This window comes from Nonomuraea sp. NPDC003709 (assembly GCF_040610775.1).
GTDB classification, from domain to species: Bacteria; Actinomycetota; Actinomycetes; order Streptosporangiales; family Streptosporangiaceae; genus Nonomuraea; species Nonomuraea angiospora_A.
In genome coordinates, this window is record NZ_JBEXMW010000033.1 from 57,672 (window position 1) to 114,458 (window position 56,787).

The 56,787-nt window shown below is 70.2% G+C and carries 53 protein-coding genes and 1 pseudogene (2 of these 54 running past the window's edge); 14 read left to right on the top strand and 40 right to left on the bottom strand.

Annotated features, from left to right (window positions below):
* From ABZX61_RS56980 to ABZX61_RS57020, 9 genes are all read right to left on the bottom strand, one after another.
* Nucleotides 1-1,536: the 5' portion of a beta-L-arabinofuranosidase domain-containing protein gene (locus ABZX61_RS56980; RefSeq protein ID WP_355209360.1), read on the bottom strand. It extends 378 nt beyond the left edge of the window; only the first 1,536 of its 1,914 coding nucleotides appear in the window; the start codon lies at nt 1,534-1,536; its stop codon lies beyond the left edge, outside the window.
* The gene (locus ABZX61_RS56985; RefSeq protein WP_355209363.1) at nt 1,533-2,168 is read right to left on the bottom strand and encodes a DUF624 domain-containing protein; all 636 of its coding nucleotides are present in this window, start codon (nt 2,166-2,168) and stop codon (nt 1,533-1,535) included. The genes ABZX61_RS56980 and ABZX61_RS56985 overlap by 4 nt, the downstream gene beginning before the upstream one ends.
* Nucleotides 2,168-3,067, bottom strand: coding sequence for a carbohydrate ABC transporter permease (locus ABZX61_RS56990; RefSeq protein WP_350734098.1), 900 nt, complete (start codon nt 3,065-3,067; stop codon nt 2,168-2,170). Before ABZX61_RS56990 ends, ABZX61_RS56985 begins: the two co-directional genes overlap by 1 nt.
* The gene (locus tag ABZX61_RS56995; RefSeq protein ID WP_355209366.1) at nt 3,064-4,014 is read right to left on the bottom strand and encodes an ABC transporter permease subunit; all 951 of its coding nucleotides are present in this window, start codon (nt 4,012-4,014) and stop codon (nt 3,064-3,066) included. The genes ABZX61_RS56990 and ABZX61_RS56995 overlap by 4 nt, the downstream gene beginning before the upstream one ends.
* The gene (locus ABZX61_RS57000) at nt 4,014-5,609 is read right to left on the bottom strand and encodes a hypothetical protein (RefSeq protein ID WP_355209369.1); all 1,596 of its coding nucleotides are present in this window, start codon (nt 5,607-5,609) and stop codon (nt 4,014-4,016) included. The genes ABZX61_RS56995 and ABZX61_RS57000 overlap by 1 nt, the downstream gene beginning before the upstream one ends.
* A gap of 140 nt (nt 5,610-5,749) precedes the next feature.
* A complete protein-coding gene (locus ABZX61_RS57005; protein ID WP_355209371.1) occupies nt 5,750-6,769 on the bottom strand; it encodes a LacI family DNA-binding transcriptional regulator in 1,020 nt (339 codons plus the stop codon).
* Nucleotides 6,766-7,746, bottom strand: coding sequence for a LacI family DNA-binding transcriptional regulator (locus tag ABZX61_RS57010; RefSeq protein WP_355209374.1), 981 nt, complete (start codon nt 7,744-7,746; stop codon nt 6,766-6,768). Before ABZX61_RS57010 ends, ABZX61_RS57005 begins: the two co-directional genes overlap by 4 nt.
* 47 nt (nt 7,747-7,793) lie before the next feature.
* Complete coding sequence (locus ABZX61_RS57015; RefSeq protein WP_355209377.1) at nt 7,794-8,963, bottom strand: cellulose-binding domain-containing protein; 1,170 nt, start codon at nt 8,961-8,963, stop codon at nt 7,794-7,796.
* A 159-nt stretch (nt 8,964-9,122) separates the two neighbouring features.
* Nucleotides 9,123-9,938 carry an SGNH/GDSL hydrolase family protein gene (locus tag ABZX61_RS57020; RefSeq protein ID WP_355209380.1) on the bottom strand — a complete coding sequence of 272 codons (816 nt, stop codon included), beginning with the start codon at nt 9,936-9,938 and terminating at the stop codon, nt 9,123-9,125.
* 666 nt (nt 9,939-10,604) lie between these two features.
* On the opposite strand from ABZX61_RS57020, the gene ABZX61_RS57025 reads away from it, so the two are divergent.
* The 3 genes from ABZX61_RS57025 (at nt 10,605) to ABZX61_RS57035 (ending at nt 15,196) form a co-directional block, all read left to right on the top strand.
* Complete coding sequence (locus ABZX61_RS57025; RefSeq protein WP_350734089.1) at nt 10,605-10,853, top strand: helix-turn-helix transcriptional regulator; 249 nt, start codon at nt 10,605-10,607, stop codon at nt 10,851-10,853.
* A gap of 264 nt (nt 10,854-11,117) precedes the next feature.
* Nucleotides 11,118-13,835 (top strand): AAA family ATPase, encoded by a 2,718-nt coding sequence (locus tag ABZX61_RS57030; RefSeq protein WP_355209383.1) that lies wholly within the window; start codon nt 11,118-11,120, stop codon nt 13,833-13,835.
* Between the two features lie 392 nt (nt 13,836-14,227).
* Nucleotides 14,228-15,196, top strand: coding sequence for a sigma-70 family RNA polymerase sigma factor (locus tag ABZX61_RS57035; RefSeq protein WP_355209385.1), 969 nt, complete (start codon nt 14,228-14,230; stop codon nt 15,194-15,196).
* Between the two features lie 2,540 nt (nt 15,197-17,736).
* Here ABZX61_RS57035 and ABZX61_RS57040 read toward each other — a convergent pair.
* Complete coding sequence (locus ABZX61_RS57040) at nt 17,737-18,270, bottom strand: DUF1772 domain-containing protein (protein WP_355209388.1); 534 nt, start codon at nt 18,268-18,270, stop codon at nt 17,737-17,739.
* 92 nt (nt 18,271-18,362) lie between these two features.
* Between ABZX61_RS57040 and ABZX61_RS57045 the strand changes: the two genes are divergently transcribed.
* Nucleotides 18,363-19,031: a helix-turn-helix domain-containing protein gene (locus tag ABZX61_RS57045; protein ID WP_355209391.1), complete on the top strand. Its 669-nt coding sequence runs from the start codon at nt 18,363-18,365 to the stop codon at nt 19,029-19,031.
* Nucleotides 19,032-19,197: 166 nt separating this feature from the next.
* Nucleotides 19,198-19,875 (top strand): hypothetical protein, encoded by a 678-nt coding sequence (locus ABZX61_RS57050; protein WP_355209394.1) that lies wholly within the window; start codon nt 19,198-19,200, stop codon nt 19,873-19,875.
* Here ABZX61_RS57050 and ABZX61_RS57055 read toward each other — a convergent pair.
* From ABZX61_RS57055 to ABZX61_RS57130, 16 genes are all read right to left on the bottom strand, one after another.
* Nucleotides 19,849-20,361: a carboxymuconolactone decarboxylase family protein gene (locus tag ABZX61_RS57055; protein WP_355209396.1), complete on the bottom strand. Its 513-nt coding sequence runs from the start codon at nt 20,359-20,361 to the stop codon at nt 19,849-19,851. The two genes, ABZX61_RS57050 and ABZX61_RS57055, sit on opposite strands and share 27 nt — an antisense overlap.
* A 308-nt stretch (nt 20,362-20,669) precedes the next feature.
* Nucleotides 20,670-21,122 (bottom strand): hypothetical protein, encoded by a 453-nt coding sequence (locus tag ABZX61_RS57060; protein ID WP_355209399.1) that lies wholly within the window; start codon nt 21,120-21,122, stop codon nt 20,670-20,672.
* Between the two features lie 88 nt (nt 21,123-21,210).
* Complete coding sequence (locus ABZX61_RS57065) at nt 21,211-22,437, bottom strand: MFS transporter (protein WP_355209402.1); 1,227 nt, start codon at nt 22,435-22,437, stop codon at nt 21,211-21,213.
* Entirely contained in the window at nt 22,434-23,657 is a 1,224-nt protein-coding gene (locus tag ABZX61_RS57070; RefSeq protein WP_350734077.1) for an ATP-grasp domain-containing protein, read from the bottom strand. Before ABZX61_RS57070 ends, ABZX61_RS57065 begins: the two co-directional genes overlap by 4 nt.
* Nucleotides 23,654-24,214, bottom strand: a complete 561-nt coding sequence (locus ABZX61_RS57075; RefSeq protein ID WP_350734075.1) for a cupin domain-containing protein — start codon at nt 24,212-24,214, stop codon at nt 23,654-23,656. The genes ABZX61_RS57070 and ABZX61_RS57075 overlap by 4 nt, the downstream gene beginning before the upstream one ends.
* On the bottom strand, nt 24,214-25,152 hold the full coding sequence (locus ABZX61_RS57080) for a hypothetical protein (RefSeq protein ID WP_355209404.1): 939 nt from the start codon (nt 25,150-25,152) through the stop codon (nt 24,214-24,216). Before ABZX61_RS57080 ends, ABZX61_RS57075 begins: the two co-directional genes overlap by 1 nt.
* Before the next feature lie 4 nt (nt 25,153-25,156).
* Complete coding sequence (locus ABZX61_RS57085) at nt 25,157-25,612, bottom strand: GNAT family N-acetyltransferase (protein WP_355209406.1); 456 nt, start codon at nt 25,610-25,612, stop codon at nt 25,157-25,159.
* A complete protein-coding gene (locus tag ABZX61_RS57090; protein ID WP_355209408.1) occupies nt 25,613-26,515 on the bottom strand; it encodes a hypothetical protein in 903 nt (300 codons plus the stop codon).
* Nucleotides 26,516-26,794, bottom strand: a complete 279-nt coding sequence (locus ABZX61_RS57095; RefSeq protein WP_350734068.1) for a hypothetical protein — start codon at nt 26,792-26,794, stop codon at nt 26,516-26,518.
* Entirely contained in the window at nt 26,787-27,698 is a 912-nt protein-coding gene (locus tag ABZX61_RS57100; RefSeq protein ID WP_355209410.1) for a chlorinating enzyme, read from the bottom strand. The genes ABZX61_RS57095 and ABZX61_RS57100 overlap by 8 nt, the downstream gene beginning before the upstream one ends.
* The gene (locus ABZX61_RS57105; protein WP_350734065.1) at nt 27,695-28,618 is read right to left on the bottom strand and encodes an amidohydrolase family protein; all 924 of its coding nucleotides are present in this window, start codon (nt 28,616-28,618) and stop codon (nt 27,695-27,697) included. The genes ABZX61_RS57100 and ABZX61_RS57105 overlap by 4 nt, the downstream gene beginning before the upstream one ends.
* Complete coding sequence (locus tag ABZX61_RS57110) at nt 28,615-28,845, bottom strand: acyl carrier protein (protein ID WP_350734063.1); 231 nt, start codon at nt 28,843-28,845, stop codon at nt 28,615-28,617. The genes ABZX61_RS57105 and ABZX61_RS57110 overlap by 4 nt, the downstream gene beginning before the upstream one ends.
* On the bottom strand, nt 28,842-30,344 hold the full coding sequence (locus ABZX61_RS57115; protein WP_355209412.1) for an AMP-binding protein: 1,503 nt from the start codon (nt 30,342-30,344) through the stop codon (nt 28,842-28,844). The genes ABZX61_RS57110 and ABZX61_RS57115 overlap by 4 nt, the downstream gene beginning before the upstream one ends.
* Nucleotides 30,334-31,686, bottom strand: a complete 1,353-nt coding sequence (locus ABZX61_RS57120; RefSeq protein ID WP_355209415.1) for a hypothetical protein — start codon at nt 31,684-31,686, stop codon at nt 30,334-30,336. Before ABZX61_RS57120 ends, ABZX61_RS57115 begins: the two co-directional genes overlap by 11 nt.
* The gene (locus ABZX61_RS57125) at nt 31,683-33,281 is read right to left on the bottom strand and encodes a GMC family oxidoreductase N-terminal domain-containing protein (RefSeq protein ID WP_355209417.1); all 1,599 of its coding nucleotides are present in this window, start codon (nt 33,279-33,281) and stop codon (nt 31,683-31,685) included. Before ABZX61_RS57125 ends, ABZX61_RS57120 begins: the two co-directional genes overlap by 4 nt.
* Nucleotides 33,282-34,118 (bottom strand): TauD/TfdA family dioxygenase, encoded by an 837-nt coding sequence (locus ABZX61_RS57130; protein ID WP_355209419.1) that lies wholly within the window; start codon nt 34,116-34,118, stop codon nt 33,282-33,284.
* A 325-nt stretch (nt 34,119-34,443) separates the two neighbouring features.
* On the opposite strand from ABZX61_RS57130, the gene ABZX61_RS57135 reads away from it, so the two are divergent.
* The 5 genes and pseudogenes from ABZX61_RS57135 to asnB all read left to right on the top strand — a co-directional run.
* Nucleotides 34,444-35,139 (top strand): hypothetical protein, encoded by a 696-nt coding sequence (locus ABZX61_RS57135; RefSeq protein ID WP_355209422.1) that lies wholly within the window; start codon nt 34,444-34,446, stop codon nt 35,137-35,139.
* Between the two features lie 21 nt (nt 35,140-35,160).
* Nucleotides 35,161-36,384, top strand: coding sequence for a diaminopimelate decarboxylase (locus ABZX61_RS57140; RefSeq protein WP_355209425.1), 1,224 nt, complete (start codon nt 35,161-35,163; stop codon nt 36,382-36,384).
* Nucleotides 36,381-37,205: a 2,3,4,5-tetrahydropyridine-2,6-dicarboxylate N-succinyltransferase gene (locus tag ABZX61_RS57145; protein ID WP_355209428.1), complete on the top strand. Its 825-nt coding sequence runs from the start codon at nt 36,381-36,383 to the stop codon at nt 37,203-37,205. The genes ABZX61_RS57140 and ABZX61_RS57145 overlap by 4 nt, the downstream gene beginning before the upstream one ends.
* 12 nt (nt 37,206-37,217) lie before the next feature.
* Nucleotides 37,218-38,417: an aminotransferase class I/II-fold pyridoxal phosphate-dependent enzyme gene (locus tag ABZX61_RS57150; RefSeq protein WP_355209431.1), complete on the top strand. Its 1,200-nt coding sequence runs from the start codon at nt 37,218-37,220 to the stop codon at nt 38,415-38,417.
* A pseudogene (gene asnB, locus ABZX61_RS57155) lies at nt 38,414-40,156 on the top strand (asparagine synthase (glutamine-hydrolyzing)); the annotation flags it as partial. The gene ABZX61_RS57150 and the pseudogene asnB, both read left to right, overlap by 4 nt.
* Here asnB and ABZX61_RS57160 read toward each other — a convergent pair.
* The 6 genes from ABZX61_RS57160 to ABZX61_RS57185 all read right to left on the bottom strand — a co-directional run bounded on the left by ABZX61_RS57160 (nt 40,104) and on the right by ABZX61_RS57185 (nt 45,901).
* Nucleotides 40,104-40,931: a polyprenol monophosphomannose synthase gene (locus ABZX61_RS57160; RefSeq protein WP_355209434.1), complete on the bottom strand. Its 828-nt coding sequence runs from the start codon at nt 40,929-40,931 to the stop codon at nt 40,104-40,106. The pseudogene asnB and the gene ABZX61_RS57160 overlap by 53 nt on opposite strands.
* Nucleotides 40,932-40,940: 9 nt before the next feature.
* Nucleotides 40,941-42,419, bottom strand: coding sequence for a glycosyltransferase family 39 protein (locus ABZX61_RS57165; protein WP_355209437.1), 1,479 nt, complete (start codon nt 42,417-42,419; stop codon nt 40,941-40,943).
* 58 nt (nt 42,420-42,477) lie between these two features.
* Nucleotides 42,478-43,155, bottom strand: coding sequence for a response regulator transcription factor (locus ABZX61_RS57170; RefSeq protein ID WP_350734042.1), 678 nt, complete (start codon nt 43,153-43,155; stop codon nt 42,478-42,480).
* Nucleotides 43,152-44,252 carry a histidine kinase gene (locus ABZX61_RS57175; RefSeq protein ID WP_355209440.1) on the bottom strand — a complete coding sequence of 367 codons (1,101 nt, stop codon included), beginning with the start codon at nt 44,250-44,252 and terminating at the stop codon, nt 43,152-43,154. Before ABZX61_RS57175 ends, ABZX61_RS57170 begins: the two co-directional genes overlap by 4 nt.
* 136 nt (nt 44,253-44,388) lie before the next feature.
* Complete coding sequence (locus ABZX61_RS57180) at nt 44,389-45,054, bottom strand: DUF4240 domain-containing protein (protein ID WP_355209443.1); 666 nt, start codon at nt 45,052-45,054, stop codon at nt 44,389-44,391.
* Nucleotides 45,055-45,298: 244 nt separating this feature from the next.
* The gene (locus ABZX61_RS57185; RefSeq protein ID WP_355209446.1) at nt 45,299-45,901 is read right to left on the bottom strand and encodes a hypothetical protein; all 603 of its coding nucleotides are present in this window, start codon (nt 45,899-45,901) and stop codon (nt 45,299-45,301) included.
* A 191-nt stretch (nt 45,902-46,092) separates the two neighbouring features.
* On the opposite strand from ABZX61_RS57185, the gene ABZX61_RS57190 reads away from it, so the two are divergent.
* A complete protein-coding gene (locus tag ABZX61_RS57190) occupies nt 46,093-46,263 on the top strand; it encodes a hypothetical protein (protein WP_355209449.1) in 171 nt (56 codons plus the stop codon).
* On the opposite strand, the gene ABZX61_RS57195 is transcribed toward ABZX61_RS57190, so the two are convergent.
* A complete protein-coding gene (locus ABZX61_RS57195) occupies nt 46,260-46,793 on the bottom strand; it encodes an OsmC family protein (RefSeq protein WP_355209452.1) in 534 nt (177 codons plus the stop codon). The genes ABZX61_RS57190 and ABZX61_RS57195 overlap by 4 nt on opposite strands.
* A gap of 180 nt (nt 46,794-46,973) precedes the next feature.
* Nucleotides 46,974-47,882 carry a glutathione S-transferase C-terminal domain-containing protein gene (locus ABZX61_RS57200; RefSeq protein ID WP_355209454.1) on the bottom strand — a complete coding sequence of 303 codons (909 nt, stop codon included), beginning with the start codon at nt 47,880-47,882 and terminating at the stop codon, nt 46,974-46,976.
* 110 nt (nt 47,883-47,992) lie between these two features.
* Here ABZX61_RS57200 and ABZX61_RS57205 point away from each other — a divergent pair, with 110 nt between their 5' ends.
* Nucleotides 47,993-48,943, top strand: coding sequence for a sulfotransferase (locus ABZX61_RS57205; RefSeq protein ID WP_355209456.1), 951 nt, complete (start codon nt 47,993-47,995; stop codon nt 48,941-48,943).
* On the opposite strand, the gene ABZX61_RS57210 is transcribed toward ABZX61_RS57205, so the two are convergent.
* The 6 genes from ABZX61_RS57210 to ABZX61_RS57235 all read right to left on the bottom strand — a co-directional run bounded on the left by ABZX61_RS57210 (nt 48,944) and on the right by ABZX61_RS57235 (nt 53,231).
* Nucleotides 48,944-49,843, bottom strand: a complete 900-nt coding sequence (locus tag ABZX61_RS57210) for a hypothetical protein (protein WP_355209458.1) — start codon at nt 49,841-49,843, stop codon at nt 48,944-48,946.
* A gap of 77 nt (nt 49,844-49,920) precedes the next feature.
* Nucleotides 49,921-50,085, bottom strand: coding sequence for a hypothetical protein (locus ABZX61_RS57215; protein WP_355209460.1), 165 nt, complete (start codon nt 50,083-50,085; stop codon nt 49,921-49,923).
* Between the two features lie 51 nt (nt 50,086-50,136).
* The gene (locus tag ABZX61_RS57220; protein WP_355209462.1) at nt 50,137-50,613 is read right to left on the bottom strand and encodes a GNAT family N-acetyltransferase; all 477 of its coding nucleotides are present in this window, start codon (nt 50,611-50,613) and stop codon (nt 50,137-50,139) included.
* Entirely contained in the window at nt 50,610-51,587 is a 978-nt protein-coding gene (locus ABZX61_RS57225) for an ABC transporter substrate-binding protein (RefSeq protein WP_355209464.1), read from the bottom strand. The genes ABZX61_RS57220 and ABZX61_RS57225 overlap by 4 nt, the downstream gene beginning before the upstream one ends.
* Nucleotides 51,588-51,606: 19 nt before the next feature.
* Nucleotides 51,607-52,368 (bottom strand): amino acid ABC transporter ATP-binding protein, encoded by a 762-nt coding sequence (locus ABZX61_RS57230; RefSeq protein WP_350734023.1) that lies wholly within the window; start codon nt 52,366-52,368, stop codon nt 51,607-51,609.
* Nucleotides 52,365-53,231: an amino acid ABC transporter permease gene (locus tag ABZX61_RS57235; protein ID WP_355209466.1), complete on the bottom strand. Its 867-nt coding sequence runs from the start codon at nt 53,229-53,231 to the stop codon at nt 52,365-52,367. Before ABZX61_RS57235 ends, ABZX61_RS57230 begins: the two co-directional genes overlap by 4 nt.
* A gap of 480 nt (nt 53,232-53,711) precedes the next feature.
* On the opposite strand from ABZX61_RS57235, the gene ABZX61_RS57240 reads away from it, so the two are divergent.
* Both ABZX61_RS57240 and ABZX61_RS57245 read left to right on the top strand, forming a co-directional pair.
* Entirely contained in the window at nt 53,712-54,113 is a 402-nt protein-coding gene (locus tag ABZX61_RS57240) for a hypothetical protein (protein ID WP_350734019.1), read from the top strand.
* A protein-coding gene (locus ABZX61_RS57245; protein WP_355209469.1) for a hypothetical protein crosses the window boundary here: on the top strand, nt 54,106-56,787 show its 5' portion. It continues 1,812 nt past the right edge of the window; 2,682 of the gene's 4,494 nt are visible here — the first part of the coding sequence; the start codon lies at nt 54,106-54,108; its stop codon lies beyond the right edge, outside the window. Before ABZX61_RS57240 ends, ABZX61_RS57245 begins: the two co-directional genes overlap by 8 nt.

Consider the following 56,787-nt stretch of genomic DNA (forward strand, 5'->3'; position numbering starts at 1 on the left):
GCGGGACAGGGTGCAGTAGCCGTCGCGGAGGACAGGCCGGTGAACGGGCTCGCCGTTGACGGTGACGGCCGGCTGCCGGCTCCAGCCGGGGATGCGGACGGCCAGCGTGAACTCCGCCCCGTCGTCGGCGTGGGTGACGGTGACGGCCAGGCGGCCTTCCCGGGGGTAGGCGGTGTCCTGGCGGAGGGTGACCTCGCCGCCGGCGAAGGTGAAGCGGGCGGTGCCGGCCACGTACAGGTTGACGACGGCCTCGCCGGGTCCCTGGGCGTAGACGTAGCGGCCGAGCTCGCTGAGCAGCCGGGCGAGGTTGGGCGGGCAGCAGGCGCAGTCGAACCATTCCTGCCGGGTGACGGTGCCGTGGCTGGCGAGGGGGTTGCCGTAGAAGTAGCGGGTGCCGTCGGCGGAGGCGCCGCTGAGGACGCCGTTGTACAGGGCGCGTTCGAGAGCGTCGACGTAGTGGCCGTGGCCCGTGAGGTTGCTCATGCGCCGGGCCCACTGGACGAGGCCGATCGCGGCGCAGGTCTCGGCGTAGCCGTGGGCGTCGGGCAGGTCGTACGCGGGCCCGAAGCCTTCGATACTCGGGTCGGAGCCGAGCCCGCCGGTGACGTACAGCTTCTTGTCCGTGACGTTGGCCCACAGCCGGCGCACGGCCTGGAGCAGCCGGTCGTCGCCGTACTCGCCGGCCAGGTCGGTCATCGCGCTGTACATGTACATCGCGCGGACCGAGTGACCGACGGCCTCGGCCTGGTCGGCCGCGGGCAGGTGGCTCTGGTTGTACTCGCGGAAGCGCCGCAGGTCCCTGGGCTTCCGGGGGAGCCTGGTGCCGAAGTAGCCGGGGGTGCCGCGCCGCCGCAGCTCGGCCTCGAAATAGTAGGGCTGCTCCCCGCGCCAGTCGATGAATCGCCGGCCGAGGTCGAGGTAGCGGCGCTCGCCGGTCGCGCGGTAGAGCTTGACCAGCGCGAGCTCGATCTCCTGGTGCCCGCAGTAGCCGCCGGCGCGGGGGCCGTCGGGGCTGAAGACGGTGTCGATCAGGTCGGCGTAGCGGCGCACGATGTCGAGCAGCCGGGTCTTGCCGGTCGCCTCGAAGTGGGCGACCCCGGCTTCGATGAGGTGACCGGCGCAGTACAGCTCGTGGGCGTCGCGAAGGTCGGTGAACCGCTCCCCCGGCTTGACGACGGTGAAGTACACGTTGAGGTAGCCGTCGTCCTGCTGCGCGCCGGCCAGCAGCTCGATCGCCTCGTCGACGGCCCGGTCGAGCTCGGGGTCGTCGGTGGTGGCCAGGCAGTAGCTGGCGGCCTCGATCCACTTGGCGACGTCGCTCTCCCAGAAGATGTGCGGCTCGTCCGGGTCCCCCGGCCGCCAGGACAGGCTCAGGGCGTCGAACTGCTGTCCGGGCCGGCGCAGCTGGCCCTCCTGGTGCCGCAGCGTACGGGTCCGGATCAGCTCGCGGCGCGGCGCCCAGAACTCGTCGTCGATGGTGACCGCGGTCAGCGGCAGCGGCTCGCGACGCAAGGCGGCGGCAGAGGTCATGGTCATGGTGTTCCCAACGGGGTGTCGTGAAATGAGCCCGGGGCCCTGGGAAGGACCGCGGTGCCCCAGACGTAGGCGAAGGAGGCGAAGGCCGGTACGGCGACGCCGAAGACCGGGACCAGCCCCGGGACGACGTAGTACGCGCAGAGGATCACGCCGACGACGAGCAGCGTGACGAGCGCCTGGACCGGGCGGGCGAGGACGAGGATCGCGCTCCGGCGGACGAGCGCGCCCGGCCCCTCGTCGAAGTGGGCGGCGAGGATCCAGATGTTCGCGGTCATGCACGACACGAACAGCGTGACCAGCCAGAGCAGCGCGCCGAGCAGCGGCTCGACGACGCCGAGATCGGCGCTCTCCAGCAGCCGCCGGTCCAGCAGGAGCACCACCCAGGCCGCCGCGAAGACGTAGCCCACCACGTTGGCGGTGCGGAACTCCTGCCGCCAGAGCCGGCGGAACTCGCGAGGGGCCGCTGAATGGAGGAGCTCGCCGCGGATGACGCCGTACACCGCGGCGGTCGCGGGGAAGACGCCGAGCACGACGCCGCCGGCCAGGGTCCACACGATCCACAGCAGGTGCAGCTTGAGCAGCAGCAGGCCCACCTCGCCCGCCCTGGTGTGCCAGGTGAGGACGCGTCTCATCAGCCTTTCACCGACCCGATGAGCACGCCCTTCTCGAAGTAGCGCTGCAGGAACGGGTAGAGCACCAGGACCGGGAGGCTGGAGACGACGATCACGCCGTACTTGATCTGGTCGGCGTACTGCTGGTCGTAGGAGGTGCCGCTGCCGCCGGAGGCCCCGACGCCACCGGCGAACGCCTGGTTGGACAGGAGGATGTCACGCAGCACGATCTGCAGCGGTTGCAGCGCGTTGTCCCGGACGAACACCATGCCGGTGAAGAAGTCGTTCCAGTGCTGGACCAGGTAGTACAGGCCGATGACCGAGACGATCGCCTTGGACAGCGGCAGCGCGACCCTGGCGAAATACTGCAGGTAGGACACGCCGTCGATCATCGCCGCCTCGAACAGCTCCTTCGGCAGCGAGTGCTCGAAGAACGCGCGGGCGATGATGAGGTTGTAGACGTTCACCGCCGACGGCAGGACGAACACGAGCCAGTTGTCCAGCAGGCCGAGATCGCGATAGAGCAGGTACGTCGGGATCAGCCCGCCGTTGAAGAACATCGTGAACACGAAGAACAGCATGAGGATCCGCCGGGGGCGGAACTCCGGCCGCGACAGCGCGTACGCCGCGGGGATGGTCACGACGAGGTTCAGCGCGGTCCCGACGACGCTGTAGAGCAGCGTGTTGCGGTAGCCCGTCCAGATCCGCTCGTCGTTGAAGATCTCCCGGTACCCGAAGAGGTTGACGCCCTTCGGCCACAGCCACACCTCTCCGGTGGAGATCAGCGACGGGTTGCTCACGGACGCGATCACCACGAAGTAGACCGGGTAGACCACCGCGAACAGGACCGCCACGCAGATCGCGCCGAGCGCCAGCGTGAAGACGACGTCGCCCGGTGTCTTCTTGCGGAAGAATGTCACCACAGGCTCCAGTTCGACACGCGGCGGGCGATCGCGTTGGCGGCGATCAGGAACGCGAAGTTGATGACCGTGTTGAACAGGCCGATCGCGGTGGCGTAGCTGAACTGCGTGCTGAAGATGCCGATCTTGTAGACATACGTCGCGATGACCTCGGACACGGGGAGGTTCAGGTTGTTCTGCATCAACCAGACCTTCTCGAAGCCGGTGTTCAGCACGCCGCCCATGGTGAGGATGAGCAGGATCACCATGGTCGGCACGATGCTCGGGACGTCGACGTGCCGGATGAGCTGCAGCCGGTTCGCGCCGTCCACCTTGGCCGCCTCGTACAGCTGCGGGTCGACCCGCGAGAGCGCGGCGAGGTAGATGATGCTGTTCCACCCGCAGTGCTGCCACACGTCGGAGATCACGTACACCGGCACGAAGGCCGCCGTGTCGCCGAGGAGGTTCACCCCGTCGAGGCCGAACAGGGCGGAGACCCGGGTGAGCAGCCCGGTGGACGGGTTGAGGAACGCCTGCAGCATGCCGACGATGACCACGATCGAGATGAAGTGCGGCAGGTATGTCGCCGTCTGCATGACCCTTTTGCGCCGGCCGCCAGCGATCTGGTTGATCATCAGGGCCAGCAGGATCGGCGCGACGAACCCCACCACGAGCGTGGTGAAGGCGATGACGAACGTGTTCTTCAGCAGCGGCCAGAACAGCGGGCTGTCGAAGAACTGCCGGAAGTACTTCAGGCCGACCCAGTCCCCGCCGGTGAGCCCGGCGGTGAAGTCGAACTCCCGGAAGGCCAGCTGGATCCCGTACATCGGGACGTACATGAACACGGCGACGAACCCGACGGCCGGCAGGACCATGAGCCACAGTTGCCAGTACCGCCTGACGTGCCGGCCGGCGCCCATCCTTCGGGCACCGGCCGGCTTGCGAGCCGCGACGAGAGACTCCGCCATCAGCGCGTCTTCACGTACTCGTCGTAGTAGCGCTGGTAGATGTCGATGTTCTTCTGCAGGCCGGCGTTCTGGATCTGCTGGACGTACTGTCCCCACTGATCCTCGACGCCGCCCTTGGTGATCCACTCGGCGAACTTCGTCATCGCGGTGTTGAGCATCGTGGTGTTGTTCAGCCCGAGCTGGTTGGTGTCGTCGGGCTTCATCTGGATGAACTGGAACGGGTAGACGTCCTTGTCCACGTCCATGTTCGCCAGCGCCTTCTGCAGCGGCTCGGTCTGCTCGACGGCCTCGTCGAGGTCGGCCGGCAGCTTCACCTCGATGTCGTCCCGGATCCAGACCGGGCCGGCGTCGGCGATGGTGACCGTCCACTTCCAGGTCGACGGGTCGACCTTGGGGTCGGCCGGCGGGAGCACCTCGTACTCCTTGTCGCTGATCTTCTTGACGTACTTGCCGAGGTCGCCCCACAGCACCTGCAGCGACATCTCCTTGTCGTAGAGGGCGTTGACGACCTTGAGTGCCGCCTGCTTGTTGCTCGTCTTGGCGGACATGAGGATCTGGTTCGACGGGAAGTTCTCGCCGTTGGAGTCGTACGTCCAGGTCACCGGGGTGGTCTGGCCGGCTTTGGCCAGCAGCGGCGCCATCGCGACGTACTGATCGGCCAGCTCGGCGCCGAACCGGTCGCTGGCCGTCCAGCCCCAGCTGAAGCCGACCTTGGCCACCTTGCCGGAACCGCGGCCGACCGCCTGGTAGGCCGAGTAGTCCTGCGTCATGACGTTCTTGCTGACCAGGCCGGCGGCGTAGCAGCGATGGAGGAACTCGATCACCTGCTTGTAGCGCTCGTCGACGAGGAAGTTGCCGACCTTGCCGTCCTCCAGGAAGTAGCCCTGGCCGCCGCCGCCCGCGATCGGCAGGCCGACGCTGCCGAGCAGCACGCTGGGCTGGAAGTAGCCGAAGCCGCCCGTGCCGACCGGTGACCAGTCCATCGGGATCTCGTCGTTCTTGTCACCGTTGCCGTTGGCGTCCTCCTCCTTGAACGCGACGAGCACGGTGTAGAGCTCGTCCCAGGTGGTGGGGACCTTCAGGCCGAGCCGGTCGAGCCACTGCTTGTTGATGTACTGGTGGGTCACGGTCGTCGGCCAGAACCGCTTGTAGCCCGGGACCGCGTAGACCTCGCCGCCGGTCAGCGTGGCCATCGACTTCAGCTGCGGCTTCGCCGCGAACAACGCCTTGACGTTCGGGAGCGCGTCCAGGTCGTCGGCCAGGTTCTCGAAGAGCGTCCGGTACGTGCCCAGGTCGGCGTTCGTGATCGCGTTCGTGCCGATGATCAGGTCCGGCACGTCGCCGGCCGCCAGCATGGTGGACTTCTTCTGGTCCCAGTCGGCGGAGATCTCCTGCCACTGGATCTTCACGCCCGCGATCTTCTCCAGCTGTTTGGGCCACTCCATCGTGCTCATCGGCTTGGTCAGCGGATGCTTGTTGACCAAGATCCGCAACGTGTTCGGATCGCCGGAGTTCTTGCCGGAGCAACCCGCGAGTGCGGTGAGGCCGGCCGCGACGACGAAGGCCCGGCGGGACAGAGCCGGTGAGGTGGCCATGCGGTCCTCCTGAGGGGGGGTGGAGGGGTGTGACCGAGATCTCGGTGAATGTTTCAGCGATGTTAGGGGCCGTCATTCAGCGTTGTCAATGACAAGACAATGAGGGGAAGAAGTGACCGCGTCGAGGGGTGCGGAGTGGGTCAGGCCTGCCCGGACGAGTCGCGAATCAGCAGGTGCACACCGGTGTGCACCTGCCGGGCCGCGCCGTCGTACCCGTCGAGGCGCTCGATGAGCAGGTGGACGGCGGCGGCCACCATCTCGCCCTGGTCGGGGCTCACCGACGACAACGACGGGATGGTGAACTCCCCCTCGTCCGTGTCGTCGAAGCCGGTGACCGCGACGTCCTCGGGGATGCGGATGGCGTGCGCGCGCAGGGCTTTCAGCACGCCCACGGCGATCGTGTCGTTGACGCAGACCGCGGCGTCGAACCTGGGGCCGGAGCGCCGCAGCAGCCCCACCATCGCCTCGTAGCCCGAGGCCCTGCGGTCCCAGTCGGAGCTGTAGGCTACGAGCGAAGGATCATGCTCGATGCCATGCTCCTCCAGAGCGGCCACGAACCCGGAGTAGCGGTCCCCGGTCGGGACTGCGCCCGCCGGACCGTTCCACACGAACGCGAGCCGCCGCCGGCCGGTGGCCAGCAAGTGCCGGGTGATCGCCAGGAAGCCCGCGTGCTCCCCCATCAGCACGCCGTCGAGCGTCTTGATCGGCGCGCCGCCGAGGGCCACCGCCGGGCGCCGCGGCGCCGCGCCGGCGAGCAGTTCGTCCGACAGGTGGTGCGGGCAGATGATGACGCCGTCGACGTCGGTGGTCGTCACGCCGAGCACCGCGTCGCGCTCGCGCTCCCCGCCGTTGGCGATCCGCAGCGTGCTGGTGAACCCGCACTCGGCCAGGGCGAGGATGAGCCGCTCGGCGTTCTCCGCGAAGTACGGCTGGTAGAGGTTCGGCACGACGACGGCGATCCGGCCGGTCCGGCCGGAGGCGAGCCCGCGCCCGGCCTGGCTCGTGGCGTGTCCCGCCTCGTAGCCGACCTCCTCGACCGCGGCCTGGACCTTGGCCCGGGTGGCGGCCGAGACATGCGGGCGGCCGAGCAGGACGTTGGACACGGTCTTCGCCGAGACCCCGGCCCGCACGGCGACATCCGCCAGCGTCGGGCGCTTCACCGCGGGTCCCGGCCGAGCGTGGACTCACGCCGGATCAGCTCGACCGGGGAGACCACCGCGCGCGGCCGTCGCGGCGCCGTGCCGGCGAGGCGATCGGCGAGCAGCTCCAGCGCGCTGCGCGCCAGCCGGGCCGGTCCCGGGTCGATCGTGGTGAGCGACGGCGTCGAGAACCGCCCGTCCTCCAGGTTGCCGTAGCCGGCGACCGCCACCCGTCCAGGGACGTCCACCCCGTGCTTGACGAGCGCCGCGAGAGCCCCGAGCGCCACCTCGTCGTTGACGCACAGCAGCACGTCGACGTCCGGGTGCCGCTCCAGCACCTGTACGGCGGCCCGCGCGCCTGCGCGCCGGTCGGCCACCTCGCCGAGATCCGCGCACGGCACGGGCACCGGACCGGATCGGTCGAGACAGGCGCGCAGCTCATCCTGATGCGCGCCGAGCAGCGCCGGGCGGGACCGGCCCATGACGGCGAGGTGGCGGGCCATCAGGGCCGCCGCCTCCGCGACGTCCTCCTGAACGCGATCCACCTCAACCCGGCCCACCTCGGCCGCGCCGCCCTGCACGACGACCACCGGGCGGTCGTCCAGCCCGTCGCCGACCGGCCCGACCGGCCCGATCAGCACCACGCCGTCGAACGTCTTCCCCCGGGCGGCGAGCACCGCCGCCACCCGGGCCGGATCGCCGTGCGTCGGCTCGACCGCGGCGAGCATCCCCCAGCGATCGGCCTCGGTGACCAGGGCTTCGACGAGTCCCGCGAGATACGGGCGGCGCAGCTCGGTGACGGCGATGCCGACCACCCCGACCTGCCCGGTCCTGAGCGTCCTGGCGGCCCGGTTGGGGACCCAGCCGAGCTCGTCGATCGCCGCATGCACCCGGCTCACCTTCTCCGGACGGATGTGCGGCTCGCCGTTCACCACACGTGACACGGTCTTGATCGAGACGCCCGCCCGATCGGCCACCTCCCGCATCGTCACGCGCATGCGAACAGCGTAGGTCACGGTAGGACTTCTCAGCATTCGGTTTGTGATCAGCAGGCCAGGGGTGCCGAGCCGAGCGCCACGTCGTCGTACCAGAGGGTGTCCTGGTCGCTGCCGTAGCTCTCCCAGCCCAGCCGCAGCGTGGCCGGGCGCGGCGCGGTGGCGCGGCGCAGCCACTGGGAGTCGATGTCCTGCGTCGGGGTGCCGTCCACGCGCAGGCCGGCGACCTCCTGGTTGTCCAGGTACGTACGCATCGACTGCTTGGTGGTGTCGATCTCGTAGCGCAGGCAGACCCAGCGGTTGACGGGAAGCGCGGTGCTGAGCGCGACGCCCGCCGGGCTCTGCTCGGGCAGGGTGGCGTCGTCGGACTCGCGGTTCCACTGCAGGGCGCCGTTCTGGCCGCCGACGCGCAGGTCGCGGTTGCCGTCATTGGCGTCGGCCATGGTGATCATGCTGACGTGCGTCGCGGGCAGGGCGGTCGTGTGCCGGACCCACATCCTGGCGTAGACCACCGGGCCGACGCGGGAGACGTCGCGGGTGGTGCCGACGAAAAGGTGGTTGCAGTAGCCGCCGCCCCCGTTGACCCGCAGGGACTTGCCGCCGCTGTGCGTGATCGCGGTGTCGATCACGGCCGTGCCGGTGCCGGCGCAGTTGGGGGTGACGACCTGCCAGTCGCCGGACGGGCTGCCCGCCTGGTCCTCGAACCCGGAGCAGACCGTCGCCCCCGAGCAGCCGGGCGGCACCGTGGGGGTGACCGTCGGGGTGACCGTGGGCGTGACGGTGGGGGTCTGGCTCGGAGTGGTGGTGCCGTTGCAGGCCACGTCGTTGAGCGTGAAGTCGGTGGGCGTGGGGTTGGCCGCCGTCCAGGTGGCCTGCAGGCCGAACTCGGCGCTGCCGCCCGTGGCCAGCGCGCCGTTCCACGCGACGTTGGCCGCCGTCACGACCCGGCCGTTCTGCTCCACCTGCGCGTTCCACGCGCTCGTCACCCGCTGGTCCCCGGTGTACGTCCACCGCAGCCGCCACCCGCTGAGCGCCGTCCCCAGGTTCGTCACCTTCACCTGCGCGGTGAAGCCGCCCTGCCAGGAGTTCACGGTGTAGTCCACTTTGCACCCGGTGTCCGCGGAAGCGGGGGCGGTCACGGCGGCGATGCCGCCGATCGCCACGGCGACGCAGGCGACGACTGCCCAGAGCCGGGCAGACAGCGTGTGGGGACCGGACATGACATCGCTCGCCTTCGGGGTCCGTATGGGAGCGCTCCCAAACCGTCTCTTGAAGACGATGGTTCGCGGGATCACGCCGAAGTGTCAACCCCGCACCTGCTCCCTACGCACCTGACCAGGGAGCTCACCACTGAACCTTTCATCCCGGGCCGCACGGGATCAGCCCGCGGCGAGAGCGGACAGGATGGAGTCGGCGATGACCCGATGTCCGGCGGCGTTGGGGTGGTCGCCGTCGGCGGCCAGCAGCGGGGTGTCGTCCCGGGAGCCGTCCCCCTTGAACGGGCCGTAGACGTCGACGTAACGCGCGCCGTTCGCCGCGGCCGCACCGGCGAGGGTCCGGTTCACGACGCGCGTGAGGGCGTCGCTGTTCGACACGTACGCCGTCCCCTTGGCCCGGGCGCTGTCGCCGTCCAGGAACACGTTCCAGTAGCCGGTCACGACGATCCGGCTGCGCGGGCGGGTCTGCAGCGCGCGAACCTTGCCGAGGATGCCTTCCACGTTGGCGCGCAGCCGCGCGAGATCGTTCTTGTAGCAGGCCAGCCCCGCGCGGGGACCGCAGTCGTCGTCCTCGAGCGCGTCGCTGTCGAAATCGTTGGCGCCGATGGTGATGATCACCAGGTCGGCTTTCACGATGGCGTCCGTCGCCGACCCGCCGTCCATCTGTTCGAGCAGCCCCTGCGAGGTGAGCCCTCCAGTGGCCAGGTTGTCGACGGCGACGCCGGTGCCTTGCCTGGTCGCCAGGGTCTTCCTGATCAGCGAGACGAAGGTGTCGCAGTCACACGCGGAGCCCGCGGGCACCGAATCGCCCAGCCCCACGATGGAGGTCACCGCCGCCGGTCCGGGGGGCGGGATGGCGACCGTCTCACCGGCTCGCGCGTCCCTCGCCACTCTCGCGACCGGGACGGTCTCAAGCGCGACGCTCCAGGCCACGGCGAGGACCGCGACCACCGCGACCCCTCTGAACCGCCGGGTCATGCCGGCATCGCGGCGGCCTGCTCCGTGACGCCCGCGCATGATGCCTACCCACCGCACGCGATCGCCCCCTGCCTTACCGTCTCAGCCCCGCGTCACCGTACCGGCCGCCTGCGGCAGCGTGAGCGAGATGCATCAGCTTACGCTGGACACTCCACGCAAAACCCCCTAACCACGGCAGAACCCACGGCCCGCGAGGACCCTTCAACGGCGGTGACGGCAGGCGAGTCCCGTGCCGGATGGGTCTCATCGGCGCGGCTGCCGGCCCCGGTGCCGCCGGATCAGGCGGCTCGGTGGCGCTGCCGATCGGACGGCCGATCCCGTTGATCACGTCACGCACGTACGCGGCGTCGCCCTCCACGCTGCACAGCGGGTTCGCCGCGGCGACGGCGGTCAACCCGCGATCGTACCGGCGCCGGATGACCAGCCGGCCGATTCGGCGAAGGCGCCGTGGACCAGGACGATGACGGGCTGCTCGCTCATGAGTGGACCTTTCCGGTGTTCGGCACGTCGCGGCTGGTGACAGCCCCCGAGAAGTTCCTGGTCGATGTCCGGATTTTGGTGGGCCTACCAGTCATCGACGACGGTCACGCTAGGGACGTCACGGATGCGAAGGCGGCGCGGACAGGTGGACCCTGTCCCGGCAGAAGAGAAGGGGGCTGACGGGCGATGGCCGATCTGGACTATGGCTGGCGTCTTCGCGAGGTCATGGCGGAGCGCGGCATGTCCTCCACCGTGGAGCTGCGCCCCCTGCTGGCCGCTCGCGGTGTCGATCTGTCGCCGAGCCAGGTGTACCGGCTCGTGGTCGGCAAGCCGGAACGGCTCAGCCTCCGCACGCTGATGGCGCTGCTGGACATCCTCGGCTGCACGATGGACGACCTGATCCGGCCGCTGCCCGCCCGCCGTACCGGGAAGTGACCGCTCCTCCCCGCGATAACGCCTGACGAAGTCCGCACCCTCACCGCCGAACACGCCGTTCGCCGCATCCATGCTCGCCGCCGCGCGGCGCCATCCAGCCGGTTCGTTGATCAGGCCGTCTGGATGAGATATTGCATTAGATGAACGTCGGTCCCGGTATCGCCGGTGATGCGTGGTGCGGAAGATATGGCGGGGATGTCGGATAAGGCTGATCTTGGGGGTGGGTGGTCCGCGACAGGCGGAACCCCGCGGCCGGGGTGGCTGGTGGGCCGAGAGGCGGAGTGCGCGACGCTGGACCGGCTGCTCGCGGACGTCCGCGGCGGCGAGAGCCGGGTGCTGGTGCTGCGCGGCGAGGCCGGAGTCGGCAAGTCGGCGCTGCTGGACCACCTGATCGCGAAGTCCGCCGGGTGCCGAGTGGTGGCCGCGACAGGGGTCCAGTCGGAGATGGAGCTGCCCTTCGCGGCCGTCCACCAGCTGTGCGTGCCGATGCTGGACCTCCTCGACACCCTGCCCGAACCCCAGCGTGACGCGCTCGGGACCGCCTTCGGGATGCGCGCCGGGCCCGCTCCCGACCAGTTCCTCATCAGCCTCGCCGTACTCAACCTCCTGGCCCAGGCCGCCGACGAGCGTCCGCTCGTGTGCGTGATCGACGACGCCCAGTGGCTCGACCGCGCTTCGGCGCAGGTCCTCACCTTCGTGGCCCGCCGCCTCATGGCCGAGAGCGTGGCCTGCGTCTTCGCCGTCCGTGACGCCGGCGAGACCGGCGTGCTGCCGGGCCTGCCCGTGATGGAAGTGGGCGGACTGCGGGACTCCGAGGCACGGACCCTCATCAGCCGGGTGGTCCCAGGGCCGCTGGACGAGGAGGTGCGCGACCGGATCCTGTTCGAGTCGCGGGGGAACCCGCTGGCCCTGCTCGAACTGCCCCGCGCCGCGTCCGCGGGCGGATTCGTGGCGGCGGCGAGCGGGCAGTCGCTGGCGGGCCGCCTCGAGGACGGCTTCCAGCGCCGGCTGAACGGCCTGCCGGCCGCCAGCCGGATGATGCTGCTGCTGGCCGCCGCCGAACCCCTCGGCGATCCGGCCCTGCTGTGGCGCGCCGCCGACGTGCTCGGCGTCGACACCACCGCGGTCGACGAGGCCGACGAACTGATCGACTTCAGCGACCGGGTACGTTTCCGGCATCCGCTCGTCCGTTCCGCGGTCTACAACGCGGCCGTCCCGAGGGAGCGCCGGCAGGCCCACCGAGCGCTGGCGGAGGCGACCGACGCCGCCACCGACCCGGACCGGAGGGCCTGGCACCGCGCGCAGAGCGCCGCCCACCCCGACGAGAGCATCGCCGCCGAGCTCGAACGCTCGGCCGGGCGCGCCCAGGCCCGCGGCGGTCTGGCCGCCGCCGCGGCCTTCCTGGAACGGGCCGTCGGGCTCACCCCCGACGCCCGGCGCCGGGCCGAACGCGCGCTCGACGCCGCCCGGGCCAAGCACCTGGCCGGCGCGCTCGAGTCCGCGCTGGCGCTGCTGGCGGCGGCCGAGGCCGGGCCGCCGGACGAGCTGCGCCGCGCCAAGGCCGAATCCCTGCGCGCCGAGATCGCCCTGACCTCGAACCGCGGCACCTCCGCCCCGGCGATCCTGCTCAAGGCCGCCAAACAGCTCGAACCACTCGACATCGGCCTGTCCCGCGACACCTATCTGCAGGCGCTGCTCGTGGCGATCGGCGTCCTGCCCGGATGGGACGGCATCATCGAGGTGGCGGCGGCCACCCGCGAGGCGCCACCCGCGCCCGGCGCGCCCCGCGCCGCCGATCTCGTCCTCGAAGCCCTCTCCCTGTCCTACACGCAGGACACCCTGACGGCCGAACCGGCCCTGCGGCGTGCCGTGGACGCCATCATGAGCGAGGAGACCCCGCCCGCCGAACAGCTCCGGTGGGTCTGGTTCGTCAACTTCTCCGTCATGAGCCTGTGGGACGACGAGGCCGGTCGCGACCTGACCCGGCACTATCTCCGCCTGATCCGCGGCTCCGGCGCGCTCGCGCTGCTGCCCCTGGCGCTCAGCCTGTCCACGATGCTGTTCCTGTTCGAGGGCGACCTGGCGGAGGCCGAGACCCAGAACGAGGAGGCGAAGGCGAACGCGGTCGCCGCCGACGTCTGGACCACCTCGGGAGCGATGGTGCAGACGGGCGGCGACCTCGGCCTCGCGGCGTGGCGGGGAGACGAGGAGGAGACCGAGCAGCTCGCGGAGATCATCGCGAAGGAAGGAGCGGTCCGCGGGGAGGGGAGGACGCTGGAGATCAGCCATTGGGTCCGGTCCGTCCTCTACAACGGGCTCGGCCAGTACGAGAAGGCTCTGGAAGCCGCTCTGCAGGCCGGCGTGGACCACCGGGCGCCGGGCGGCTGCGGGGTCCAATGGGCACCCCTCGAACTCGTCGAGGCCGCCGCGCGTACCGGCCGGCACGACCTGGCCGCCCGTACGCTGGAGCGGCTCTCCCGCTCCACCCGGGCGGGCGGCACGGACTGGGGCCTCGGCCTCGAGGCCCGCTGCCGGGCGCTGCTCTGCGAAGGAGAGCAGGCCGACCTCCTCTACCGCGAGGCCATCGACCGGCTCGGCCGCACCCGCATGCGCGTCGACCTCGCCCGCGCCCACCTGCTCTACGGCGAATGGCTCCGCCGCGAACGCCGCCGCGTCGAGGCCCGCGAGAACCTCCGCACCGCCTTCGACCTGTTCACCGGGATCGGCATGAAGGCCTTCGCCGACCGGGCCGCACGCGAGCTCCAGGCCACCGGGGAGACCGCCAGGAAGCGGAACGTCGAGACCACGGAGCAGCTCACCCCGCAGGAGGCGCAGATCGCCAGGCTGGCCCGGGCCGGCCTGACCAACAAGGAGATCGCGGAGCGCCTGTACGTCAGCCCGCGCACCGTCGAATACCACCTGCGCAAGGTCTTCGCGAAACTCGGCGTCACCTCCCGCCACCAGCTCGACGACATCCTCTGAGTTCGCCCCTCCCCAACGGAGGCACGTCGCAGGCGGGCTCGTACGGCCCGGCCGCCCGGTGACTCCCGGGGCGGACCGGCTCCTCACCGGTGACCCTGGCCAGGCATCTCCCTGATGCGACCGGGGCACCCACCCGGCCACAGTGTGTGGTGTCGGCGACAGGCGCCCGCCGGCAGGCCGAACCGACAGCCCCCGCCTGACCGCCCGTTTCCGGGACACCCGCACCACCCACGCCTGCTCAAGCGCGCCGAGATCACCGCCGCCTCGCCGAGGCGTGCCTCCCCATCACCAGCGTCCGCCGCGACTTCATGCTGCTCAACCCCGCCATCGGCACCCGTGCCGCGCGGGCCGCCGTCGCCCAGGCGATCGCGGTTCTTCGGAAAGGACAACTCATGAGCACCACCACGGCGGCTGACGGACCAGACCACGCGAGCTCCCTCGACCAGGCCGCCGCCACCTTCGTCGAGGTGCGTCCGCGCCTGTTCGGCATCGCCTACCGGATGCTCGCCGGCTCGGCGGAGGCCGAGGACATCGTCCAGGAGACCTGGCTGCGCTGGCAGAACACCGAACGCTCGGCCATCGCCAACCCGGCGGCGTTCCTGACCCTGATCACGACGCGGCTGTCCATCAACGCCGTGCAGTCCGCACGGGCCCGCCGCGAGACCTACGTCGGCCCCTGGCTGCCCGAGCCCATCGACACCGGCGCCGACCCCGCCGCCGGAGCCGAGCGAGGTGAGGCGCTCGAACTCGCCCTGCTGTTACTGCTGGAGAAGCTCACCTCGGCCCAGCGGGCCGCGTACATCCTCCGTGAGGCCTTCGTCTATCCCTACGAGCAGATCGCCGAGATCATCCAGCTCAGCCCGGCCAACGTCCGCCAGCTGGTGAGCCGCGCCCGCAAGCACCTGAGCACCACCCGGCGCGGGTCGATCGGCGCCGACGAACACCACCGCCTCCTGTCGGCCTTCCTCGACGCCTCCCAGGAGGGGAACCTGACGGCCCTGGAGAACCTCTTCGCCGCGGACGTCGTCAGCTCCCCCGACGTCAGAGGCGCGGCGGCGGAGTTCGCCAGTCACCCCATCGCCCGCAGGACGTCACGCACCCGGCGCAGGTCCCGCATGCGAGCCTCGTACGTCGCCCCGACGACCACGAGCAGCACCCCGCCGACGGCGATCGGCACCCAGCGCGGCACCGCGAGGAACATCTCCGACACGTACGGGGCCAGTTCCCGCACCACGACCCCGGCGAGCACGACGCCCCCGATCATCGTGGGCGCCTGCAGCCGGGACCGGGCTCCGGCGAACAGCACCACCAGCGCCAGCACGCCGAGCGCCAGCGACCGCCGCCATTCCGTGTCCGAGTAGACGACCACCAGGCTGGGGAGCATCGTGAAGGAGAGGCCCGTGCCGTAGGCCGCCCACGACGAGACCGGCGTGCCGCGCCGCCGCAACCAGCCGAATCCCAGCAGCACCAGCGAGCACGGCACCGTGTACGCCTCGACGACGGTGACCTCGTCCGCTCCCAGCCGCAGCCACGAGGCCAGCAGGAGCAGGGTGGTGCCTGCGTACCTGAGGCCGTTCGCACCGCCTGCCCACAGCGACCTGAGCAGCACCAGCACTCCGGCCACGGCGAATCCCACGCTCGCCGCGACCAGGACGCGCAGGCCCAGCGAGAACCCCACCGCCACCGCCTCCAGCCCGAGGAACAGCGCGGCGAAACCCAGCCCCCAGACCCGCAGCCCCTTCAGCCTGGCCACCAGGGCCATCGCGGCGGCCGCCAGCGCCAGGATCGGCAGCACGATCAGCGTCGCCGGCTGGCTGCCGAACGCGTACGCCGCCGCCCGTACCGCGGCCGGACCGGCGACGAGCGCGCAGGCCACCGCCCACCAGGGCGCCCTGCCGAGTGTGGCGGCCACCGCCGGCGCGACGGCCAGCACCGCCAGCACCGCCACCGCGGCCGGGTAGGGCATCGCGAAGGCTTGGGGTGCGACCGCGACCATGAGCATTCCGGCCACCAGCGCCCCGACCGCCAGCACCCGGAACACCAGCCCCCCGGACACCAGCGCGCGGGACACCGGCGCGCGGGACCCCGCTGCCTCGGACACCGCTGCCTCGGACGCCGCCTCCTTCATCGGCATCGGCCCCCCGTCGATGCCGCGCACGGCCACCGCCAGGAGGCCGGCCGCCAACGTGCCCAGCACCGCCACGTCCGCCGGAGTCGCCATCTCGAACGGCGGCCACTGCCGCGCGTTCCACGTGCCCGTCCAGAGCACGTCCAGCCAGGCCAGCGGCGCCACCAGCGTGGCCACGAGCCGAGGCAGCACCACCAGCGTGGTCAGCAGCGCCACCAGCCCACCGGTGGCCATGCCCGCCAGCCGTACCCGCCGCCAGGGCAGCCAGGCGGCGGCGAGCACCACCACGAGTGCGGGAACGAGGTACGCCAGAGGACGCCAGTTCGTCCCCGGCCCGACCAGCACCGGCTGCGCCAGCGCCGCCGGGACGGCGATCAGCGTGAGCGCGGTCCCGACGGTGACCACGGCCGCCCAGGTCTCCCCCAGAGCCTTGCCCGGCCTGGCCAGCAGCCACGTCACGAACCCGCCGAGCAGAGCCAGCGCGACCAGCGGCACCGACCTGACCAGGGCCTGACCGACGGAAGGGGACCCCAGCGCGTCCGCCGCACCCGCCAGCAAGGCGAGGGTCGCGACCCCGCTGCCTGCCACGGCGGCCGTCACCCGCACCGCTCCCCGGCCATAACGGACCAGAGGGACGTCCAAGGCCGCCGTGGCCACCAACATGGCCACCAGCCAGGTCTCCGGCAGGTCGCCGGTCAGCAGCGGCAGAACCGGCTGCGCCAGCACCACGGCGACCGGAGCGGGCCCGCGCAGCCGGGTGACCCGGGCATAGGCCACCAGAATGAGCGCGCTAAGCCCGAACACCCCCGCCGTGTAGTGCAGCGCGTCGAGCGAGTCGACCCCGAGGAAGCCCACCCGCCTGGCCGCGTACCCGTCGAGCAGCAGCAACACGACCGCGAGCCCGGCCACGGTCTCAGCCGTCGCGGTGAGCCTGCGCCGGATCAGCACGACTGGCGCCAGCATGACCAGCGCGGTGAACGCGGCCAGCACGGCCGCCCGCCCGACCATGCTCATCTGCCCCCAGCTCACCACGGTGAACACCACCGCCGCCACCGTCAGCAGCAGCCCACCGAGGATGAGCAGGACATTCTTCGCCGTACCCGGAGAGACCTCCCGCCCCGGAACACCGGCCCCCGTCCCAACACCGGCCCCCGCCCCTCCAGGCCCGGCCGCCACCCCCGGATACGGCGGCAACACACCCGCATAGGAAGGCGCCACCCCCGCAACCCCCTGACCCGCCACACCCGCGCCTGCCGCCCCTTGACCCGCCGCACCCGTCCCTGCCGTCCCTGCCGTCCCCTGACCCGCGCCGCCGGCGCGCAGGATGCCGAGCAGTTCCGTACGCCGGCCCTGCAGCCTGGCCTGCTGATCCCTCAGCCCGGCGAGAGCCTGATCCACCTGCCAGAGCTCGTACGCGGCGGGCCCCTCCAGAGGCAGCGCACACCCCGGACACCTGGACACCGGCCCTTGGGACCCGGTCCCGGACAACACCGCACCGCAGTCCGGACATTTCATACTTCCACGCACCGATACTCCGTTTGAGCCTGTCGAGATGACCCATACTTCACCCCGACGCCCTTGCGAACCACTGTCGCCGGCAACCACGACCGACGACCGGCCGACGCATGGGAGCAACCTCCGGAACCAAGGGCGCGTTCCGGGACGCTCAGCAGGCGGTCAGACCGGCCCCGGTCCCTGGCCACCTTGGTCTGCAAGAACGCAGCCGACGCGGACCGCGGCGGCCGGACGTGACGTCCTGGGCGTGGGAGCGGATCACGATCCCGCCGCGGGCGACACCGCTTGATCAACGCGAGCCGGTCCTGCCTCGGGCAGGGGATTCGGCCCCCGGTCGAGGGCCTGGGCGGTGATCAGGCATGCGAACGCCGCGAGGGCGAGCGCCGTACGGATGAGGTGCAGGTGCAACCACCGCCGACGACTCTCCTGCCAGTCGGCGGGCAGCTGATCGGGATCCCAGGCGTCCGCGATCCGGTTGAGAGGTTCCAGACCTGTCAGGGTGAGGACGACGGTGAGGATCACCAGGATCAGCGCGGCCGAACTGACGCCGAAGACGAGCCATCCGCGGCGCCACGACAGGACCGAAACAACGATCATCGCCACGATCCCGGCCAGGAGGAGCGGCGGCATGGCGCGGCCGTAGTCGACGTTGAGGGCCTGCCAGTACCTGACGTACGCGGGCCCCGGCAGGCGAGCCACGGACGGCGCGATCACCACGAAGAGGACGCCGCCCGCGTACAGGCCAACCAGCAGTAACGCGACCGTCCTGGACGCGACGAGAACCAGGGACACCGCACGCCCCTCCACGACGAAGATTTAACTGTATTGCTACTCTTTCATTAGAAGTACATCCAGTCAATATACGTCTGAAATCATGGCTTGCGATGACCGAGCAGAAGAAGCGACGCCCTTACTCCAGTGCGCTGCGCCAGGAGCAGGCCCAGGCCACGCGGCAGAAGATCGCGACGGCGGCGCGGGAGTTGATGATCAGGAACGGCTACGCCGACACCACCATGGCCGAAGTGGCGCGCGAGGCGGGCGTGGCCGTCCAGACGCTGTACACGTCCTCCCCCGGCGGCAAACCCGCGCTGGCCAAGCTCGTCTACGACGTCACGCTGGCCGGAGACGCCCAGCCCCTGCCGCAGAGCGACCGCCCCGAGGTCCAGGCGATCATCGACGAACCGGACCCCGCACGCAAGCTGGCCCTGTACGCCGCCATGGCCACCGCTATCCTTCGGCGCATCAAGCCCGTGCACCGCGTCCTGCGCGCGGCGGCCGCCGCGTCCCCGGCCGACGCGGGGCTCCAGGACCTCCTGGCCGACATCGAACGCGAAAGGCTGACGGGAAGCCGCGGACCGGCCGAACATCTGCACGCTCTCGGAGCCCTGCGCCCGGACCTCCCTCCGGCCAGGGCCGCCGAGCAGATCTATGTCCTCACCTCGACGGAGAACTTCGAGAAGCTGACCGAGGTGTGCGGGTGGAGTGAGGCCGAGTACGAGGAGTGGCTCGCCTCCATACTCGCGGCTGCCCTCCTCGGACCCCCTCGCAAGTGAGATCCCCGGCGCCGTTCGTCCCCGGAGTGCTGAGGCGCCACAGAGCATCTGCGCCTGCCGCCACGACAGACCGTCACGCACGCCACCGGACTACGCGCACCCGGATTTGTATGATCAACTCGGCGCCTGATCCTTACCTGATCGCCTGGATGATCCGGAGGATGTCATGACCGATGGCACGTCGGCGAGGCTGGGATCTGTCCGGACACTGCGCCCCGAGCTGGTCGGGCGGACCGGCGAACTGGCCAGGATCCAGGAGGCCGTCGTCGATGGATACGGGCTGGTCCTCATCGACGGCGAGCCGGGGGTGGGCAAGACGAGCGACACCGCACGGGGCAGGCTGGATCGCTTCCATGCGTATCGAGGCATTCGTGCGCTCCTGAGCCGCGGCGCCGTGCCGGCACTCGACGACCTGCACTGGGCGGACGCCCCGTCGCTCGAACTGACCGAGTTCCTGCTTCGCCACCCACCCGCCGCCGGATTCCTGCCGGCCATCGCCTGCCGCTCCACGATGATCCCGCCGCCGGTGGCCGACGGCGGCCCGGGTGCGGCGCTCGCCTTAGAGGAGACGATGCTGCGTACGGAGCTCGACCGGCTCACCCCGGCGGGGCGGCCGGCGGCGTACGCGGTTCGCCTTCCGCCAAGGCGACACCCCCTGAGAACCGGCGGCTCGGCGTCGGCACCGGGTGGCTCACCACCGAGGAGCGCGCCTTGCCGGCCGGCCCATGGAGAGCCGACCGCCCCGAGAAGCGCGCCTTTCTGGTCGGCGCGCCGAGACCGGGGATCGGGATCGCGCTCTCCACCGTCCGGGAGATCCTCAGGCGGGATTCGCCGCCCGGGCTGACGTCCACCACATGCTCCGGCTTCCCATGGACGCCGCTCCCCGGGCGTCCGCGTCGGGCGGCGCGCCGCTGCCCTCCAGGCGGGTGGTGATCGCGATCCGGTTGTGCGCGTTGATCACTGTCGCGGCCCAGATCAGCGCCGCGAGCTGGGTCTCCTCGAACTGCCTCGCCGCCTCGGCGTACACCTCGTTCGGGACCTGCCCCGCGAAGACGAGGGTGATCGCCTCGGTCAGCGACAGCGCGGCGCGCTCCCTGCCGTTGAAGAGCTTGCTGTTCCGCCAGGCCCGCAACTCGCGGATGCGCTGCTCCCCTTCCCCCATGGCCCGCGCGTCCTGGGTGTGCCGGTCGAGCGAGAGGGAACAGCCGTTGATCTGGGACGCGCGAATCTTGATCAGCTGGAGCAGTCCCGGCGCGATGTCCGCCGCCTGCGCCGCGGCCAGAGCGGCCTCGTGCAGGGCGCTCATCGCGCTGGAGACTTCGGGGGTCACGTTCTTGATCGCAATCCGCGGGGCAATCGTGGCTACAGACATGTCGTGACTCTCATCTCGCTCGTTGAAGCTCTTTCAAGCAAGGACGGGCGCAGCGACGATGTGGCGATATGTCCCCCTCTCCGTCCCGCTCGAGAGCGCGCCCCCGGCACCAGGCCCTGCGCGCGCCCTCCGTACTGCATGGGATACGCGACATCGGCCGCCCCGGTTCGCACCACGGATCTCACCGAGGACGCGCTCGATCGGGAGCACAGGTCAGAGGCCGGGCCCGGTCGGCCGGGACCGTAAACGATTCCCCGGAGTGCCGCTCAGCCGCACGCCTTCGCGGTGCCGCCGGAGCCGGTCTGGACGCTGCGGCGGCCGGCGTTCCACTCCACCTCGACCCTGCCCCAGGCGCAGGTTCTGGGGGCTCGGAGCATGTTGCCCCAGTGACGGCCGTTGTTGCCTGGCTTGAAGTCGTACGCGTCCCTCCTGTTGTCCACCGTGTACACGTAGATGGTGCCGCTCGCCTTGGAGTCGGTCCTGATCTCGACCCAGTTGGTCTTGCACCGGGGGGACCACCAGAGGTGGATCCGTCCGGCGGCCCCGCGGGGCTGATGTCTGGCGAGCGTGCCGGTCCGCACCACCTGGGCGGAGTTCCAGCAGCCCGTATCGGCCGGGTCTTGGTGGTCGTACGCAGTGGCCTGCGCGTATGCGGGAGCCTGTGCCGGCAGGACCGCCGTCATGGCGGCCACGGCGAGGGCCGCAAGTTGAAGCTGCACGAGGAGTCGACTCCTTACCTCGAACGACAGATGAAGAACGCCGAGGTTCAGAATAACAGAGCGCGTGCTCCAAAATTGCGGGCCGTGACTACCGCGGGACGAGGTCGCGGACGCCCGCGCGCATGCCGAGATAGGCGAGGACGCCGAGACCCGCGCACATCACCCAGACCGCGCCACCGACGTACTCGAACAACGCCGTGCCGACGCTGGGGCCGATGGCCCAGCCCGCCGTCTGGCAGGTGGACAGCGCGCCGATGTAGCGGCTCCGCAAGGCGGGCGTCGGGGCGGCGAGGGCCGGATACGCGCCGATGGACGGGGCGCTGATGATCTCTCCCAGCGTCCAGACGACGGCTCCGAGGATGAAGACCCACGGGCCGAAGGGCAGGCCGAACAGACCCAGGCCGATGCCGAGGAGGAGGCAGCCGGCGGCGACGGTGGCCCGCATGGAGAAGCGCTGGATGAGGGTGGTCAGCGGCAGTTCGACGAGAATCACGAGCGCGCCGTTGAGCGCGACGACCGCGCCGTAGAGCGCGGTCGGGTAGCCGCGTTGCTGCACCTCGAGCGGCAGCGTCGACTGGTACTGGACCTCGGCGACCGCCGTGATGAACATCCCGGCGAGGAACAGCAGGAACCGCCGGTCCCGCAGCAGGTCACGGTACCGAGCGGTCTCCTCCGGCGCGGCGGTGTCCTCGCGCAAGCGGTGCCCGGCCCCGGCCGGCATGACGAGCAGGACGACGACGGCGAAGAGCAGGTCGACGACGGCATTGACGACGAAGACCACCTGGTACGAGAACGCGGCGGCCAGCCACACGCCGAGCAGCGGCCCGATGGCGGCGCCGAGGTTGAGCCCGAACCGGCTGGCGGCCGAGGTCATCACGAGCCGCTGCGGCGGCGTCAGCTCGGCGAGCATCGTCGCCGCCGCCGGGCGGTACATCTGCCCGAACGCGCCTGCCACGAAGCTGACGATCAGCAACGGGACGATCGCCGTCACGGCGGCGAGCCCCGCGGTGGAGAAGCCGCACAGCAGCATCGACCACACGATCACCGCCCGCGCGCCGAACCTCCCTGTCACGCTGCCGCCGACGAACGTCCCCACGATCGACCCCACCCCGAACCCGGTGAGAACGAAGCCGGCCTGCGCGGGGCTGTAGCCGATGCCGGTCAGGTACAGGACCAGGAAGAGCGCGACGAAGCTCCCCATCCGGTTCAGCGCGATGCCGAAGAGCAGCACGATCGCCGGCCGCGGCAGCTCGCGCAGCGTGCGGATCACTCCGGCGGGAGCCTCGTCGGCGGGTGCCTTCGACACGTCGGTCACGCGGGGCTCCACGTGCAGCGCAACGCCGCCAGCGCCCGGTCGAGCGCGGCGGACAGCTCCTCACGGGTGGCCGCGGCGGCGGTGGCGAAGGCGACGCGGCCCTCCATGAGGTCCTTGTGCGGCAGCAGGACGACCTCGCCCGGGCGGACGAGCGGGACGGCCAGGTCCGCCTCCGGCGGCAGGCCGGACTCGTCGAAGGCGATCTCCTCGACGCGGGTCTCGTGCCACGGCGGGTAGGCGAACCTGATCCCCGCGCAGAGCGCGCGCGTCCGCGTGAGGTCGGGGACGTCGCCGCACGAGACCGCCGCCAGAGCCAGGCCCGGGTCCACGCCGGAGGCGCTGTGGCACAGGTACGAGATGAGGTCACCGCCGAGCCGGCCGTTGATCTCGATGAGCTTCGGGCCCTCGTCGGTGAGCTTGAGCTCGGTGTGCGTGGCACCGGTCGCGTACCCGATGGCCGTGTGGACCTGGGTGAGGAAGCGGGTGATCGCGGGGTCGCCGAGCAGCGGGTCGTCCCCGCGCGTCCAGTGGCCGGTCTCCTCGAAGTACGGCGCGTAGCCCATCTCCTTGTGCGAGACGAAGACCGGCAGGACCCGGCCGTCCCGTACGACGGAGTCGACGCCGATCTCCTCCCCGGTCAGGTACTCCTCGATCATCACGGAGCGGTCCGGGGAGCGCAGATCGGCGGCCGGGAGGCGGTGCGCGGAGGCGAAGTGGTCGGCCAGTTCCTCGCCGTCGCGGACCAGCGCGACGGCCTGGCTCGCGACCCCGGCCCTGGGCTTGATGACGACCGGATAGCCGAACTTCTCCGCCACGGCACGCGCCTCGGCCACGTCGGCGACCAGCACCGACTGGGGCTGCGGCACGCCGCGCGCGGCGAGGGCCGAGCGGGTGACGTGCTTGTCGCGGCAGGCGCGGGCGGCGTCGGGGCCCGGGCCGGGCAGGCCGACGGCCGCGGCGGCGAGCGCGGTGTCGACGACGTGGTCCTCGGCCCACGTCATGACCCCGTCGACGGCGCCTTGTGCCACGACCGCCCGGACAGCGGCCACGATGCCGTCCGCCGTCATGCCGGGTACGACGCTGACCCCGGAGACGTACGGCGTCTCCCACTCGGCCGGCCGGCCGATGACGAGGTGGACGTCGTAGCGCTCGCCGATCCGGCGCAGCATGAACTCCCGGTACAGGCGCGGCCCTGTCCCCACGACGACGAGCCGCTTCATGAGGGCCGCTCCGCGCCGATGCCGACGAACGCCATCAGCGCCGGTGTCTCGGCGCGGTTGTGCCAGGCGTGCCGGGTCCCCTGCTGAACGACGCACGCGCCGGGGGTGAGCCGGACCTCGTCGCCGGAGTCGAGTTCGAGCCAGAGCTCGCCTTCGAGGCAGATGCCGTAGTCGAGCGTGTCGGTGGTGTGCATCCCCGACGGGTCGCCGGGTTCGAAGACGTCCATCAGCCCGGGGAGCCGCTCCTCGACCTCGGCGTCGATCTCGGCCTGGTCCTCGGGCGACGGCGCGGACGGCAGCCCGACGATCGAGGACGCGGGCGGGAAGCGCACGAGCAGCAGCCGCGTACCGCCGGCTCCGGCGAAGAACGGCAGCGTGATCGGGTCGGCGGCCTTCGGTCCGACGGTCGCGCCGCCGTCGGGGCTGCCCCACAGCAGGTACATCTCCTGGCCGGGCAGCGCGCGGGCCGTGATCGGCGCGACGGGCGTGTCACGTACGATCACCGCCGCGCCGTCCGGGCCGAACCCGGTCACGACCAGGCGTGGATCGATCGCCATCAGGCTCCCCCTTGTCCCCGCAGCCGCTTCAGCGTGTCCTCCTCCGCCGCGCGGAGTTCCGCGCACGCGGCGGCCACGCGGAACGCGTCCACCTGGCCGATCGCCTTGCCGATCATCAGCTGGTTCCTGATGTCCTTGCACCGGCCGACGAGGTCCGCGAGCGCCGGCTCGACGTCCGCGTACGCCGGTTGCCGCGCGGCGAACTCCCGCAGGCAGGCCCGCGACCCCTCATACACCGAAAAAGCGTCATAAAGCAGGGCGATCGTCCGCGCGGGCGTGATCCACCGCGTCCCCAGCAGGTCCGCGACCCCCTCCAGCAGCGCGTACGTGTCGTCGTACGTCCGCAGCACCTCGGAGAACGCCGCCGATGCCCCGGTCACCGCCGCCGCCGCGTCGTACGGGCCGGCCGGGAACCAGCTGACGTGCCGCAGCTTCCCGTTGTCGTACGCCGCGGCGATGACGTCCTCGGGATAGGCGTACCGGCACAGCACGCTCGCCCGGTTGTCGTCGAGGATCGACCAGTGCCCGTCCGCGTACGAGGTGAGCGTGATCGTGTGCACGACGTGGTCGGTCCGGTACTCGGGGGTGTGTGGCAGGTAATAGACGTCCACGAACAGGATCACGTAACCAGCACGCCCGGCGGTGTCGATGACGATCTCGCGCGCCTGCGCGTAGGTGTCGAACGGGACGTACTCGCGGGTGATCCCGACGCGGGCGAGGGCCGCGGGGTCGAGCAGCTTGCTCTGGAAGTCGTATTTCGGGCGGCCGAGGCGGATGACCTGGTCGGCGATGTCGTCGCCGCCGACCAGGCAGTTGTAGAAGACCAGCGGCAGGTCGGGAACCCGCTCGGCGAGCATGACCATGGCCTGCCGCTGGTAGCAGTTGAGGAACGACCGGTCGTATAACTGCTGGTCGTAGTCGTAGACGTCGTCCTTCATGCCGTCAGAGCGTCCGGGTCATGAAGGCGCTGTGCGGGTCGGGGCCGTAGCCCGCGAACGGACCGCAGGGCTCGAAGCCGAACTTCGCGTACAGCTTCCGCGCCTGCTCGAAGTGCTCGGTCGAGCCGGTCTCCAGGCTGAGCCGCTCGAGGCCCATCGCCTTGGCCTCCTCCAGCATGTGGGCGAGGAGCAGGCTCGCGATGCCGTCGCGCCGCCGCTCCTGGGCGGTGCGCATGGACTTGATCTCGCCGTGCCCGTCGTCGATGCGCTTGATCGCGCCGCAGCCGACGAGCTGGTCGCCGTCGTACACCGACCAGAACGTGACCTCGGGGACGCGCAGCCCGTCGAGGTCGAGCGCGTACACGCTCTCGGCGGGGGTGATGGCGTGCATCTCCCGCAGGTGTTCCTCCAGGAACGCGGCGATCTCCGGTCCGCGCAGGTCGTCGACCACGATCTTCATTTACTCTGCCTCCAGTAGTGCGCACGCGAAGAAGCCCGGTGCGGAGGCCTGCGCGAGGTAGAGCGCTCCTCGCTCCGGGCCGGACTTGTCAGTGTGGTCCATCAGGTTGATCAGCCAGTCCGCGTTACCGCAGTGACCGTACCGGGTCATCGGCCCCTGGAAGTGCAGGAGCTCGCGGGCCTGGCCGGCGGCCATCGCGTTGAAGCTCACGATGGGAGCGAACAGGCTCGAGGTGAAGATCTTCGTGACGTCCCCCGGCGCGCGGCCCGCCTGACGGAACGCCTGGTCCAGCGCGGCCCGGGCGACCGCCTGCCGGGACGCGAAGGTGTCCTGCCCGACCATGCCGGAGAAGTCCGCGGCCAGCCCGGTCCCGGCGAGCGTGAGGCCGCCGTGGTCACGGCTGATCAGGCAGCCCGCCACGGCGTCCCCGAAGAGCGCGAAGGACTTCACCCGGTCGCGGTCGTCCGGGGTGAAGTCCAGCGCCACCAGCACGACGTTGCGCGCGTCCGCGCCGGCCAGGCCCCAGGCGTACCGAAGGGCTTCGAGCGAGCTGCAGCACTGCTGGAGCGACACGATCGCGGGAACACACGCGGTCAGCCCGGCGGCGCGCATGACCTCGACGGCGACGTCCCTGCCGAGCAGCCCGAGCACGGCGTCGGAGGTCGCGAGCACGAGCCGGTCCACCTCCCCCGCGCGGACGCCGTGCGTGCTCAGCACCTTCGCCACGCAGTCCACGACGTACGGGACGAGCGGCCCGGTCATCTTCCGGTACGTGCCCGTGCCCATCGCGGCGAACGCGGTGTCCGGCGACACCGCGCGCCACAGGTCCTCGAACCCGGGGATGTCCTCAGGACGGCCTTCGGCGTCGCCGACCACGTACGCGAAGGACCCGATGCCGCCCACTCAGACCTCGGCCGGCGCGCTCGCGTCGATCTCCTCGATCACCGACAGGATGCCGTCGATGTCCTCGAGCATCGGCACCCATTCGGGGCGCAACGCGATCCGCCCGTTCGCCTTCTCCTCGATGTAGCTGTTGACGAGGATGAGGATGTTGAGCGAGCTGATCCCGAGCTCGGCGCGCGACCTGCTCTGCGCGACCTCGTCGTAGGTGAGGTCCGGCGCCATGGGCTGCGTGCCGAGGAAGTCGACGAAGTTTCGCAGCCGGTCGTCGATGTCAGGCATCGGCGGCCACCCGCCGGAACGCGAAGCCGTTGAGGTTCTCGGTGTAGATGCGGTTGTAGCCGTACCTGTCCTCGCCGGAGACCAGGACGCAGCCGTGGTAGTCGAGGGCGATCTCGTCGCCGAACTCGACCAGCCTGTCCACCTGCTCGTACACCTTGGTCTGCGGGATCACGTACCTGGAGGCGTAGCCGAGGCGGGTCTGGTCGCTGACGTTGGGCAGGGACCCGTGGACGCACTTCTCGACGAACAGGACGAACTGCCCGGGGCCCATCTCCATCTCGACGACGTCCTCCTTCTCCGGGTCCCAGTCGGGGTCGAGTTGGAGCTCGGAGTAGTCGTAGCCGAAGAAGTCGGTCTTGCGCTGCGGGCCCTTGGTGAGCCGCTTGTTCTCGTCGTAGAACCAGCGCTTCTGGCTGCCGCGGATGAAGCGCAGGCAGCCGTTCTCGCGCTGGGCCGGGGAGAAGGCGGTCCAGACGCTGACGTCCTGGAGGACCGCGTCGTCGTCGCGGTCGTACGCGAAGCTCAGCGACGGCGTGGCGGCGGTCGTGGTCTCTCCGACGATGTACTTCTCGACCTGGTGCCAGCCGGTGCCCGCGTCACCCGGCTGCTTCTGGAAGATGTTGGACTTCCAGCAGATGATGTCCTCACCCAGGAGCGAGCGCAGCTTGTTCACGATCTCCGGCCGCGAGATGTGCTCGGAGAGCGTGTCACAGTCCAGGTGCCGGTCATAGTTGATGACCGTCGAGTTGTGCGGCTTGTTCTTCGACAGCGCCATCTCGATCATGGCCTTGCTCCAGATCTTCTGAGCCTCGTCGGGCTCGTAGAGATCGAAGGGGCCAACGTAGCCGTTGTCCTTGAAGAACTGGACCTGCTCGGCGGTGAGGCCGTCGGTCAACGTGGTCATCTGCCTGTGCCCTTCTTGTCGAGGAGCCGTTTCGCGTTCTTCCCCATGAACAGGTCGCGATCGGCCTGGGTCATCTCAGCCGGGAAGGCTCCTTCGGCCGTGAGTCGTTCCACGAAGTTCGTCTGCTTGCCCTGCAGCCGGAAGATCGGCCAGTCGGTGCCGAACAGCACCTTGTGGTTGATGTTGCGGCGGAAGAACCGGTTGAGCCCGGCCACGCCGTCGGGGGCCTCGTAACCGCTGGCGTCGATGTAGACGTTCGGCCGGTTGTTGCAGAGCATCGCGCACTCGTCGGGATAGTGGACGCTGCCGTGCGCGAGCACGAAGTCCACGCCGGGGAAGTCGCGCGCGGGCCGGTCCACGTAGATGGGCAGCGCGATCTCGAAGTCGAGCGCCGGGGAGGTCGCGCCGATGTGCGACAGCACCGGCAGCCGGTGCTGCGCGCAGATCTCGTAGTACGGGTAGAGCGCCTTGTCGTCGAGCCGGTAGCCGCACGGCGGGTAGAGCTTCATGCCGTCGAAGCCGTACTCGACGACGGCCCGCTCGAACAGCGCGATCCCGTCGGCCCCCCAGCGCGGGTCGACGCCGGCCAGGACGCGGAAGCGGCCGGGATGCCGATCGACGACCGCCTTGTGGTGATCGATGATCTCCTCGATGGAGTGCGTACTGTCCTTCAGCGCGTACGTGAAATCCGGCAGCAGCAGGACGGCCTCGTCGATCCCCGCGTCGTCCATCTCCTTCACGAGCTGGTCGCACAGCGGGTCCTGGAGGGTCGCGTCGTGCATGCGGCGCAGCCGTTCCTTCGTGGCGGGCAGGCCGCGCGCCTGCATGGCCGCGGCCATGTTGTCGATGACCCCGTCGCGGAACGACGGCGGGAAGCACATCTCGGCCGCGACGTGGCAGTGGAAGTCGATGATCGTCATGAGTTCGCTCCCAGGCAGATGCCGACGATGTCGTGCACGTACTCGGCCTCGATGAACTCCCCCATGCGGCTCATGGCGTCGATGCCGGTCTGCTCCTCGAGGACGAACACGATGCTCATGAGCCCGATCGAGTCGACGCCGAGGTCGTTCCTCAGGCTCATGGACGGCGCCACGTCCCTGCCGGGCAGAACGCTGGCGATGATCTGGCAGAGCGCGTCCTCGGTCACCTGTCGCCACTCCCCCAGACGGCGCGCGCGACCGCGCCACGGTCGATCTTGAAGTTCCGGGTCAGCAGACCGCTCTCCACGGTGAGCTCCTCCGCCAGGCGGACGAGAGTCGTCGCGATCCGGTGCGACGGCTCGCGGCCCGCGTTCCTCCGCTTGATGTACGCCTCGATGTCGGCCGCCTTACCTGCGTCTTCCATCCAGACGACGCAGGCGAGCAGCGCGGCGCCGTCCGGCAGGGCCACCATGGCGCGGACGCCGGGAAAGGCGCGTTCGATGTCGGCTTCCAGCTCGGCCGGGTTGATCTTCACCCCGCTCCGGGTGATGATCACGTTCTTCTTGCGGCCGGTGAGCCTCAGGAACCCGTCCTCGAGGACCCCGAGGTCGCCGGTGGCGATCCTGCCGTCGGGGAGGAAGACCGCGTCCTGCGTGTCGACGCCTTCGTACACGTATCCGACGACCTGGGGCCGTTCGGCGCGCACGACGACCTCGCCGTCGTCGCCGAGTTCGACGGTGATGCCGTCCACGGGCCGTCCCGCGCTGCCGACCCTGGCCTGGCCCGGCACGTTCATGGCGATCCAGCCGATCTCGGTGCTGCCGTAGAGCTCGTAGAGCGGCGCGCCGAGCTCCTGGAACAGGGTGACCATGGCCGGCGGCACCGGCGCGGACCCGGTGTACATGAGCCGCACCCGCGACCCGTACATCGACAGCCACCCGCGGCCCTTGTCCATGCGCTCGGCCGGGGCGGCGGCCATGACCCGGTTGTGGAGCAGCTCGAAGAAGGACGGCGGGCCGAGGATGATCGTGGGTTCCACGGTCTTGAAGGCCTGGAACATGATCTCCGGCGGGACGACGGTGGCCGCGCAGCCCGTCCAGATCGCGAGGTAGGTGAGGTAGCGCTGCTGGAAGTTCGAGTACGGCATCACGATCGCGATGTCGTCGTCCGGCGTGACCTGCCACGCTCGGGCCGACAGCTCGACGGTGTTGGCGATGCCGTCGTCGGTGAGCAGCAGGCCCTTCTGCGTCCCCGCGGTGCCCGAGGAGAACGCGATCGTGCGCACGCCGGGCGGCAGCGCCGGAGCGTCGGCGTGCCGTACCGGGTCGAGCTTGACCGGCCGGTCGGAGAGGATCGCGGTGGCCGCGGGCAGGCCGGCCTCGCCCGGGAGCGCCCGGGTCACCAGCAGCGCGGCCAGCCGGTACGTGCCGACGAGCGCGCCGATCTCCGCGGGATCGTGCCGGTTCTCCGCGGGGATGGCGACGGGGACGCAGCCGAGGGCGAGCAGCGCGAGGTCGGCGAGGATCCACTCGTAGGAGTTGGGGCCGAGCACGCCGACGAGGTCGCCCGCGCCGAGGCCGCTGTCGCGCAACTCGGTCATCAGTCGGCGGGCGTCGTCGTGGATCTCGGCGTACGTCCTGACCAGCGTGCTCCCGTCGCGCGACAGGAACCGCATCCGCTGCCCGGGGTGCTCGGCGAGCCTGTCCACCAAGGAGTCAACGAACATGGAGGTGTTCCTGGACGTACTCGACGGACCGCATGGGCCTACGGCGTAACTCCTCGACCAGCGGCTCGAGGGGCCCGAGGTCGGCCGGGCCGTACGCGGCGTGGAAGGCGAGCGCGGGCCCGGGGTCCGGCAACAACAGGGTCTCGGCGAGGACGCGGGCCAGCGACCGCAGCCCGGCGAGCACCGCGTCCGGCTCACCGATGAGGGCGGGGCCGTCGAGCGCGAGCGCGCCGAGCTTCGCGAAGTAGGACAGCTGGAGGAACATGCCGTCGCTGTCGGGGAACGTGCCGAGCCCGCGGTCCACGTAGCGCAGGCACTCGGCCAGGTAGTACGCGATGACGTCGGCCTGGTCCAGCCCGAGCGGCCCGGCCCACACCTCGGCGAGGACGAGGATGCCGAACACGTCGGCGGCCGTCTCCTGGAGCACCCCCACGACCCACGGGTCCGCCGTCCACAGCGGGGTGAAGTCCGTGGCGGGCCGGTGCACGAAGTGCCCGAACTCATGGCTGAGCACCCCGAGCGTCGGAATCCCCGCGAATCGCTCGGCCGCCGGGTCGAACCCGTTCCCCACCCGCGCGTACCGGGCGGAGAGCGGCCCGGACACCGTGTCGAGCACGGCCCGGTGGGTGTTGCGGAAGTAGTAGGTCTTCTTGTACGGCGACTCGTCGACCCCTTCGTCCTCCGGCAGGAAGTACGCGATGTGCTTGGGGTGCAGGTTGCCCTCCCCGGCCATGAAGAACAGCCGGGTCGCGCCGAACGCCGGGAGGTCGCCGAGCCGGAGGTCCGCCATGAGCGTGCGCAGGTACGGCTCGACCTGGTGCCGCTCGGCGAGCGCGGCGGCCACGAACTCCTGCCCCACGTCGTCGCCGCGGCAGGCGAACGCCGTGGGCAGCCCGCCGGGGTCCTTGCCCGACCAGGTGCCGAGATGGCCCGCGACGAGCGTCACGTCCTCCCGCAGCTCCGCCAACTCGCACAGGGCCTCGGCGGAGTAGCCGTGCTCGACGGCCTCGGCGCGCAGCGCGAGCGCGCGCCGGTCGGCGTCGTCGGGCAGGTGCTTGGCGATGTCACGCATGGCGGAGGCGACCAGCGCCGGGGCGTGGAAGCGCCGTCTTTCCCGCGCGTCCTCGGGCGGCCCCGCCGCCTCCTTGACCCGCTGCCAATCGGCGTCGACGGCCGCCTTCAGCGCGGCCAGCCCGGCGAGGAAGCCATCACCGAGGTCCGGGGTCTCGGCCGCGAGGTCGAGGCAGGCCAGCTGGTAGCCGTCGGACGGCGGCCAGAAGGCGCTGCGCCAGTCACGGAAGGTCCCGGCGGCGGCCAGATTGCGTGCGTAGTCGAACCTCATGCGTTCTCCAGGAAATCGGCGATAACGAGCGCTGCGCCTTTTTCGCCGATCATCATGCTCGCGGCGTTCGTGTTGCCGGAGACCATGGTCGGCATCACCGAGGCGTCGATCACGCGCAGCCCGGACAGGCCGTGGACGCGCAGCCGGTGGTCGACGACCGACATCGGGTCGGCGCCCATCCGGCACGTCCCCACCGGGTGATAGGACGTGTCGCCGTTCTCCCGCGCGTAGGCGACCAGCTCATCGTCGGTCCGGACGTCCTTGCCCGGGATCAGCTCGAACTCGCGGTACGCGTCGAGCGCGGGATCCTCGACGACGCGGCGCGCGATGCGCATCCCGGCGACCAGCCGCGCGCGGTCGGCCTCGGCGGCGAGGAAGCGCGGCCGGATCGCGGGCGGGGCCATCGGGTCGGCGGAGCGGATGTGGATGGACCCGGCCGACTCGGGCCGCAGCGGATAGACGCCGACGGTCATGCCGGGAGCCGTGTCCAGCCGCCGGGTCGCCCCCGCGCCGTAGCTGGCCGGGGCGAAGTGGAACTGGAGGTCCGGCCGCTGCTCGGCCTCGGACGAGCGGACGAACCCGTGGCCGAGCGCGATGGGCAGGCTGAGCAGCCCCCGGCGGCGCGTCACGTACGTCGCGACCTCGCGGGCCAGGCGCAGGCCGCGCGAGCGCTCGTTGAACGTGATGGGACGGCGGACCCGCCAGCGCAGCCGGGTCGCGTAGTGATCGCGGAAGTTCTCGCCGACGCCGGGCAGATGGTGCACGACCGGCACCCCGGCCGCGGCGAGCACGTCGGCGGAGCCGATCCCCGACAGTTCGAGCAGTTGCGGCGACTGGACGGCCCCGGCGCTGAGGATCACCTCGCGCCGGCAGCCGGCCTGCCGCGCCCGGCCCTGGTGGCGAAAGCTGACGCCGACGCAGCGCGTTCCCTCGAACCGCAGCCCGGTGACATGCGCCTCGGTGAGCACCATGAGGTTGGGCCGCCGCAGCGCACGGCGGAGATACGTCCCCGCGGCCGACGAGCGGCGGCCGCGGTCGTGGTTGACCTGGTAGTAGCCGAAGCCCTCCTGGTCACCGGAGTTGTAGTCGGGGTTCTCCCGGTATCCGGCTTTCTGCGCGGCCACCAGGAACGCGTCGCACAGCTCGTCACGCTCGCGCGGCAGGCCGACGCTGATCAGCCCGTCGCTCCCCCGGCTCGGCCCGCCGACCCCCGCGCTCTCCAGGCTCCTGAAGTACGGCAGGACACCGGCCCACGACCAGCCGGGGTTGCCGAGCCGCTCCCACTCGTCGTAGTCCTCGCGCTGGCCGCGGACGAAGATCATGCCGTTGATCTGGTTGGATCCGCCGAGCAGGCGCCCTCGGGGGATGCGCAGGGTCCGGCCGCCGATCGTCGGGTCGGCGTCGGTCTCGAAGCACCAGTCGTACCTGGGGTTGCCCATGAGGATGGTCTCGGCGGCCGGGATCGACAGCAGCGGGCTGCGCCGCCGCGACCCCGACTCCAGCAGGAGCACCCGTGTGCCGGGGTCCTCGGACAACCGCGACGCGAGCACGCACCCCGCCGCGCCCGCCCCCACGATGATGTAGTCCGCCCGCATCTAACCGGCCGCCGCGAGGGTGGTCCGGTGCATCAGGCGCCGGTGCTTGACGTGGTCGTAGGAGGTGGCCCGGTGCATGGCGCTGCGGTTGTCCCACAGGACGATGTCGCCGGCCTGCCACCGGTGGCGGTAGGTGAACCGCGGCATCGTGGCGAACTCCTGGAGGAACGTGATGAGCGGACGGCTCTCGTCCTCGGACATCCCCTCGATCCGCCACGGCACGTTGCCGCCGACGTACAGGGCCTTGCGTCCGCTCACGTCGTGCACCTTCACGATCGGGTGCGCGACGTCCGCCCACTCCTCGCGTTCCTTCGCGGTGGGTGGCGGCCGGTCCGGGTAGTTGTAGGGCCGTGACCGGACCCGGCTGATGACGACCCTGAGATCGGCGATCCGGTCCTTGACCTGGTCCGGGAGCGCTTCGTAGGCGGCGTACATGTTGCCGTACCAGGTGTCCCCGCCGACGGGCGGCACCTCGCGCGCGTACAGCATCGACCCCGCCGGCGGGGCGGTCAGGTACGCGCCGTCGCTGTGCCACACCCGGCCGCTGTACGCCGAGCCGATCGGCTTGCCGTCGCGGGTCAGATTCGACAGGACGAGGATCTCGGGATGGTCGTCGGCGTTGAACTGGGACCGGGTGTACGTGACCACCTGACCGAACCTGCGACTGAACTCCACCTGTTCGGCCGGGGTCATTTCCTGACCCCTGATCAGCAAAATGGTGGTGTCGATCCAGGCGCGATAGATGCGCTCGAAATCATGGTCGGAAATATCACCGGTGACATCGATCCCGCGGACTTCGGTGCCAATACCCGCCGTGATGGGAATCAACTCAAGCACGGCGGGAGCATACGACCCGGCCGTCGCGCGGCGCAAGGACGCGGGAAACTTTCATTTTCCATAATCGGCCCGGCGGGCGACCCCGGTAAGTGTCGCGACAAAATCCATGCACGGCACCGACCAGCGAGTTTACATGTTACAAACTTCTCACACCCAACGAATGAGCGTGCGCCGGCCTTCGCTCCGGCCGGAATTGGACAGGGGCCTTTGCCCGCCGTCGGCCGCGTGTTACGCTCCTGCCGCTCGTCCGACGACCGGAAACTCAACGGCGAGAAATCCGCCCCGCCGGCACGGCTTCGACACCGTCAACCCAGGGAGGGAAAGGGTGCCGCAATCCAGACCGGAGCTGGCGCGCATTCACGACTATTACTGCCTGCCTCGCTCCGTCGGCTCCGCCGCGCAGAGCATCTATGACATTTGGGAGAGCGGTGGCGCTTTCAACGACTCCATCACCCCGTCGACCTACGTCCCCGAATACCGTGCGCACATCGTCCTCAAGATCCTGATGCTGACCGCGCCCGGGGCGGCGGTGCTGTCGCTCGGCTGCGGCAACGGCTTCGTCGAAGGCGACCTCGTGGCGCACGACCGCGACGTGCGCGCCATCGACTGCAACGCCGAAGCCGTCGAGCTGACCAGGAAGAAGGGGGTCGACGCTCGCACCGTCGACTACTTCGACCTGCGTCCCGCCGACGCCGCCGACGTCTCGGCCATCTACGCCGACGGCCTGCTCGGCCACCTCTTCGACCCGGCCGGCGAACTCGCCCCCGCCCTCGGCAAACTGCGCGACCTGGACCTGCGGCCGGGAACGTACCTGGTCCTGTCCAACGACGCGCCCCGCGACGCCAAGGCCGACTTCGCGCCGCACCAGCACGTGGACGGGTTCTGGTTCATCGCGAAGGACTATCTGCACAAGAGCCTGATTTCTTTCGGGTTCGAGCCGGTGGAAAGCTATTATTTCCCGTATCTGCGGCCCGTGAGCGGAATACGCAACCGAACGATCTGCGTCGCGCTCGTACCCTGACGATCGGATCCCGCCTTGCCAATGTCGGCTGAATTCGCCGAGCGGCTGCTGCCGCTGCTCCCCGATCTCGTCGCGGATTACGGCACGCCATTCCACCTCTACGACGCGCGCGGCATCGTGGCCACCCACGAGGCGATGACGCGCGCATTCGGCGACACCTCGTACCGGCAATATTTCGCGGTGAAGGCGTTGCCGAACCCGAATATCCTGGCGTTGCTGCGCGCCGCCGGAAGTGGTTTCGACTGCTCCTCGGCGGTGGAAGTGCACCTTGCCGGGGCGGCCGGCGCGCAGGCCGGTGACATCGTGTTCACCTCCAACAACACCGCGCTGCCCGAATATCGCACGGCCCGCGCCGCGGGAGCGCTGATAACGTTCGACGACAGGTCGTTCGCGGAAAAGGTCGATGAACTTCCCGAGACCGTCGCCTTTCGCATCTCCCCCACCGGTCTGGCCGCCGGTTGCGCGCTCATGGGCAACGCGGCGCACAGCAAGTTCGGCGTGCCCGTGCACGAGCTCGCGGACGCGTACACGGACGCCGTCGCCCGTGGCGCGCGACGGTTCGGCATCCACGGCATGACCTGCGCCAACGAGCTCGACACCAGCCGCGCCGCGCGGGCGGCCGCCGACGTCATCCGGCACGGCGCGCGGGTCGCCGAGGCCGTCGGGATCGAGCTCGAGTACGTGAACGTCGGCGGCGGGCTCGGCATCCCGTACCACGAGGACGACAAACCCATCGACTTCGGGGCATACGCGGACGAGATCCTCGCCGCCCGGGAGGAGTTCTTCGGCCCCGGCGGGCCGCGCATCCTCACCGAGATCGGCCGGTACGTGACCGGACCGCACGGCGTCCTCGTCACCCGCGTCATCAACCGCTGCCGCAAGGGCCACGAGCTCGTCGGCCTGGACGCCTCGATGTCGTCACTGATGCGGCCCGCCATGTACGGCGCGTACCACCACATCTCCCTCCCCAACGCCGAGGGCAGGGAGATCGGCAGATTCGACGTCGTCGGCGCGCTCTGCGAGAACCTGGACAAGTTCGCCGTCGACCGCGAGCTGCCCGAGCCACGCGACGGCGACATCGCACTCATCCACGACACCGGAGCCCACGGCCACTCCATGGGCTTCACCTACAACGGCCGCCTGCGTCCCGCCGAGCTGATGCTCACCGACGGCGGCGACGTGGTGGAGATCCGGCGGGCCGAGACCTATGACGACTACGTCGCGACCGTCCGCTGGGGAGCGTGACCTTGAACAGGAGCTTGGTCGAGACCGCCTTCGAGCGGCGGGAGTCGTTGTCCGCGGACGAGCTGGCGGCCCTCGCGCCGCACGTCACCGCCGGGCTCGCGGCCCTCGACCGTGGAGAGCTGCGCGCGGCGCGGCCGGAGGGGCCGGAGTGGGTGGTCGACACGTTCGTGAAGAAGCTCATTCTGCTGTCGTTCCTGATCGGCCGGAACGAGGTCGGGTCCGGCGGCCCGCGACAGCCGAAGAGCTTCGACAAGATCCCGCTCAAGTTCGAGACCTGGGACGATGCCGTCTTCCGCGACGCGCGCCTGCGCGTGGTCCCCGGCGGGGTCGTCCGCCACGGCGCGTACGTGGCGCCTGGGGTCGTGCTGATGCCGTGTTTCGTCAACGTGGGCGCCTACATCGGCCCGGGCACGATGATCGACACCTGGGCCACCGTCGGCTCCTGCGCGCAGATCGGCGCACGCTGCCACATCTCCGGCGGAGCCGGCATCGGCGGCGTGCTCGAACCCATCGGTGAGCAGCCCGTCATCGTCGAGGACGACGTCTTCGTCGGCGCGCGCTCGGAGATCGCCGAGGGCGTGGTCGTACGGCGGGGCGCCGTGATCGGCATGGGGGTCTTCCTCGGGAGATCCACCCCCATCGTCGACCGCGCCACGGGAAAGGTCACGTACGGCGAGGTCCCCGAGAACGCGGTCGTCGTCCCGGGCTCCCGCATCGACGCCAACAATCCCGATATATCGGTGTATGCGGCGATCATCGTCAAGCACGCCGACGACCGCACCCGCGGCAAGACGGCCCTGAACGACCTCGTCCGCGACTGAGCCCCTTCATCGATGCCGTCAACCTCATCGCCGAGCGCCTTCGACCGGCTGCGCGCGCTCCTGGCGGGAATCCCCGCACCCGCCGGCGTCACCCCGATCCCCCTCCACCTCGGGGAGGCTCGCCTCGTCACGCCGCCGGTGGACGGCCGGCTCCTGGCTGACGTGGCCGGCTGGACGCGGTATCCCCCGCTCGGCGGCACCCCCGAGCTCCGTGCCGCCTACACGGGCTGGCTCGAACGCCGCTTCGGCGCCCGCGTCGGCGCCGCCGTACGTGAAGGGTCGCTCGCGATCGAGCCGTCCCCCGGCACGAAGCAGGCCGTCGCGGCCGCCATCGCCCTCGCCGTCTCCGGCAGCGCCCGCTCGCCCGCTCCGGCGGTCGTCCTGCCCAATCCGTTCTATCCCACGTACCACGCGGCGGTGTCGGCGGCGGGCGGCCGGGCGATCTTCTACGGTCGCGCGTCGGAGGTCGCCGCCGCCGTGGCCGCTCGGCGGGACGTCGCCGCGGTCGTCGTCTGTTCACCGGGCAACCCGCGCGGCGAGACGCACACCCCCGGCACGGTACGCGCGATCAGCGCGGCGACGCGAGTGGCCGGTGCGCTGCTCGTCGTCGACGAGTGCTACATCGACCTCGTCCACGGCGCGTCCGCGGGCGGCGGATTCCTGACGTCCGGCACGGCGAGCGAAGCGGGGCGCTTCCTGGTGCTCCACAGCCTGTCCAAGCGGTCCGGGATGCCGGGCCTGCGGTCCGGGTTCGTGATCGGGGATCCGGAGAGCGTGGCGGCGTACGCGAACCACAACCGCACCTGCGGGGTCTCGCTCGCGGCGCCGGTGTGCGCGGTGGCGGCGGGGCTGTGGGCGGATGACGCGCACGTCGCGCGCCTGCGGTCGGCCGTGCGCGCGAACTGGGACATCGCTGACGAACTGTTCGGCGATCTCGCCGGTTATCGGCGGGCCGAGGCGGGATTCTTCCTCTGGTTCCCCGTGCCGGACGACGAGGAGGCCGCGCGCCTGCTGTGGCGGGAGGAAGCGGTGACGGCGATGCCGGGGCGCTACCTCGGCGCGGCCACCGACCGCGGGGCCAACCCCGGCGCGGGTCACCTGCGCATCGCGCTCGTCCACGCGCCGGACCGCACCCGCGAGGCGCTGACCCGCATACGGCGGGTGCTCGCGGAGCTGAGACCTACTACTACTGCAGGGGAGCTGACCAGATGAGCGGCGGCCTCATCGGATGGATCGACCTCGAACGCGACCTCATGGAACGGGCGGACGTCGTGAGCGCCATGACGGACACGATGGGCGATCGCGGGCCTGACGGAGGCGCGGTCCACATCATCAGGCACGCGGCGCTGGGCCATCGCCGCCGCACGACCCCGGGCGCCGGCGAAGGGCGTCAACCGGCGCTGTTCGCGACGCGCGGCGGCCCCTCGCCGGACGACGGGGCCGTCGTGCTCGTGTACGACGGCGCGATCTACAACCTGGCCGCTCTCCGCCGGTCCCTCGGCCTGTCCCCCGTGGCCACCGACACCGATGTGCTGCTCCACGCCTACCTGACGCACGGCGCGGACTTCGTCGGCCACCTCGTCGGCGCGTTCGCGATCGCGATCTGGGACGGGCGGGACCGGCGGTTGCTGCTGGCGCGGGACCACATGGGGCTGAAGCCGCTCTACTACCACCCTTATGCGGGCGGGATCCTGTTCGCCTCCCTCCCGAGGGGGATCATGGCGAATCCGCTGTTCACCCCGGTTCTCGACCGGTCGCTGATGACGATCGCGCTGCAGCCGCGCCTCACGCTCGCCGGTGAGACGCCGCTCGTCGGGGTGCATGAGGTCAAACCCGCGCACGTCATCACGTACACACCCGACCACGGGCCGGTTTCGCGCGCGTACTGGCGGCTGACGAGCGAGCCGCACGACCACACGCCCGCCAAGACCGCCGAACGCGTGCGGGAGCTGCTCCATGACGCCGTGGCGGGCCAGTTGCCCGCGTCGGGGCCGTGCGGCGCGATGCTGTCCGGCGGCGTGGACTCGACGTCGGTGGCGGCGCTGGCGGCTCGGCTGCTGCCGCACTCGCTCGACACGTACTGCGTCGAGTTCGACAGCGACAAGGCGCACTTCGCGCCGACCGAGCTGCGCCCGGACGTGGACGCGCCGTACGCCGCGGCGGCGGCCGAGTACATGGGGAGCAGGCACACCACGCTCACGGCGACGATGCCGGACCTGCTCGCCGCGATCCCGGCGACGCGCCGCGCGCGCGACCTCCCCGGGTGGGGGCAGTTCGACGCGTCGATGTATCTGCTGTTCCGGCGGATGCGGCAGGACACGACGGTGGCGCTGTCCGGCGAGGCGGCGGACGAGTTCTTCGGCGGGTATCCGTACCTCTTCAAGACCGAACTGATCCGGCGCGACACCTTCCCGTGGCTCGGGGACGGGCCGAAACTCGCCGACTTCCTCGTGCCGGAGCTCGCGCGGGACGGTGACGAGAAGGCGCGCTACGCGCAACTCCTCGGCGAGGTGCCGCGCCTGCCGGGTGAGGCAGGGCTGGACGCGCGGATGCGGGAGGTGCTCTATCTCGGGATGGCGGGGCCGCTCGCCGTCGTGCTCGACCGCAAGGAGCGGATGAGCGCGGCGCAGGGGCTTCACGTGCGGCTGCCGTTCTGCGACCACCGGCTCGTCCAGTACGTCTGGAACGTCCCCTGGTCGATGAAGTGCTCGGGCGGGTTGAAGAGCCTGCTCAAGGACGCGATGGCCGACATCCTCCCGCCGACGACACTGAGCCGGGAGAAGAGCGCGTACCCGCACGTCCAGAACCCGGCCCACGATCAGGCGCTGGTACGCGAGGCGACGTGGATCGTGAACGCGAGCGAGTCGCCGCTGCGCGCCATGTTCGACGCGCCACGGCTCAACGACCTGCTGAAACGGATCGGCGCCGACGAGCTGCGCGCGCAACTGCCGGGCGGGGCCAGCGCCGCGCAGCTGCTGGTGCAGCTCGTCGAGCTGAACGCGTGGGTGCGTGAGTATCGGGTGTCCCTGTCCTGAGGGCCCACATGGTCACCCGCCAGAGCGCCTCGAAGAGGACACCGGCGCTCATCTTGCTCGCCCCGCTCGTACGGTCGACGAAGGTGATCGGCACCTCCGCCACCGTGCACCCGTGACGGACGGCTCGCAGCGTGAGATCCACCTGGAAGCAGTACCCCCGCGACTCCACGCTTCCGAGGAGGATCTGCTCCAGTGCGGCGGCCCGGTAGACGCGGAACCCGCCGGTGGCGTCGGCGACCGGAAGCCGGAGCGCCAGCCGTACGTAACGGTTCGCGAGTCGTGAGAGGAGCTCCCGTCTGCGCGGCCAGTTCGCCACGCGGCCGCCGGCCACCCAGCGGGAGCCGATGACGAGGTCGGCCCGCTCGGCCGCGTCCAGCAGGGCGGGCAGCCGCTCGGGAGGGTGCGAGCCGTCGGCGTCGATCTCCACCAGCGCGTCGAAGCCCCGGTCGAGTCCCCAGCGGAAGCCCGCCAGGTACGCGGCGCCCAGCCCTTCCTTGCGTTGCCGGTGCAGGACGTGCACGCCGTCGAGTTCGGCCGCGAGCCTGTCCGCGATCAGGCCCGTCCCGTCGGGGCTGTTGTCGTCGACGACGAGAATGTGGGCCGCGGGTACGGCGGCGCGGATCCTGCCGACGATGCCGGGCAGGGTGTCTCGTTCGTCGTAGGTCGGCGTGATGACCAGGACGGTCTTCATGATCGCTCCTCAACTCGCGTGCCGGAAGTCGGGCCAGGCGGTCTTCCACGAAGTCCGCGGTCCTGAGCAGACCGTGACGGGCAGGCCCTGCTCCTCGTTCGCGACGCCGGTCCCGTGGTCGATGGCCCCGGCGGATTCGCAGCGCGTGAAGCGCAGCCGCAACCGCTCCGGCGGCAACCCCACGGCGACCACCGTCTGCGCCGTTTCCGGCGGTGGGCCCTGGAACCACAGCTCGTTGTGGCCGCTGTAGACGGGAATGTCCGGCGCGAACCGGTCCAGCGCGCCGGCTTCGCCGTAGTTCGCGGTGAGCACGACCGTTCCGGACGGCAGCGTTCGGTACACCCCGGCCACCTGGGCGGCGAAGCGCGGCCAGCCCACGGACTCCCTGGACACCTCGTTGGGCGAGGAGCCGAGCGCCGACAGCGGGAGCAGCGGCAGCGCCACGGCGATCCCGAGGACCGAGGTGCCGAGCAGTCCCCACCACACCAGCCGACGCCGGGCGACCCGGCTCTCCGTCCACGCGGCGGCGGGCACGCAGCCGGCCACGAAGGCGAAGATCAGGCTCCCGGCGACATAGTCCGCCCGTCCTCCCGACGCCCAGCCGAGCAGGATCGTCACCAGGGACGCGATGGCCAGCGGCCGGGTCTCCGGCCGCCCGCGCAGCCAGAGCCACCCGGCGACGGCGATCGCGAAGGCTCCTATGCTGAGCAGCACCACCAGCATGGGCACGAACATGATCCGGTTCACGGATTCGCTGAGCGTGGCGGCCATGGTGAGCTGGGGCCAGCCGTTGGTGGCCTGGTAGAGCAGGTTCGGCGAGGCGATGAGCGCGGCCAGGAGCGCCCCGGACCAGAACCACCTGTCGCTGAAGACGGCACGCGGCCCCTTCACCGCCATGCCGACCGTGATGAGCAGCCCGGTGGCCAGCCCCGTGATCAGCAGGACGATGAGGTGCTTGTTGAACGTGGCGGCTCCCGCGACGGCGCCGGCCGCCAGCCACCATCGCCCGTCGCCGCGCAGCAGGGCACGCAGCACGCACAGGATGCAGGCCGTCCAGAACACGAAGTCGGCCGACTGGGTCAGCAGGGTGTGCCCGGCGAGCAGGGGGAACATGCCGGTGCCGAGGCCGGCGGCGGCGAGCGTCTGCGCGTTCGCGCGGCCGCCGAGCTCCCGCGTGATCGCGGCACCGAGGAGGATCAGCAGGCCCGCGCACAGCGCGGGGACGACCCGCAGTCCGACGATGGTGTCCCCGAACAGCCCCGTGGACAGCCGCGCGAGGAGCGGGGTCAGCGGGGGCTGGTCGAAGTACCCCCAGGCGGGAGTCTGGCCGAGCATGCGGAAGTAGAGCTCGTCGCGGTGGTAACCGTACCACGGGCTCAGCGTCAGCAAGGTGACCACGACGACGCCCGCGATGGGACCGATGGTCCGCCAGGCGATCGCCGGGAGCGAGGGAGCGGTGTTCCGGAGTCGGGGGGCTTGAAGAAGCATGCCTCCACGGTTTCCGATGGCCCGCTGTCTGTCGTCTGGCCGGGAACAGAACCTGGGGTCAGACCTCAGGCATAGGCGGCGACTCCCCGGGGCGGACGACACCGTGGTCGAACGCGAAGACGACCGCCGCGGCCCGGTCGCGCACCGCCAGCTTCGTGAAGATCCGGCCGATGTGGGTCTTGATCGTGCCCTCGCCGATCACGAGGCGGTGGGCGATCTCGGCGTTCGTGAGCCCCCGGCCGATGAGCTTGAGCACGTCGAGTTCGCGGGCGGTGAGGTCGCCGAGCCGCCGGACCGCGTCGGGGTCGGTCACCGGATCCGCGCGGTAACGCCGCAGGACCCGCCCGCAGACGGCGGGGTCCAACCAGCCGTCGCCCGCCGCCACCGCGCGTACGGCCCGCTGAATGTCCTCGGCCGGAGCGTCCTTGAGGCAGAACCCTGACGCGCCGGCCCGCAGAGCCGCCGCCAGAATGTTGTCCTCGCCGAACGTGGTCAGCACCAGGATGCGGGACGCCGGATCCGCGGCCAGCAGCGCGCGGGTGGCCTCGACCCCGTCCATGCGCGGCATGCGAATGTCCATGACCACGGCGTCGGGCCGGACGCGCGCGACCTCCGCCAGCGCGGCCTGGCCGTCGGCCGCCTCGCCGACCACGTCGAACCCGTACGGCTGGCGCAGGATCGTCCGCAGCCCTGCCCTGGCGAGCTCCTGGTCGTCGACGAGCACCACCGAGATCATGCGGGCAGCTCCGTCCGTACGACCCACCGGTCGTTCTCGACGCCGGCGGTGACGTGGCCGCCGACCATGCGCACCCTGTCGGCCATCGCGCGAAGTCCCATGCCGCCATTGTGCCGAGGTGGGCTGCCGGGCAGGGAATTGGTGACCGTGGCCCGTACGGCGCCTTCCTCCGATATGCGCAGCCGTACCTCGACGGAACTCCGCGGCGCGTGGCGGCTCGCGTTGGCCAGTGCCTCCTGCATCAGCCGGTAGAGCACCATCCCGGTCGTCGGGCTCACCACCGTCAGCTCACCGTCGACGCTCGACGCGAGTTCCAGGCCTGCCGTCCGGTATTCCTCGAAGAGCTCGGGTAGCCGGGGCGCGGTGGGCTGGGGGGCGACCACGGCCGGGTCGGAGCCTTCTTCGGCGAGAACGCGGACCACCTTTCGCAGCTCCGCCATGCTCTGCCGGGCCAGGCGCTCGGCCTCGGCGATCCCCGCCGCCGCTTCCCCGGGATCGTGCTCGAGCGCCAGCCGCGCACCCCCCAGATGCAGCACCGTCACGGCGAGCGTGTGCGCGACGATGTCGTGCAGATCGGCGGCGAGCCGCTGCCGTTCGGCCAGGGCGGCGGCAGCGGCGGCGCTGCTCTCCGCGCGGTGCAGCCGCTCGCCGACCTCGATACGGTAGCGCGCGGCCCAGCCGCTCCAGAAGACGAGCGTCACGGCGGCCAGCCAGTTGGGCCACCCGGGGTCCGGCGTGGTGAACGCAGCCGCGACCACCACGGCAAGCGAGGCGAGCCACATGGCGATGCCCGGCCAGAGCCGCAGGTTCAGCGCGACGAACGCGATGTAGATCACCAGGACGAACCAGCCGATGCTGTTGACCGCGAGCCCCGTGAGCGCCGCTATGGCCACGGGGGCCAGGAGACCGGCCACCTCGGCGAGCCGGCCCGACGCCGTACGCACCATGACGAGACAGAGAACGATGAAGGCGCCCCCTCCGGCGAACGGCCACCCGCAGCCGCAGCCACGCGTGATCGTCTGCGCCCACGACAGCCCGACCAGCAGCATCAGCAGCCCGAGGCCGGCCGGTAACAGCCAGCGGGAAGTCACCACCACCCGCCCATCGTAGGAACCACCGGTTCGGCACACATCCACCCGGAGTGCTACCCGCCATCTGCCCACGGTCAGAGGACAGAGGCCCCTGGCGAGCACGCCCGCGGGCGATCGGCAGCCGAGACTCAGGAACTCGCAGTCATCGAGTAAGGCCGTAATGCCGTGCGAGCCGTGGAAGGCGACGGACGAACTCTGCCTCGTCGCCGAAGTCCCATTCCTCGTCGTCGGGCTCCGCGTGGTAGGTCAGGAAGGGAAACTTTCTGCGGACGCCTCGCGCGCGAACGGCATCGCCCAGGCTGTCCACTTCCAGACCGGTCGCCTGCCTGTAGGGATCGAAGGTGACGTAGGCGAAGGACTCGAATTCGGGGTCGTCCTCGCGCGGCCATACCTCTCGCCGGATACGGGTGACCCGCTTCAGACGGAACCTGCCGTCTCCGGACCAGGTCGTCCGCTCATGAGAGAAGTTCCGCATCAGCTCGAACAGGCGCTGCACCTCCGGCAGCTCGAGGATCCGGTCAGGACAGTCGGCGACTTTCTCGAAGGCATCGCGGCCGAGGCTGATGAGCCAGTTCACGAAGTACTCGAAGCCGTCGGACGACCCGAACCCGGTGACGGTCCAGAACACCGCGTACATGTCCCACGTGCAGGCGCGGTTGGCCGAGGTCGAGAACCAGACGTCGTAGTCCACGATCTCGTCGACGGACAGCCCGGAGAGGTGATCCTTGAGCCAGGCCACGCGCGCTTGCCGCGTGCCGGTCTCGCGGGCCGAGCGCTCGACCAGTTCCCAGAATCCGCCGATGTCCACAAGCCGTGATCATGACATTCCCCGGCCCTCCTGCCTAGCGATCATCACGGCCTCTTGCTGCCGACCTGCTTGAGGAGTCGGCGGGCCATGACACGGCGCTGGATCCGGTGGTGCCCTCGTTCGGACCAGGACTCTCGGTGGTGGCGGGGAGCTCACCGTCGCGAGCCGGGTGTCCGGGCCGCCGGGGCGTGCGCGCCTGGCCGACTGGCGCCCCACACGCCTGCGGTCAGCGTCGGCGTTCTTGTCAAAGGCGTTCGAGTTCTTCGGCGCGGCGCAGGTCCTTGGGGCGTCCCAGGGCTCGGCGCATCAGGATGAGGTCGTCCCGGCGCAGGTAACGCACCCGCAGACCGTCCGTGTCGACGGCGGTCAGTGCCCGGTCGAGCAAGGGGCGTACCGGCAGTGTTCCCCACGGCAGGGCGGGCGTGCAGCAGTCGCCGCTCACCTGCGGGGAGTCGAACTGCACCTTGGGCCGCAGGAACGCCTGCGGCCTGGGCAGGATGGGGCGATGTTCGTCGTCCAGCAACGTGCAGCCGGCGGCGGCGAAGGCGTGTGCCAGGGCGCCGGCCTGCTCCGGTGCTCCGCCCCACAGCAGGTCGAGGTCCCCGGTCAGCTCCGTTGAGCCGTGCAGGATCCCGGCGACCTGGCCGATCACCACGGCCCGTGCTCCGGCCGCGTCCAGAGCCCGCAGCAGCGGGAAGGGGTCGAAACGCTGCGCGCTGTCGGTCGCGAGGCTGCCGGCGACGGGATCGGCGTCATCGTGGGTGCGACCGGTGGCGGGGCGGCTGCGGGTCAGGGCCCTGGTGCGGTCGACGGCCTCGTGCAGCAGCTCCAGCGGTCCACGGTTCACCGCTTCATCCAACACCACGCGTACGACCGTGATCAATCTCGGCGCCGACGGCCGTGAGGTACGGACTCCCCGCCCAACCGCGATTGACCCCACGCGACCGCGCACGCCACGACCGGTCACCGTCAGGCAGCGCGGCTCGGGTGCCCGCCGGGACCGCCTCCTGCCCGCCGCAGAAGTGCATGGGACCGGCGATGTGCCACCTCGAGCACTGCGCCGGGCGCGCCGAACGGCTCTACGGCCATGCCGCCTTCCGGGAGATCGACGAGGTCGCGTTCGCGCCGCCGTTCACCTTCGATCATGAGGACTGCGTGCAGATCCTCACCGGCATCGCCACCGAGCTCGGCCGGCGGTCCCGGCATTAGAGGGCCGGCACGCCGGCCCGGGTCCGGACCACCGTTCCGCTGACCGGCTGTGGGTTGCGGATCAGGTTGAGGATGGGGCACACCCGCTCGACCTCGGCGTGCAGGTTCGCCAGCTCCTCGTCCGAGGCGGGCGAGTCGATCAGCACCTCATAGGTGAAGTTGTGTGGGTACACGGGAATGTCGCCGTCGCCCGGCTGCTGGGCCCGGGGGTCGTATTCGGCCTGTACGTCCACTTCCAGCGCGTCGATCGGCACCGCCAGCTCGGCCGCCTTGATCAGGAAGATGTGCGTGACGCAGCTGCCCAGAACGCCGGCTTGCAGCTCGGGCGAGGTAGGGCCGAGGTCGTAGCCGGCGAAGTCGGACCCGCTGTCGCTGATGATCTGGAAGTCCCTGATCCTGATGCGCCGGATCCCGCTGCGGCCTTCGGCGGTGACGTGGGCATGCAGCGGAACCGGCCCGGCGGCGGGTGCCTGCCGGCGGGCCAGCAGGGCGGTGCGTTTGTGTGACAGGTACTCGCGTAGGGTGCTCATGGTCTTTCTCGTCTGATCAGCGCTGGTCACGGGACCGAGCGGGGTCGAGCGGGTGTCGAGCGGGGTGTCGAGCGGGGTGTCGAGCGGGGTGTCGAGCGGGGTGTCGATGACGGCGCGCGGCGCCGGTTCGGTCCTGGTGGGATGTCGAGCCGGATACCGCCGGATGGACCTGCTCGCGCGTCATCGGCCCCGCCCGTGCGGGGAGTCCCAGGCGGCGGGCAGCCCCTCGATCGTCTCCCTGAACGCCGGCCGCTGGTACAGGTCGCGCGCGTACGGCCACAGGTGCTCGAAGTCGGTCAGCGTCCGCTCGCTGATGAGGTCGCCGCGGTTGTACTCGGAGTCGAACCTGGCCAGCGTCACCCACAGCCGCACGTCCGCCTCGGTGATCGTGTCGCCGGCCAGGAACCGCTGCCCGGACAGGCGCTCGTCCAGTCGTTCCAGAGCCGCGACGACGCGGTGGCGCTCGCTTTCGCGGTCTTCCTCGGTGGCGGCGCGGGCCACCCGGGAGACGCCGGCGTTGATGTCGTAGTAGATCCAGCCGTTGAGTTTGTTGATCTCCGGGCGGAGCGAGTCCGGGTAGAGGTCGATGGAGGTGTCGGCCCACTGCTCGAACTGGGTGGCCAGGTCGATGGTGATGTCGGGGAAGTTGTTGCTGACGATCCGGCCCGTCCGCCGGTCCCAGAGCACGGGGACCGAGATGTGGCCGCCGTACGCGTGCTCGGTGGCCTCGTAGGCCTGCTCCAGCAGGGTGAAGCCGTTGACCGGATCGGGGCCGCGGCGCTCCCTGAACGCCCAGCCGCGGCCGTCGCGCTCGTCGTCGACGTACGACAGCGAGACCACGTCCTCCAGGCCCTTGAGCTTGCGGACGATGGCGGCGCGCTGGGCGTACGGGCAGACCCAGGCGACGTAGAGGTGGTAGCGGCCGGGCTCGGCGCGGAATCCGCTGGAGCCGTCGGCGCTGACGCGGCCCTGGAAGGGATAGATCGGGCGGTTCCAGTCCGGCGAGAGGTGCAGGCGGCCGGGGCCGTAATGACCGTACGCGGCGTGGTCGACGGGACTTGCGTAGACCGGCGTCTGGGTGATGGACACGGGCTCTCCGGGTTTCAAGAGTTATTTCCTACTCGACTTATAGGGTACTTGATATCCTATACTTCTGGTAGGAAAATGGGGCTACTTTGACGAGCGCCAGGAGGAACACGGTGTCCCTGCCTGATTTCCTGATCGCCGGTGTGCCCAAAGCAGGGACGACGGCCTTGCACAGCGCGCTGCAGCAGCACCCGGAGCTCTATCTGTCCACCGTCAAGGAGCCGAAGTTCTTCCTGACCGACGGCCCGCCGCCCGCCAGAGGCGGTCCCGGCGACGCCGCCACCTATCAGGAGCACGTCTGGCGGCGCGCGGACTACGAGGCGCTGTTCGCCGAGGCGCCCCCGGGCACCCTCACCGGCGAGTCCACGCCTTTCTATCTCTACGACCTGGCCGCCCAGCGGCGCATCCACGCCGCCGTCCCCGGCGTCAGGCTCATCGTCACGCTGCGCGACCCGGTCGAGCGGGCCCACTCCAACTGGACGCATCTGTGGTCGGCCGGGCTGGAGCCGATCGGCGACCTGGTACGCGCGTGCGAGGCCGAGCAGCGGCGGATCGCCGACGGGTGGGGGCACTTCTGGCACTATGTCGGGCTCGGCCGGTACGGCGAACAGCTGGAGCAGCTGTTCGGCCTCTTCCCCCAGGACCAGGTGCTGATCTTCCGTTACCGGGACCTCGTCGACCGGCCCGCCGCCACGCTGGATCGGATCTGCGCCTTCCTCGGCGTACGCGAAGGGGTGCTCACCGAGGTTCCCCGGGAGAACGTGACGGCGCACCCGGCCGCGGGGGCCCGGCACCTCATGCTGTCCACGCTGCGCCGGCGCCTGCCCACCGCCCTGACCGAGCCGGTCGAGGCCCTGCTCCAGCGCCGCGGCCCGGCCCGGCGGCCCCTGTCCTGGGAGCAGCGCCGGCGGCTCATCCCCTACTTCGCCGACGACATCCGGCTGCTCCAGCGTGTCACCGGCGAGGACTTCAGCGACTGGCTCCGCCCCCGCGAGCGCTCCGGCGGGCTGGTCGGCGCCCGGCCACCGGGCCAGCGGCAGTCGCGTAACGGCCGCCGGTCCTGATCACCGCAGCTCGGTACGCAACTCGTGGGCGCCGTCCGGGCGGGTGAACTCGTAGTACAGCCGGACCCCGCCACCCGGCAGGTCCACGAGCTCCAGGTAACGCAGGCCCCGGCCGCGATACGGCGACTCGGCCGCAGGGGCCTCGCCCAGCGCGGTCAGCACGGCCGGGTCCGTGCCGGCGGCGATGCCGGTCCGCTCCTCGTAGTTCTCCGCCGCACTCGCCCGCCCGTCGTAGAACGCCACCACGCGGTCGCCGTCGAAGCGCACCGCGCTGATCCGGACGCCGCGCGCGTCCCACAGCCCGGGCCGGCCGCTCAGCGCCGTGCCGTGCCAGGTCCACTCCAGGCCGTCGGCGCTGGTGGCGTAGTCCGTGACCATCTGGTCGGCCTCGTCGGGGTCGGCGAGCGGGTGGCAGGAGGCCCACAGGTGCCAGACACCGTCGCGCCGTACGATCACCGTGTCCTTCACTCCGGTCTTCGGGTCGCCCGGCAGGACGGTGACCCGCGAGCGCGCGTCGAACGCCGCCGGGTCGGCCGCCTCGAGCACCTCCACCCGCCAGTGCTTGGTGCCGGTGGTGGCGCAGCTCAGGTACAGCCGCCAGCGCCCGTCCGGCAGGCGTACCAGCGCGGGCCGCTCCAGGGACTCGGCGTCCATCTGCTCACGGGTGACGGTGGCCAGCGTCTCGAAGCGCTCGCCGTCCGCCGAGCGGGCGACCACGACGGCGTACCCGCGTCCCTGCCCGACCGGGCGGCGCAGGCGGTAGGCGAGGTAGATCAGCCCGTCCGCGGCCACCGCGCTGGGCGCGCCCGCCCAGTACCCCTCCCCCGCGACCGGCGGCCCGACCGCGACCACGGCGCGATCGGGGTCGGGGAGCAGGGTGGCGTTCTCGTCGATCGACATGTCCGCGACACTAGGCGACGGCTCGGGGCTGGGCACGGACGATGACCTTCCTTTGAACGTTTCCTCGGTGGCCGCCGTCACGCCTCGGCGGCATCGGTGAACGCCGACCGGCGCCACCAGGGCCGCCGCGGCGCGGAGGGCTGCTCCTCCTGCTCGAGCTCGGCCTCGTCGTCCGGGAGGTCGTACCAGTGCCTATCCCCCGGGAGGTCCGTGCGGACGGCCACGTCGCGGTCCTCGTTCATGCCGGTAATGTACGATCACACGTCGCGGATAGTCAACTTTCCCTACTCGCTTTACAGGAATCCATGCAGATCCTTGACGAAGGCGAGCGGGCCCTGCGCGGGGCGGTCGGCGACGTCGAACTGCGGGTCGTAGCCACTGGCCAGGTAGAGGCGCACGGCCTCGGGCTGGCGCGGCCCGGTGGTCAGGTAGATCCGGCCGTACCCGCGGCGCAGCGCTTCCCGCTCCAGCTCGCGTACGACGAGGCGGCCGAGCCCTTCGCGGCGGTGGCGCGGGTGCGTCCACACGCGCTTGACCTCGGCGGTCGCCGCGTCGTAGCGGCGGAACGCGCCGCCGGCCACGGTCTCGCCGCCGGACACCACGATCAGGAACGCCCCGTACGGCGGCGCGAACTCGGACTCCGGATACCTCGCCAGCTCGTCGTTGGGCCCGTACCGGGAGGTGTACTCCAGTTGCAGCCCGGCCAGCAGCGGCGCGGCGGCCGGGTCCGACATGGGGACGAGCCGCACCTCCGCGGTGAGCTCGCTCATGACTCCTGCCGAGGCAGGCCGGGCGGGTTGATCTGCGACTCGGGGATCGCCTCGTTGCCCAGGCCCCACCGGTCGAGCACCTCCTTGTACTTACCGTTCTCGATCACGGTGTTGAGCGCCTCGTTGAGCGGCTTGACCAGGCCGTTGTCCTTCTTGGTCATGGCCGCGATGAGTCCTTGCAGGTCCGGGCCCGCGCCGGAGAAGGTGCCGACGATCCTGGAGCCGCCGCTGACGGCGATGTTGTAGGCGATGGTGGGGTTCGGGCCGAAGTACGCCTGGACGCGGCCGGACTTGAGCCCCAGCAGCACGTCGCTGTACTTCTCGTAGTAGAGGATCTCGACCGGTTTCAGCCCGGCGGCCCTGTTCTGCTTGTCCCAGTCGAGCAGGATCTTCTCCTGGTTCGTGCCCGACCCGACCGAGACGCGCAGCCCGGCGATGTCGGCCGGCTTGGCGATCTGCTTGATCGGGCTGTTGCCGGGGACCTGCCAGCCGAGCTGGTCGACCCGGTACGTCGCGAAGTCGTAGGTGTCCTTGCGCTCCTCGGTGACCGTGACGTTGTTGAAGACCACCTCGTCCTTGCCGGACTTGGCGGCCAGGAAGAGGTTCTCCCACGAGCTGATCCGCGGGGAGATCTCCAGGCCCAGCACGTCGGCCACGAGCTGGGCGAGGTCGGTCTCCACGCCGATCAGGGTGGTGTCGTCGTCGGCGCGGAACACCAGAGGCGCCGCGCCCTGGCCGCTGAAGCCCACCGCGAGCTTGCCGTCGGCGGCGATGTCCTTGGGCACCTGGGCCGCGATCGCGTTCACCTTGTCGGCCCGTACCCGGTTCTGGTCAGGGCTGAGGTTGATCTTCTTGCCCGCCACCACGGGGGCGGCGGTGGCCGACGGGGCGGTGACGGCGGGCTCGGCGCCGCAGGCGGCGGTCAGGAGGAGGAGCGCGGGCACGGCGAGGGCCCGCGCGAGCGAAGCGCGCATGTCATGGTGTCCTTCGGGATCAGAGAACCTTGCTGAGGAAGGTGCGGGTACGTTCGTGGGCGGGGGCGTCCAGGAGTTGTGCGGGCGGTCCGAGCTCGACGATGCGGCCGGCGTCCATGAAGGCCACGATGTCGGCCACCTCCCGGGCGAACCCGATCTCGTGGGTGACCACGATCATCGTGGTGCCGCCGCGGGCGAGGTCCTTGATGACGTCCAGCACCTCGCCCACCAGTTCGGGGTCCAGCGCCGAGGTCGGCTCGTCGAACAGCAGCAGCTTGGGCTCCAGAGCGAGCGCCCTGGCGATGGCGACCCGCTGCTGCTGCCCGCCCGACAGCGTGCGTGGGTAGGCGTCGGCCTTGTCCGCCAACCCCACCCGGGCCAGCAGCCGTTCGGCCAGCGGCGCCACCTCGGCCCGCGGCCGGCCCTGGGCCGACAGCGGCGCCTCCATGAGGTTCTGCCTGACGGTGAGGTGCGGGAACAGGTTGAACGACTGGAAGACGAACCCGATCTGGGTGCGCTGGCGCAGCACCTCGCGTTCCGGCAACTCGTACAGGCGGTCGCCGGCCTGCCGGTAGCCGAGCAACTGGCCATCGACGCGGACCGAGCCGCGGTCCACCTTCTCCAGGTGGTTGATCGTCCGCAGGAGCGTGGACTTCCCCGACCCCGAGGGGCCCAGGATCACCAGCACCTGACCCTGGCGGACGTCCAGGTCCACTCCGCGCAGCACGTGCAGGGCGCCGAAGCTCTTGTGCACGCCGCGTAACCTCACCATGGCGCTCATCCGCGCCCCCTGCCGTAGTGCCGCTCCACGTAGTACTGCACGATCGACAGGGCGGTGGTCAGGATGAGGTACCAGATGGCCGCGACCAGCAGCAGCGCCATGACCCTGCCGTTGCGGTTGTAGATCACCTGCACCTGGTAGAACAGCTCCGGCAGCGCCATGATGTAGACGACCGAGGTGCCCTTGACCAGGCCGATGATCTCGTTGCCCGCGGTGGGCACGATGGTTCGCATGGCCTGCGGCAGGATGATCCTGAAGAGCCGCCGCGCCGGCGGCAACCCCAGGGCGGCCGCCGCCTCCCGCTGCCCGTGGTCCACCGACAGCAGGCCGCCGCGGACGATCTCGGCGGCGTACGCGGCCTGGTGCAGCGCCAGCCCGAGCGCCGCCGCGGTCAGCGGCCCGATCAGGTCCATCGTGCCGAAGTCGAAGAACGCCGGCCCGAACGGCACGCCCACCGACAGCCTGGGGTAGAGCAGCGCGAGGTTGTACCAGAACAGCAGTTGCAGGATGAGCGGCACCGACCGGAACAGCCACACGTATGCCCAGGCCACCGACGACAGCAGCCGGTTGGGCGAGAGCCGCATCAGCGCCAGCAGCGTGCCCAGCACGAACCCGAGCACGATGCCCAGCGCGGTCAGCTCCAGCGTGAGCAGCACCGAGCGCACCACCGACGGCGCGAACAGGTACTGCCCGACGATGGGCCACTCCCACGCGGGGTTGGTGATCAGGGCGCTGGCGACCATGGCGAGTAGGACGAGCACGCCTGCCGCGGCCAGCCACCGCAGCGGGTACCGGGCCGTGACCACCTCCAGGGGTCGCTCCGCGTCCTGGCGCGAAACCTCCTGCACCTCGGGCAACGTCACGAGCCGCCTCCACTTCTGATCACGAAATCACTCCTCTGGAGAGGGGGGTCGATGGACGAGATCTCGTGATCAGCGACACTGCGCACTGGCGACGTGGCCGTGGTCCACGTGCGGGCGCCGGGTCAGGTTCGCGGCCTGGCTCATGCCCACGAAGCTACGAGCCGGATCACCTAAAGTCAACATTTCCTACTGGATATACATAGTTATCCGCCGCCCCACACTGCGGGCGAGGCCGCGCTGGAAGCCCTCATCGGCGCGTCCACCCATCCCCCACCGGCGCGCTGAGGTCGGCGAGCCGCAACGCCACCCACGGATAGCGTTGGCCGTTCGGACATCTTGACATTTCAGCCGTCTGGTGTTTCTGCATAATACAAATGGACGTAAGTTACGCGCTTCGGACTCAAGTTATTTGATCTTATGATTTCCGTGTACTTTCGCTCTATCTTAGGTACGCGAACGTGCCCCACCAGGAGGGACGTCATGGACGTACGCGTATCGATCGAAGATGAAGAAGATTCACGCCACCTGGAGTCGTTGCGCCACTGGATCGGAGGCACGGCCGAGCTGAAAGGCCGTGTCAATGACGTGACGGCCCCGCCACCTCCCGGCACTTTGGGGCCGTTTCTGGAAAGCATTGTCGTTGCTCTTAGTTCTGGTGCGGCGGGCACCGCATTCGCTTCTGCTCTGCTGTCCTGGGTACGGCAACAAAGCGGCGCGGTCAAGGTTCGAGTAGACCTGCCCGACGGGCATCAAATCCATGTCGACGCGACTCAGGTCAAAGCACTTTCGCCCGCGGAATTGCGGGAGCAAGTGGAGTCGGTCCTGCGTGAACTCCGCGAAGCGGAGGAGAAACACGATCAGGGGCGGACGACGGATGAGTGACCTGTCGGGTGAGGGTGTGCGGGTCCTGTTGATCGGCACCGCCGACCACAGTGGCTCTCAGCTGCCGGCGGTGCCCGCCGTCGAACGGACCATCACCGCACTACGGGACCGCCTGGTGAACAGGTGTGGTGTGCCGGACGAGCATATTCGCCTGCTGCTGAATCCGCCCGATGCCTTGGCCATCGGATCCGCAGTGACCGAAGAGGCAAAAAAGGCCAAGACCATACTGCTGGTCTACTACATCGGCCACGGGCTCTGGAGCTCGGAAGGACAGCTCTATCTGGCAGCGTCTTCCACCAGCACGCTCACGCCTGGCCTCGCAGAACTCCAGGCCTACTCGACATCGATGTTGCGGCAGGCCATCGCCGGCTCGCCGACCGCCTCGACCGTGGTCGTCCTGGACTGCTGCTTCTCCGGACGCACGGACCTGGGGTCTTGGGCACCGGAATCAGTCTTTCAGCCGTCCCCGACCCATGGGTTGTACCTCCTCGGTTCCGCCGAACAACTCGCGCTGGCACCGGAAGACCAGGAATGCACCACATTCACCGGTGACCTGATCTCGCTGCTGGACAACGGCGATCCCCTCGCCGGTAATTTCCTGACCCTTGACGACGCCTACCATTTCATCCTCCGCAGAATGTGGGAGAGAAGCGGCCCGCTGCCGCACCGGCAGGAAGGAGGACGAAGCGGCCATATCATCCTGTCGTCAAATCGATCCGCTTCACCAGAGCTCTCTCCCATGCAGAAGGAGGCCCAGTTACCGGGGCGCAGCCCTTATCTGAGCCTCCAGCCGTTCGGCGAGGAGGACTCGAAGATCTTCCACGGACGCGACGAGCTGACTTCCGCGATTCTCAAGAAGATCGCCGATCGGCTGAGCACTGCCGGGGTCATGCTGTTGGTCGGCGCGTCAGGCAGTGGAAAGAGTTCGCTGCTGCAGGCCGGCCTGCTCGCGAGAATGCGTCGTGGAGATCTCAACATATCCGGCACCAGCGGCTGGCCCTGCATCAGCATGACCCCGGGATCGTCTCCCGTTCAAGCGCTGGCCGCGCGACTGGCCCCTGATGACCCGGCAGCCTTCAATCGGGTGTTCTCCGACCCCGAGCACTCCTGCCGCCTGGCCACAGATCTGCTCGCCGACCGCCCGGGCGTGCGCCTGATCCTCCTGGTCGACCAACTGGAAGAGATATTCACTCTGTGCGAGGACGAAGGACTGCGTAGCAGGTTCATTCGCTGCATGCACGCCATGACCCTTCCTGATCCCCGGACCGGTCGGCCTCCGGCAGTCGTCATCGGCGCACTCCGCGCGGATTTCTACAGCCAGGCGACCCGGCATCCGGAACTGTCCGCTGCCCTTCAGGACAGGCAATTCGTGATCGAGCCGATGAAGCCGCCAGAGCTGCGTGCGGCCATCGAGCAACCTGCGACGATGCTGGGCCTGGAACTGGATGAAGGGCTGGCGGATCTGGTCCTGCACGAACTAGGCGCCTTTCGCCCACAAGGTCCTGAACCCGGATCTCTGCCGCTGCTCTCACACTCGCTCTGGGAGACGTGGAAACGTCGGGAGGGCAGACGGCTGACAGTGCGAGGCTACCGGGAGAGCGGGGGCATAGAGCGGGCGATCGAGCGATCAGCTGATGACACCTACCAGGCGCTCACCCTTTCGGCGCAGTTGGCCACGCAGAGCATCATGCTCAGGCTCATCAAAATCAGTGGCGATGTCGCGAACATCGACACCGAGCCGATCGTCACAGCGCGACCCGTGAACCAGGGCGACCTATTACGAGGCCTGGATCCCGAAGCTGCATTGCAGTCCGTGAAGGCGCTGGACGCGGCCCGATTGATCACTACCGATCGAGAGATCGTCCGTATCAGCCACGAGAGGCTGCTGCAGGCCTGGCCGCTCCTTCAGGACCTGGTGAAGGAGAATCGAGAATGGCTGATCCTGCGCGACGAGCTCGCCGCGGACGCGAAAGCGTGGACGGTCGACCGTGATCCCTCTCTGCTCTACCGGGGCGGGCGGCTCGACGCGGTCAGGGAACGGGTGGCCAAGGCGATCGACCACCACCAGCTCGAATCGAGCTCGGAGCAGTTCTTCGAGGCGTCCGTCACCTACGAACGGCAACGCGGCAGAATCAGGCGCGGTGCGATAGCGGCGCTGGTCGTACTCACGCTCATCGCTTCGACGGGCGCGTTCGTGGCATGGTCACAGAGCAGGGCGGCACAGCGCCAGGCACAGGTGGCGACCGCCCGAAGCATGGTCGCCGGCGCGGAGGCGGTCCGGGAGTCCGACCCGCGCCTGGCGCTGCAACTGGGGGTCGCCGCGTACCGGCTGGACCCCAATCGAGCCACGAATGCGAGCCTGTTGCAGACTTTGACGACCTCGCGCTACGAAGGCACCATTCTCGACTTCAAGGGTCGTGTGGAATCTGTGGCGATGTCACCCAAGGACGCCGTCATGGCCAGCGGCGACGACAATGCCACGCTCAAACTCTGGGATGTTTCCGATCCACACCGTCCGCAATTGATCGGCCCGCCTCTCACCACGTTCAAGGACGTGGTATCCGCACTGGCCTGGCGGCCCGATGGCAAGATGCTGGTCGTCGGAGACCGGGATTCCGTGTCGTTCTGGGACATGTCGACCCGGGACAAGCCAAGGAAGCTGGGCCAGATCCCT

What these genes read in the sequence shown, in the direction of transcription:
- ABZX61_RS56985 (WP_355209363.1), bottom strand. Translation starts at nt 2,168, where the DNA reads ATGAGACGCGTCCTCACCTGGCACACCAGGGCGGGCGAGGTGGGCCTG.
- ABZX61_RS56995 (WP_355209366.1), bottom strand. Translation starts at nt 4,014, where the DNA reads ATGGCGGAGTCTCTCGTCGCGGCTCGCAAGCCGGCCGGTGCCCGAAGG.
- ABZX61_RS57000 (WP_355209369.1), bottom strand. Translation starts at nt 5,609, where the DNA reads ATGGCCACCTCACCGGCTCTGTCCCGCCGGGCCTTCGTCGTCGCGGCC.
- ABZX61_RS57010 (WP_355209374.1), bottom strand. Translation starts at nt 7,746, where the DNA reads ATGCGCGTGACGATGCGGGAGGTGGCCGATCGGGCGGGCGTCTCGATC.
- ABZX61_RS57015 (WP_355209377.1), bottom strand. Translation starts at nt 8,963, where the DNA reads ATGTCCGGTCCCCACACGCTGTCTGCCCGGCTCTGGGCAGTCGTCGCC.
- ABZX61_RS57020 (WP_355209380.1), bottom strand. Translation starts at nt 9,938, where the DNA reads ATGACCCGGCGGTTCAGAGGGGTCGCGGTGGTCGCGGTCCTCGCCGTG.
- ABZX61_RS57025 (WP_350734089.1), top strand. Translation starts at nt 10,605, where the DNA reads ATGGCCGATCTGGACTATGGCTGGCGTCTTCGCGAGGTCATGGCGGAG.
- ABZX61_RS57035 (WP_355209385.1), top strand. Translation starts at nt 14,228, where the DNA reads ATGAGCACCACCACGGCGGCTGACGGACCAGACCACGCGAGCTCCCTC.
- ABZX61_RS57045 (WP_355209391.1), top strand. Translation starts at nt 18,363, where the DNA reads ATGACCGAGCAGAAGAAGCGACGCCCTTACTCCAGTGCGCTGCGCCAG.
- ABZX61_RS57050 (WP_355209394.1), top strand. Translation starts at nt 19,198, where the DNA reads ATGACCGATGGCACGTCGGCGAGGCTGGGATCTGTCCGGACACTGCGC.
- ABZX61_RS57070 (WP_350734077.1), bottom strand. Translation starts at nt 23,657, where the DNA reads ATGAAGCGGCTCGTCGTCGTGGGGACAGGGCCGCGCCTGTACCGGGAG.
- ABZX61_RS57075 (WP_350734075.1), bottom strand. Translation starts at nt 24,214, where the DNA reads ATGGCGATCGATCCACGCCTGGTCGTGACCGGGTTCGGCCCGGACGGC.
- ABZX61_RS57080 (WP_355209404.1), bottom strand. Translation starts at nt 25,152, where the DNA reads ATGAAGGACGACGTCTACGACTACGACCAGCAGTTATACGACCGGTCG.
- ABZX61_RS57085 (WP_355209406.1), bottom strand. Translation starts at nt 25,612, where the DNA reads ATGAAGATCGTGGTCGACGACCTGCGCGGACCGGAGATCGCCGCGTTC.
- ABZX61_RS57095 (WP_350734068.1), bottom strand. Translation starts at nt 26,794, where the DNA reads ATGCCTGACATCGACGACCGGCTGCGAAACTTCGTCGACTTCCTCGGC.
- ABZX61_RS57100 (WP_355209410.1), bottom strand. Translation starts at nt 27,698, where the DNA reads ATGACCACGTTGACCGACGGCCTCACCGCCGAGCAGGTCCAGTTCTTC.
- ABZX61_RS57105 (WP_350734065.1), bottom strand. Translation starts at nt 28,618, where the DNA reads ATGACGATCATCGACTTCCACTGCCACGTCGCGGCCGAGATGTGCTTC.
- ABZX61_RS57115 (WP_355209412.1), bottom strand. Translation starts at nt 30,344, where the DNA reads ATGTTCGTTGACTCCTTGGTGGACAGGCTCGCCGAGCACCCCGGGCAG.
- ABZX61_RS57120 (WP_355209415.1), bottom strand. Translation starts at nt 31,686, where the DNA reads ATGAGGTTCGACTACGCACGCAATCTGGCCGCCGCCGGGACCTTCCGT.
- ABZX61_RS57125 (WP_355209417.1), bottom strand. Translation starts at nt 33,281, where the DNA reads ATGCGGGCGGACTACATCATCGTGGGGGCGGGCGCGGCGGGGTGCGTG.
- ABZX61_RS57140 (WP_355209425.1), top strand. Translation starts at nt 35,161, where the DNA reads ATGTCGGCTGAATTCGCCGAGCGGCTGCTGCCGCTGCTCCCCGATCTC.
- ABZX61_RS57150 (WP_355209431.1), top strand. Translation starts at nt 37,218, where the DNA reads ATGCCGTCAACCTCATCGCCGAGCGCCTTCGACCGGCTGCGCGCGCTC.
- ABZX61_RS57160 (WP_355209434.1), bottom strand. Translation starts at nt 40,931, where the DNA reads ATGAAGACCGTCCTGGTCATCACGCCGACCTACGACGAACGAGACACC.
- ABZX61_RS57165 (WP_355209437.1), bottom strand. Translation starts at nt 42,419, where the DNA reads ATGCTTCTTCAAGCCCCCCGACTCCGGAACACCGCTCCCTCGCTCCCG.
- ABZX61_RS57170 (WP_350734042.1), bottom strand. Translation starts at nt 43,155, where the DNA reads ATGATCTCGGTGGTGCTCGTCGACGACCAGGAGCTCGCCAGGGCAGGG.
- ABZX61_RS57190 (WP_355209449.1), top strand. Translation starts at nt 46,093, where the DNA reads ATGTGCCACCTCGAGCACTGCGCCGGGCGCGCCGAACGGCTCTACGGC.
- ABZX61_RS57195 (WP_355209452.1), bottom strand. Translation starts at nt 46,793, where the DNA reads ATGAGCACCCTACGCGAGTACCTGTCACACAAACGCACCGCCCTGCTG.
- ABZX61_RS57210 (WP_355209458.1), bottom strand. Translation starts at nt 49,843, where the DNA reads ATGTCGATCGACGAGAACGCCACCCTGCTCCCCGACCCCGATCGCGCC.
- ABZX61_RS57215 (WP_355209460.1), bottom strand. Translation starts at nt 50,085, where the DNA reads ATGAACGAGGACCGCGACGTGGCCGTCCGCACGGACCTCCCGGGGGAT.
- ABZX61_RS57220 (WP_355209462.1), bottom strand. Translation starts at nt 50,613, where the DNA reads ATGAGCGAGCTCACCGCGGAGGTGCGGCTCGTCCCCATGTCGGACCCG.
- ABZX61_RS57225 (WP_355209464.1), bottom strand. Translation starts at nt 51,587, where the DNA reads ATGCGCGCTTCGCTCGCGCGGGCCCTCGCCGTGCCCGCGCTCCTCCTC.
- ABZX61_RS57230 (WP_350734023.1), bottom strand. Translation starts at nt 52,368, where the DNA reads ATGAGCGCCATGGTGAGGTTACGCGGCGTGCACAAGAGCTTCGGCGCC.
- ABZX61_RS57240 (WP_350734019.1), top strand. Translation starts at nt 53,712, where the DNA reads ATGGACGTACGCGTATCGATCGAAGATGAAGAAGATTCACGCCACCTG.